The 57671-nt window shown below is 50.0% G+C and carries 46 protein-coding genes (2 of these 46 cut by a window edge); 13 read left to right on the forward strand and 33 right to left on the reverse strand.

Annotation, left to right across the window (positions count from 1 at the left end):
• From LQ777_RS04025 to LQ777_RS04110, 18 genes are all read right to left on the reverse strand, one after another.
• Positions 1-219, reverse strand: partial view of a protein kinase family protein gene (locus tag LQ777_RS04025; RefSeq protein WP_232562794.1) — the 5' portion only. Its footprint begins 822 nt before the window's first position; 219 of the gene's 1041 nt are visible here — the first part of the coding sequence; the start codon lies at positions 217-219; its stop codon lies off the left edge, out of view.
• Between the two features lie 92 nt (positions 220-311).
• On the reverse strand, positions 312-1670 hold the full coding sequence (locus LQ777_RS04030) for a glutamine synthetase family protein (RefSeq protein ID WP_232561237.1): 1359 nt from the start codon (positions 1668-1670) through the stop codon (positions 312-314).
• A 70-nt stretch (positions 1671-1740) separates the two neighbouring features.
• Positions 1741-3891, reverse strand: a complete 2151-nt coding sequence (locus tag LQ777_RS04035) for an alpha-L-fucosidase (protein WP_232561238.1) — start codon at positions 3889-3891, stop codon at positions 1741-1743.
• Between the two features lie 117 nt (positions 3892-4008).
• Positions 4009-5250 carry a NupC/NupG family nucleoside CNT transporter gene (locus LQ777_RS04040; RefSeq protein WP_232561239.1) on the reverse strand — a complete coding sequence of 414 codons (1242 nt, stop codon included), beginning with the start codon at positions 5248-5250 and terminating at the stop codon, positions 4009-4011.
• A 222-nt stretch (positions 5251-5472) separates the two neighbouring features.
• On the reverse strand, positions 5473-7815 hold the full coding sequence (gene ppk1 / locus LQ777_RS04045) for a polyphosphate kinase 1 (RefSeq protein WP_232561240.1): 2343 nt from the start codon (positions 7813-7815) through the stop codon (positions 5473-5475).
• 67 nt (positions 7816-7882) lie between these two features.
• The gene (gene gyrB, locus LQ777_RS04050) at positions 7883-9883 is read right to left on the reverse strand and encodes a DNA topoisomerase (ATP-hydrolyzing) subunit B (protein ID WP_232561241.1); all 2001 of its coding nucleotides are present in this window, start codon (positions 9881-9883) and stop codon (positions 7883-7885) included.
• 445 nt (positions 9884-10328) lie between these two features.
• The gene (locus LQ777_RS04055; protein WP_232561242.1) at positions 10329-10733 is read right to left on the reverse strand and encodes a hypothetical protein; all 405 of its coding nucleotides are present in this window, start codon (positions 10731-10733) and stop codon (positions 10329-10331) included.
• Between the two features lie 84 nt (positions 10734-10817).
• A complete protein-coding gene (locus LQ777_RS04060; RefSeq protein WP_232561243.1) occupies positions 10818-12029 on the reverse strand; it encodes an alanine dehydrogenase in 1212 nt (403 codons plus the stop codon).
• Positions 12030-12120: 91 nt separating this feature from the next.
• Complete coding sequence (gene tsaE, locus LQ777_RS04065) at positions 12121-12543, reverse strand: tRNA (adenosine(37)-N6)-threonylcarbamoyltransferase complex ATPase subunit type 1 TsaE (protein ID WP_232561244.1); 423 nt, start codon at positions 12541-12543, stop codon at positions 12121-12123.
• An 84-nt stretch (positions 12544-12627) separates the two neighbouring features.
• Positions 12628-13914 carry a Gfo/Idh/MocA family protein gene (locus LQ777_RS04070; protein WP_232561245.1) on the reverse strand — a complete coding sequence of 429 codons (1287 nt, stop codon included), beginning with the start codon at positions 13912-13914 and terminating at the stop codon, positions 12628-12630.
• 111 nt (positions 13915-14025) lie between these two features.
• The gene (locus LQ777_RS04075) at positions 14026-15756 is read right to left on the reverse strand and encodes a RagB/SusD family nutrient uptake outer membrane protein (RefSeq protein ID WP_232561246.1); all 1731 of its coding nucleotides are present in this window, start codon (positions 15754-15756) and stop codon (positions 14026-14028) included.
• 18 nt (positions 15757-15774) lie between these two features.
• Positions 15775-17676: a SusC/RagA family TonB-linked outer membrane protein gene (locus tag LQ777_RS04080; RefSeq protein ID WP_232561247.1), complete on the reverse strand. Its 1902-nt coding sequence runs from the start codon at positions 17674-17676 to the stop codon at positions 15775-15777.
• A 202-nt stretch (positions 17677-17878) separates the two neighbouring features.
• Positions 17879-18271, reverse strand: a complete 393-nt coding sequence (locus LQ777_RS04085) for a hypothetical protein (RefSeq protein WP_232561248.1) — start codon at positions 18269-18271, stop codon at positions 17879-17881.
• A gap of 217 nt (positions 18272-18488) precedes the next feature.
• A complete protein-coding gene (locus LQ777_RS04090) occupies positions 18489-20246 on the reverse strand; it encodes a phospho-sugar mutase (protein WP_232561249.1) in 1758 nt (585 codons plus the stop codon).
• A 227-nt stretch (positions 20247-20473) separates the two neighbouring features.
• Positions 20474-22126 (reverse strand): D-alanine--D-alanine ligase family protein, encoded by a 1653-nt coding sequence (locus LQ777_RS04095; RefSeq protein WP_232561250.1) that lies wholly within the window; start codon positions 22124-22126, stop codon positions 20474-20476.
• 191 nt (positions 22127-22317) lie between these two features.
• The gene (locus tag LQ777_RS04100; protein ID WP_232561251.1) at positions 22318-22584 is read right to left on the reverse strand and encodes a NifU family protein; all 267 of its coding nucleotides are present in this window, start codon (positions 22582-22584) and stop codon (positions 22318-22320) included.
• An 86-nt stretch (positions 22585-22670) separates the two neighbouring features.
• On the reverse strand, positions 22671-23774 hold the full coding sequence (locus tag LQ777_RS04105; protein WP_232561252.1) for an Mrp/NBP35 family ATP-binding protein: 1104 nt from the start codon (positions 23772-23774) through the stop codon (positions 22671-22673).
• Between the two features lie 43 nt (positions 23775-23817).
• Entirely contained in the window at positions 23818-24852 is a 1035-nt protein-coding gene (locus LQ777_RS04110) for a GSCFA domain-containing protein (protein ID WP_232561253.1), read from the reverse strand.
• Between the two features lie 249 nt (positions 24853-25101).
• On the opposite strand from LQ777_RS04110, the gene LQ777_RS04115 reads away from it, so the two are divergent.
• Complete coding sequence (locus LQ777_RS04115) at positions 25102-25473, forward strand: hypothetical protein (RefSeq protein WP_232561254.1); 372 nt, start codon at positions 25102-25104, stop codon at positions 25471-25473.
• 62 nt (positions 25474-25535) lie between these two features.
• Here the strand turns inward: LQ777_RS04115 and rplI are convergent, their stop codons facing one another.
• The 4 genes from rplI to LQ777_RS04135 all read right to left on the reverse strand — a co-directional run bounded on the left by rplI (position 25536) and on the right by LQ777_RS04135 (position 27764).
• Positions 25536-25979 (reverse strand): 50S ribosomal protein L9, encoded by a 444-nt coding sequence (rplI, locus tag LQ777_RS04120; RefSeq protein WP_232561255.1) that lies wholly within the window; start codon positions 25977-25979, stop codon positions 25536-25538.
• Positions 25980-26059: 80 nt separating this feature from the next.
• Positions 26060-26311 carry a 30S ribosomal protein S18 gene (rpsR, locus tag LQ777_RS04125; protein ID WP_106139615.1) on the reverse strand — a complete coding sequence of 84 codons (252 nt, stop codon included), beginning with the start codon at positions 26309-26311 and terminating at the stop codon, positions 26060-26062.
• A gap of 11 nt (positions 26312-26322) precedes the next feature.
• Entirely contained in the window at positions 26323-26685 is a 363-nt protein-coding gene (gene rpsF, locus LQ777_RS04130) for a 30S ribosomal protein S6 (RefSeq protein WP_232561256.1), read from the reverse strand.
• A gap of 137 nt (positions 26686-26822) precedes the next feature.
• Positions 26823-27764 carry a hypothetical protein gene (locus tag LQ777_RS04135; RefSeq protein WP_232561257.1) on the reverse strand — a complete coding sequence of 314 codons (942 nt, stop codon included), beginning with the start codon at positions 27762-27764 and terminating at the stop codon, positions 26823-26825.
• Between the two features lie 178 nt (positions 27765-27942).
• Between LQ777_RS04135 and LQ777_RS04140 the strand changes: the two genes are divergently transcribed.
• The 6 genes from LQ777_RS04140 (at position 27943) to LQ777_RS04165 (ending at position 34639) form a co-directional block, all read left to right on the forward strand.
• A complete protein-coding gene (locus tag LQ777_RS04140; protein ID WP_232561258.1) occupies positions 27943-28629 on the forward strand; it encodes a YggS family pyridoxal phosphate-dependent enzyme in 687 nt (228 codons plus the stop codon).
• An 81-nt stretch (positions 28630-28710) separates the two neighbouring features.
• Positions 28711-29088, forward strand: coding sequence for a DUF423 domain-containing protein (locus LQ777_RS04145; RefSeq protein WP_232561259.1), 378 nt, complete (start codon positions 28711-28713; stop codon positions 29086-29088).
• A 108-nt stretch (positions 29089-29196) separates the two neighbouring features.
• Positions 29197-30792: a peptide chain release factor 3 gene (locus LQ777_RS04150; RefSeq protein ID WP_232561260.1), complete on the forward strand. Its 1596-nt coding sequence runs from the start codon at positions 29197-29199 to the stop codon at positions 30790-30792.
• Between the two features lie 87 nt (positions 30793-30879).
• The gene (locus LQ777_RS04155) at positions 30880-31215 is read left to right on the forward strand and encodes a hypothetical protein (RefSeq protein WP_232561261.1); all 336 of its coding nucleotides are present in this window, start codon (positions 30880-30882) and stop codon (positions 31213-31215) included.
• Between the two features lie 103 nt (positions 31216-31318).
• Positions 31319-31534: a hypothetical protein gene (locus LQ777_RS04160; RefSeq protein WP_232561262.1), complete on the forward strand. Its 216-nt coding sequence runs from the start codon at positions 31319-31321 to the stop codon at positions 31532-31534.
• 291 nt (positions 31535-31825) lie between these two features.
• The gene (locus LQ777_RS04165) at positions 31826-34639 is read left to right on the forward strand and encodes a M14 family metallopeptidase (RefSeq protein ID WP_232561263.1); all 2814 of its coding nucleotides are present in this window, start codon (positions 31826-31828) and stop codon (positions 34637-34639) included.
• A 263-nt stretch (positions 34640-34902) separates the two neighbouring features.
• On the opposite strand, the gene LQ777_RS04170 is transcribed toward LQ777_RS04165, so the two are convergent.
• Together LQ777_RS04170 and LQ777_RS04175 are read right to left on the reverse strand one after the other, a co-directional pair.
• A complete protein-coding gene (locus LQ777_RS04170) occupies positions 34903-36261 on the reverse strand; it encodes a RagB/SusD family nutrient uptake outer membrane protein (RefSeq protein WP_232561264.1) in 1359 nt (452 codons plus the stop codon).
• A 49-nt stretch (positions 36262-36310) separates the two neighbouring features.
• Positions 36311-39406: a SusC/RagA family TonB-linked outer membrane protein gene (locus LQ777_RS04175; protein WP_232561265.1), complete on the reverse strand. Its 3096-nt coding sequence runs from the start codon at positions 39404-39406 to the stop codon at positions 36311-36313.
• Positions 39407-39702: 296 nt separating this feature from the next.
• Between LQ777_RS04175 and LQ777_RS04180 the strand changes: the two genes are divergently transcribed.
• Both LQ777_RS04180 and LQ777_RS04185 read left to right on the forward strand, forming a co-directional pair.
• Positions 39703-40986 (forward strand): OmpA family protein, encoded by a 1284-nt coding sequence (locus LQ777_RS04180; RefSeq protein WP_232561266.1) that lies wholly within the window; start codon positions 39703-39705, stop codon positions 40984-40986.
• A 114-nt stretch (positions 40987-41100) separates the two neighbouring features.
• Positions 41101-41763: an endonuclease III domain-containing protein gene (locus LQ777_RS04185; RefSeq protein ID WP_232561267.1), complete on the forward strand. Its 663-nt coding sequence runs from the start codon at positions 41101-41103 to the stop codon at positions 41761-41763.
• 11 nt (positions 41764-41774) lie between these two features.
• On the opposite strand, the gene LQ777_RS04190 is transcribed toward LQ777_RS04185, so the two are convergent.
• The 5 genes from LQ777_RS04190 to LQ777_RS04210 all read right to left on the reverse strand — a co-directional run bounded on the left by LQ777_RS04190 (position 41775) and on the right by LQ777_RS04210 (position 49174).
• Complete coding sequence (locus tag LQ777_RS04190) at positions 41775-42323, reverse strand: DUF4468 domain-containing protein (RefSeq protein ID WP_232561268.1); 549 nt, start codon at positions 42321-42323, stop codon at positions 41775-41777.
• Positions 42324-42495: 172 nt separating this feature from the next.
• A complete protein-coding gene (locus LQ777_RS04195; RefSeq protein ID WP_232561269.1) occupies positions 42496-43008 on the reverse strand; it encodes a hypothetical protein in 513 nt (170 codons plus the stop codon).
• Positions 43009-43705: 697 nt separating this feature from the next.
• Positions 43706-46888, reverse strand: a complete 3183-nt coding sequence (locus LQ777_RS04200) for an efflux RND transporter permease subunit (RefSeq protein WP_232561270.1) — start codon at positions 46886-46888, stop codon at positions 43706-43708.
• Between the two features lie 40 nt (positions 46889-46928).
• Entirely contained in the window at positions 46929-47888 is a 960-nt protein-coding gene (locus tag LQ777_RS04205; protein ID WP_232561271.1) for an efflux RND transporter periplasmic adaptor subunit, read from the reverse strand.
• 2 nt (positions 47889-47890) lie between these two features.
• Positions 47891-49174 carry a TolC family protein gene (locus LQ777_RS04210; RefSeq protein WP_232561272.1) on the reverse strand — a complete coding sequence of 428 codons (1284 nt, stop codon included), beginning with the start codon at positions 49172-49174 and terminating at the stop codon, positions 47891-47893.
• Between the two features lie 409 nt (positions 49175-49583).
• Here LQ777_RS04210 and LQ777_RS04215 point away from each other — a divergent pair, with 409 nt between their 5' ends.
• Positions 49584-49979, forward strand: a complete 396-nt coding sequence (locus LQ777_RS04215) for a T9SS type A sorting domain-containing protein (protein WP_232561273.1) — start codon at positions 49584-49586, stop codon at positions 49977-49979.
• A gap of 77 nt (positions 49980-50056) precedes the next feature.
• On the opposite strand, the gene LQ777_RS04220 is transcribed toward LQ777_RS04215, so the two are convergent.
• From LQ777_RS04220 to LQ777_RS04230, 3 genes are read right to left on the reverse strand one after another with little or no spacing between them, the layout of a single operon-like run.
• Complete coding sequence (locus tag LQ777_RS04220) at positions 50057-51217, reverse strand: methionine aminotransferase (RefSeq protein WP_232561274.1); 1161 nt, start codon at positions 51215-51217, stop codon at positions 50057-50059.
• 14 nt (positions 51218-51231) lie between these two features.
• Positions 51232-51507 carry a hypothetical protein gene (locus LQ777_RS04225; RefSeq protein ID WP_232561275.1) on the reverse strand — a complete coding sequence of 92 codons (276 nt, stop codon included), beginning with the start codon at positions 51505-51507 and terminating at the stop codon, positions 51232-51234.
• A 14-nt stretch (positions 51508-51521) separates the two neighbouring features.
• The gene (locus LQ777_RS04230; RefSeq protein WP_232561276.1) at positions 51522-52433 is read right to left on the reverse strand and encodes a DUF1684 domain-containing protein; all 912 of its coding nucleotides are present in this window, start codon (positions 52431-52433) and stop codon (positions 51522-51524) included.
• Positions 52434-53071: 638 nt separating this feature from the next.
• Between LQ777_RS04230 and LQ777_RS04235 the strand changes: the two genes are divergently transcribed.
• The 3 genes from LQ777_RS04235 (at position 53072) to LQ777_RS04245 (ending at position 57053) form a co-directional block, all read left to right on the forward strand.
• Entirely contained in the window at positions 53072-53755 is a 684-nt protein-coding gene (locus LQ777_RS04235; protein WP_232561277.1) for a response regulator transcription factor, read from the forward strand.
• 3 nt (positions 53756-53758) lie between these two features.
• The gene (locus LQ777_RS04240) at positions 53759-55126 is read left to right on the forward strand and encodes a HAMP domain-containing sensor histidine kinase (protein ID WP_232561278.1); all 1368 of its coding nucleotides are present in this window, start codon (positions 53759-53761) and stop codon (positions 55124-55126) included.
• A gap of 310 nt (positions 55127-55436) precedes the next feature.
• On the forward strand, positions 55437-57053 hold the full coding sequence (locus LQ777_RS04245) for a SulP family inorganic anion transporter (protein WP_232561279.1): 1617 nt from the start codon (positions 55437-55439) through the stop codon (positions 57051-57053).
• Between the two features lie 69 nt (positions 57054-57122).
• Here LQ777_RS04245 and LQ777_RS04250 read toward each other — a convergent pair whose 3' ends face one another.
• On the reverse strand, positions 57123-57671 hold the end of the coding sequence (locus tag LQ777_RS04250) for a KUP/HAK/KT family potassium transporter (protein WP_232561280.1). Its footprint extends 1413 nt past the window's final position; only the last 549 of its 1962 coding nucleotides appear in the window; the start codon falls outside the window, past its right edge; its stop codon occupies positions 57123-57125.

Genomic DNA, 57671 nt, shown 5'->3' on the forward strand with positions numbered 1-57671 from the left:
TGAGAGGGCGTGAATAATGCGATGATCTTCGACAAAGTGTTCGTACTTGCCAAAGTAGGAGAGCTTCGCAATAATGCTTTCACCATCCTCAAAGACAACTTTAAAAACGTGATTGGTCGAAACCTTGGCACTTATATCCGTAATGGTTTGAATCTGGACCGACGGATCGAAACTCGCCCAGGCTTTTTTTATAATAGAGGGATAATCGACAAGACGCATGAACGAATTATAGCTTTCAATTTTTGTTTCCGGACTGTGTACCATGCAGGAGAAGTACTAAACAGATATGGAAAGCAAAGGACTAAAAACTTTTATATAATTTCAAAATATCGTTTTAATTCCCAATCACTGACCTGACCGACGTATTGCCGCCATTCCCAGTCACGCGAGCGGGTGAAATGGTCAACAAATTCGGCCCCAAACAGTTCATTTGCCACCGAAGATTTTGCCATTGCCCGCGTCGCTTCGGATAAGTTGGCGGGTATAACGCCGTGTTGTTTATCGACGTAGCCATTCCCGACGGAAGCCGGAATGTCGAGAGTTAGCTGGTGACGGATACCATATAGGCCGGACGCCAGAGCCGCAGCAATGGCCAGATAAGGGTTGGAATCCGATCCGGAAACCCGATGTTCAACGCGTGTGTAGGCTTCGGTACGGTTCAATACGCGCAACGCCGTGGTGCGGTTATCCACCGACCAGGTTACGGTTGTGGGGGCCCAGGCTCCTTCAACCAGCCGCTTGTAGCTATTGACAGTAGGGGCAAACATAGGCGTAATGTGCGGTAGACAGTACAACTGACCCGCAATGAACTGGCTCATCAGTTCGCTCATGCGGTTGGGTCGGGCCGGATCGTAAAACAGGTTTTTCGTTTTTTCGGCACTCCACAGACTTTGATGAATATGGCCGCTGCAACCCGGCAGGTCTGCGTTCCACTTCGCCATGAACGTAGCCACAAGCCCGTGTCGGTACGCAATTTCCCGAACCGCCGTTTTAAACAAAACGGCTTTGTCCGCAGCCCGCACCACATCGTCGTGTATGATCGCGGCTTCGTATACGCCCGGTCCAGTTTCGGTATGAAGCCCTTCGAGAGGAATATCGAACTGACTCAGCAGATCAAATAAGTCGTGGTAAAACGAACGCTCAAGCGACGGACGCAGGATCGAGTAACCAAACATCCCCGGCGTCAGCGTTTCGAGGTTGCGAAAATCCTTCTGGTGCAGACTCTGCGGGGTTTCCCGAAAGTTGAACCACTCAAATTCCTGCGCGTATTCGGCATGATAACCCATGTCCTGGCACTGAGCCGCAATTCGTTTTAGCAGCGACCGGGGGCAGGCTGCCAGATCGTTGCCATCGGGCTGACTAAAATCCGCGAGAAAAAAAGGAATGTTATTTTCCCAGGGTATTTGCCGAAATGTGGTTAGGTCAAGGCGAACAGGCGCATCGGGATAGCCGGAATGCCAGCCAGTCGTTCGCCCGTTATCGTAAGGCGTATCGGAGGAGTCCCAACCCCAGACAACATCGCAGAAGCCGTAGCCATCGTTCAGCCCATCCAGAAATTTTTGCCGACTAATGATTTTACCGCGTAACACACCATCAATGTCAGCAAAGGCATACTTGATTTTGGCGTTGTCGTTTTGTTTGATGAAGGCGATGATGTCTTGTTGATTCATGGCGTGTTTCTGTGACGAAGAGCTACGTTAAATGACGTTACCGAAAGGTGCAAGGTAACAGAGTCTAACTTTATTCTTTTATCCATTCTACTTCCATATTTGGTAAAAGAAGCGTCCGGTGGGGCGAAACGGGGTTGTGGGCCTGCCAGCGAACGGGATAATACGACCCACCTTTCAACGAAACGGGCGATAGTTGTTTCCGGTAAATAACCTGCGGGACATCATAATCTATACCAGCCGGCGTCTGCTTCTGAAAATTATTGAATAGCTTGACCAGCAGTTGATTCTTTCCTTTTTGCAGAGGAAGCAGCAGGACATCTTTTTCTGAGGGCTTCTTTTCCGGGTTGTTGCGCACAAACAATTGCTTCCCATTGAGCGCAACGACCAAGCCGTCACCGCTGGTAATACCGACCAGTACGGATTGATCAGCGGGAGCCGTGATTTCCTGCAATAGATAATACGCAGTTGTCATGTCGGCGGGTAAGGGGTAGACTTGTCCATTTTTCCAGTCGCTTTTCGGTTGCCAAAGCTGTCCTTTAGCAGTAGGCCAGGGTTTAGCAGGATCGATGTTTTGGGCGTCGCTGCTTAGGTCGCCGATACCTGAGTCAAAGGGGCCAGATAGGTAAATTGGGCCAAAGGTTAGTTTTGACAGATCGGTTGCCAGCTTGATCGGCTTATCACCATCCAAGGTCACAACCGATGTGTTGGTAGCGAGGGTTAAATCGATTTTCTGTCCTTTCTCTTCGTCGGTATACACGAGCGTTGGCCGGAAGCGGCCCGACTGACGCGGCTGTACGGTCCAGGATTCCGCTACGGTACTCTGGAAGCGAGAATTGTAATCGACGCCCGAATTGCTGTAGTGCTTGTAAGCGTTGGCGCTGGTAAGTAAAATTTTCTTGTCCGATTCCGAAACTGGATTGTAAGGCGCTACTTTGTAGCCATCGGCAAACTCAACAACAAGTACATTGACTTCTTTTTTCGGATTCAGGCCGGAAGGAAGCGTGATTACAGGGCCATTTTTTTCCTGGTTAAAACGCATGGATTCCGTTTTCTCCCCCAGAACGGATACGCTCTTGATGGTTCCTGTCAGATTAGATAGTGTTATTTTGTTGCCTTCCGGTCGGGAAAGCACGTGAAGGTACAATTTGTTGGGACGGCTGGTCACGCTGCCCCAGGCAAACGTCGTATAAAAAGGATCGGGATCGACACCGTAGATCGCTTCGCCGTTTTTTTGCAGCCAGCTCCCTATTTTCAGCAAGATATCTTTCTCGTACGGAACAACCGAGCCATCGCCTTTGGGGCCGATGTTGAGTAAATATTTGCCACCCCGGCTGACGACTCGAATAAGGCTGGTTAGCTTCTCCCGGTATTTTTCATCTTCCGGCACGTGCTTCTGCCAGGACCGGTACCCCCACGTCTCATCAAAAAACGACGCGGGTGATTGCCAGGGTACACCAATGGTATAGTCGGGTTCCTGGTTGTCGCCCATCACCGTGAAATCGCCCATGTCGTTGCCGATGCGGCTACCGATCATGCAGTTGGGTTGCAACCGATGAACCAGATTGCGCATGTCGCGGCTTTGTTCCAGCGACTGAGAACCCATATCGAACCAGAGTTCGGCCACGGGACCATAGTTCGTTAAAAGCTCAGTAATCTGTTGTTTATTGTAAGTATGATGGGCGGGCGTAATAAGATCAGAATTGTGGCTCGAAATGGGTGATGCTTCCGGAAAATGCCAGTCGATCAGGGAGAAATATAAGCCAAACGTGATCCCGTGTCGGCGGCAGGCATCCGAAAGCTCCTTAATTACATCGCGTTTAAAGGGCGTAGCGTCAACCACGTTAAAATCAGTCGTTGCCGTTTTGAACATGCAAAAACCGTCGTGGTGTTTTGAGGTTATCACAATCGAGCGCATACCCGCCCGTTTAGCAAGCAGCGCAATCGAGTCAGCGTTCCAGTGGGTGGGATTAAACTGGCGGGCTACGCGCGCATACGTATCGCTGTAAATACCCGCGTGGGCCTGTATCTGTTCGCTTAGGCCAACCGTAACGGGTTTATCGTTCCAGACGCCACCCAACACCGAATAGATCCCGCCAAAGTGAATGAACATGGAATACTTCTGGTCTTTCCATTCTTTCAGCGCTTTCGGCTCGATCTGGGCGTGGAGAGAAGAAAACGAAATGACGGCAAGAGCCGCTAACAGAACTGTTCTGATCGTCATAAAAGCGCTGCGAATGATGTAAGCAGTGCGATTTATAAAAACTGAATCAGTTACACAAACGAAACAGGCTGCCTATCTTCATAAGCAGCCTGCAATGATGGATTTACTAGTGATTTATCACAGAAGCAGACCCGCTAGCGTGGCCGACATGTAGCTGGCTAATGTACCACATATAAGTGCTTTGAAACCAAGTCGGGCCAGGTCGCTCCGGCGTTTGGGGGCAAGCTCACCAATCCCGCCAACCTGAATGGCGATAGAACTGAAGTTAGCGAAACCGCATAAGGCAAAGCTTGTAATGGCAATGGTTTTGGGTTCGAGCGTTGGCCGGATCTTGATCAGTTCAAGATAAGCGACAAATTCGTTTACTACCATTTTGGTACCCATCAGCGACCCCGCTGCCTCAATATCTTTCGATGGTACTCCCATTGCCCAGGCAAATACGGAGAATAGTTTGCCCAGCAGAAAATTAAGACTCAGGTTGTCCATGTTCAGCACGTAGAAGCCCAATCGGAACAGCAGGCTGTCGAGCAAAGCGATCAACGCAATAAACCCGATCAGCATGGCAATGACGTTGAAACCAACTTTTAGTCCTTCGCTGGCACCGGCGGCAATGGCATCGAGCAGGTTCGCGTGCGCTTTCTTAATCTCGACCTTTACCGTACCCTGGGTTTCCGACACCTGCGTTTCGGGCATAACGATCTTGCTGATGACCAGCGCACCCGGTGCGGCCATAATACTCGCAGCCAACAGATAAGGAGCCGGAACGCCGAGCGAAATATAAACCGCCAGTACCCCACCCGCAATACAGGCAAACGAGCCGGTCATGGAGGCCAACAACTCCGAATTGGTCATCCCGTTCAGGTACGGTTTGATCATAATCTGCGCTTCAACCTGTCCCACAAACGTACTGGCTACGTTGGATAAGGCTTCGGCACCACTAACGCCCATCAGCCATTTCATCGCCCGCGCCATGATGGCCACCACCCGTTGCATGATACCCAAGTGGTAGAAAATGTTAACCAGTACCGCGACGAAAATGATGGTTGGAATGATCTGGAAAAAGAAGATCAGGTTATTGTCGCTTCCAAACGCCTGAGAGAGCAGATACCGCTTGACCAGAGGCCCAAACACAAATTCGGCCCCCGAACTTGCTTTTTGCAGCAGACCATCTACGTAATAACCCAGCGCCTGAAAAAGATTGCGACCCACGTCAGTCTTTAATACAAAAACGGCCAGGCCAAATTGAAGGGAAAGCCCAACGATGACAGTACGATAATTTATTGCTTTTCTATTGTCGGAGAGGGCATATGCAATACCCAAAATCAACACAACGCCAATGAGGCCGGTAAAACGATCCATTCAGAAAAAATACAAATCCAGTTAGGTTGGCGAATATACAAAAAGATGGAAAGCAATAAGTCTTGTCTACGGCTTTGTAAACGAAAAGAGATTGAATTGACGAATTTTATTTGCCAATTCAATCTCTTTTCGGTCTTAGAACGGTGCCAGCTGATCAACGCTGCCAAGTCTAACGGGCTGCTAGATCATGGATCTCTACCTGATAATTTTCCTACTTGTAGGCTAAATATCGGCGATGGCCCGTTCCGCTCCTTCCTGATACTCTTCTTCCAGCTTGGCTACTTCAGCAGGTTTGATCTCAGGGTCAAACAGCCGGGTGTCCATAGCCTCTTTCTCGGTGATATCAAAGAAGCGCTGGTGCATGTTGAACGGTTCGCTACCGGCAGCAACCTCGCATTTTTTGAAATTACCATCTTCCATCAACTCGTAGGCGTTGATGTTATCCCTTAGGTTATAGTCGAGGATGGCAATAACGAGTTGCTTTACGCGCTGATCGGCTAGGAAAAACAACGATTCAATACGTCTGTCAAAGCTTCGTACCATGATATCAGCACTACCGCCGTACACTTTTGGATCTCCGTTATTATGGAAATAATAAACGCGGGTATGTTCCAGAAAATCGCCGACAATCGACCGAACGGTGATGTTATCGCTCAGTCCGGCGCGTTGCGGACGTAGGCAGCAGATGCTACGGACGATCAGCCGAACGGGAACACCCGCCTGCGATGCCTTGTACAGTTCATCGATAACCTGTTTGTCCTCCAGCGAATTCACTTTTATGCAAATCCCACTCGGTAAACCACGCTGGGCGTTGTCCGCTTCAATTCGGATCAGCCGAAGCAACTGCTCGCGCATATCGCGGGGAGCCGTAATCAGGTATTGGTACTCGTTTGGCAGCGAGTGACCCGTAATGACGTTAAAAAATTCCGAAATGTCGTGCGTGTAGATCTCGTTGGTTGTCAACAGCCCGATGTCGGTATACAGGCGTGAGGTATCTTCGTTGTAGTTTCCGGTGGCCATGTGGGCGTAGCGAACCACACGGCTGCCTTCATTGCGTACGACCAACAGCAGCTTGGTGTGCGTTTTGTACCGGCTGATGCCATAGATCACGAAACAACCCGCTTTTTGCAGACGCTGTGCTTCCCGGATGTTGTTTTCTTCGTCGAAACGGGCTTTTACTTCGAACAAAACCGAAACGTGTTTGCCATTCTCAGCTGCCTTCAACAATGCTTCGGTGACCCGTGACCGCTTCGCCAGACGATAAACCGTGATTTTGATCGCTAGCACGTTCGGGTCTTCAGCCGCTTGTTCGAGCAATTGCAGTACCGGCTCGAAATTGTTGTACGGATGGTGCAACAGCAAATCCCGTTGCTTGATCACGTCAAAAATATTCTCATTTTTATCCCGGTCGCGTCCGAAGCCAAGCGGTGGCACCGGCGCGTGCGGACGCGGCATGTCATTTTTGAATTCCGGATGGCCAATGACTTGCCAGAACGCCGAGAAGTCAAGTAATGTGCTCGATTCAAAGATGTTCAGCTCGTCAATCTCCCAGCGCTTTTTAAGCAGGTTGATCATCCAGGGAGAACCGACTTCGCTTTTCCCGTTTGTTTCGACCTCGATGCGGGTAACGCGGCCCAATCGGCGACTCTTGATCTTCTGCCGTACCTCATCCAGAAAGTCTATTTCGTCGTCGTCATTTTCTTCTAAGGTAAAGTCGCCGTTCCGGGTGATGCGAAACAAATCGACGGACAGAATCTCTACATTGCGGTAAAGCTTTTTAATATTCTGCCGAATAATAGTCTCGATGGGTAAAAATAGCGTTAGGTCTTCCCGTTCGAACGAAAGAAAACGGGGGAGGTTAGCTGGAATCTGGACAAACGATAAACGTTGCCGATCATCTTCGTCTTCAGAGCGAAGGCTTTGCAGATCCGCCCCGTCCGGATTTTGGGTAACAACCCCGAAAATAAGCACTTTGGCCAGCAGCACCGGGAAGGTGTGCGTATAGTCATAGAGCATCGGCGTCAGGGTCGGATAAATGGCCCGGTCAAAGTAATTGGTAGCTTCGGTTCTTTCGTCGTCGGTCAACTCATCGTAGCTGGCTAGCTTGAGTCCGTTTTCGAAAAACAAGGGCAGCAACTGATCCGTGAAGACAGCCTGCTGATCGCGGCAAAATTGTTGAGAAGCGGTGTACAGGGCTTTCCGGAAGGGTACTTCGCGTAAGCCTGAGTAATCGATACGTTGCTTGTGGTAGTCGAGGTAATTGTACAGACTGCCGACACGGATCATAAAGAACTCGTCGAGATTCGAGGCCGAAATAGCCAGAAATTTCAACCGCTCCATGAGTGTCCGGTTTTCACTACGCGCCTGATCCAGAACACGTTCATTAAACTTAAGCCAGCTTAAATCGCGACTAAGGTAATCGCTCTGGTCAATAACGCTACTAACTTTTTCGCTAACTTTTGCCATTTTATCAGTTGACGACTTCGTTTGATCTTGCTGACGGTGGGTGAAACGGGAAACGAGGTTTTCCAGTAACGAACGGTTTGGGTTTAGGGAATAGCGCATACAGCAATAAAACTTTGAAGTACAACAAAAAAGCGGGCTTTTCAGCCCGCTCTATGTTATCATTCGGTTAAACATCCACTCGGGCATATTTAGCGTTTCGTTCGATAAAGTCGCGTCGGGGTGCCACTTCATCGCCCATCAGGGTTGAGAATACGTGATCAGCATCTGCCGCCGATTCTACCGTCACCACTTTCAGGCTCCGGGTGTCAGGATTCATCGTCGTGCTCCAAAGCTGTTCAGCGTTCATCTCACCGAGACCTTTATAACGCTGAACGCCTACATTTTCTTCTCGACCACTACCGGCAAGTTCTTTAACGGCAGCTTCCCGCTGCGCTTCGGTCCAGCAGTATCGTTCTTCTTTACCTTTTTTGACCAGGTAAAGCGGAGGCTGCGCAATATAAATATAACCGTTGTCGATCAACGCTTTCATGTTCCGGTAGAACAACGTCAGAATAAGCGTCCGGATGTGGCTACCGTCAACGTCGGCGTCAGTCATGATGATGATTTTGTGATAACGAAGCTTATCCAGGTTCATTACCGTTTCATCATCTTTTTTCTCCAGTCGAACGCCGAGGGCCGTCCAGATATTTTTGATCTCTTCGTTTTCGTAGATCTTGTGCTCCATAGCTTTCTCTACGTTGAGGATTTTACCCCGCAGCGGCAGAATAGCCTGGAATGCCCGGTTGCGGCCTTGTTTGGCCGTTCCACCCGCCGAGTCGCCCTCTACCAGATAAAGCTCGCACTTTTCTGGATCGGTATCCGAGCAGTCGGCCAGCTTACCGGGTAAGCCCATGCCCCCCATAAAGTCTTTCCGCTCGGTCATGATCCGCTTGTAGGCCAGATCAGCAGCAATCCGCGCCTGAGCCGACACAAGTACTTTTTTGACAATACCGGCTGCCGTTTTTGGATTTTCTTCCAGCCACGTTTCCAGCAGGTCGGCCATTGCCTGACTGACCGCACTAACCACATCCTGGTTGCCCAGCTTAGTTTTTGTCTGTCCTTCAAACTGAGGTTCGGCTACCTTCACCGAGATAACGGCCGTCAGCCCTTTTCGGAAATCTTCACCACTAAAGGTTACTTTGCCCGCGTTTTTAGGCAACACCCCCGGATTTTTGTCCGCGTAGTTTTTCAGAACCCGCGTCAGCGCCGAACGGAAGCCTTGCACGTGCGTACCGCCCTCGTGCGTGTTGATGTTGTTAACGTACGAAAGGACATTCTCGCCCGCTTCGTAGTTGTACACCAGGGCAACCTGTACAGGCGTCGAACCTTTGTCGCTTTCCATGTAGACGGGCTTCATACCGTCGAGCGCAGGGCGCGTTTCATCCAGAAACTGAACGAATTCCACCAGGCCACCTTCCGAGAAGAACTCGTCCTGATTGATCGGCTCGCCGTTTTCATCCAGCTCGCGCAGATCTTTCAGGAAGATGTGGATGCCTTTGTTGAGGTAAGCCAGTTCGCGCAGACGACCGGCTACCGTTTCGTACCGGTAAACGGTTTCGGTGAAGATGCTGTCATCCGGCTTGAAATGCACGGTAGTTCCGGTATCTTCTGCCTCGCCAGCAACACGAACGTCGTATTGAGGATAGCCTATTTTGTACTCCTGTTCGAATATCTTGCCTTCGCGGTGAACTTCGACGCGTAGATCGGTCGACAGCGCGTTAACGCAGGAAACGCCGACCCCGTGCAGACCACCGGAAACTTTGTATGTATCTTTATCAAACTTACCACCCGCGTGTAATACAGTCATAACGACCTCCAGGGCGGACTTGCCCATTTTGGTGTTGATGCCAGTCGGAATACCCCGGCCGTTGTCCTGTACCGTGATGGAGTTATCGGGATTGATGGTTACAGTAATTTTATCGCAATAGCCCGCCAGCGCTTCGTCAATCGAGTTATCGACGACTTCCCAGATGAGGTGATGCAGGCCGCGAATGCCAACGTCGCCAATGTACATAGCAGGACGTTTGCGAACGGCTTCCAGTCCTTCTAAAACCTGGATATTGTCGGCACCGTAATTGCCTAACGCGGTTTCAACGGGGGCTTCTGCGTCAATCAGTTCGTTGGTCATATTGGAATGGGAGCGTGTCAAAATGTGTTATTTAGGGCTCAATAAACAGCACACTCGGGTGAGCCTAACAGATTGTAAAAATACAAAAAAAAGTTGTCTTTTCCTACCCATTTTGGTAAGATTGGCATAATATACAAAAAAATACTTTCAGTCCCAACCCGTCAGATAACTAGCGGTTTTTTGCGGTTTTTAGGACGATTTTGGCTGTTCTGTAGGACGGTTGCCTACCCCTCAGGTAACTTCTAAACAAGTGGTTTTTAATCCCTTTCTTATTCGAAGGTATTTCTCAAAAAAGTATTATTAGCTTATTCCCAAAAGGTCTGCCGGTTGAGGAAGCCTTTTTTCGCCGAAAAGAAGCCGTATCGAGAGAATTTGAGCTATTTCTAAAAAAAGAAAGCCGAAGCGTACAGCTCCGGCTTTCTGAAAAAATAAGGTCTGCTGGTCGTTAATCTTCGGGGTAGGGAATGTAAACGAAACCGGCAAAATCGCCGTGTACGACAAATAAGCAGCAGTACTCGTCCGGCTTCTTATAATTCTCTTTCCACAAATCGACGGACTCAGGACCGATAAGCCCGCGCTGCATGAATTCATCCAAAAACGACGCTTTGTAGTTCCACTGATTTTCGAGTTCAGTGGAACCGAACAATAGCTGACCGAGCGGTACATCCCGGCGCGAAGCCACAAAAATGGGGTATTCCGAAAACCCACGTGTTCGAATCTGATAGGACGCTTCTTTAAGCGGGTCAGCTACTTTAACAAAGTCCGACGAGATGACTCCCATCAGCTCTTTGTTGACGTCGTACGAGTTGGCGTCGTCAAGTAGCGTATTTTCGTTACTATGATTGATCATATCCGTTGTCAGTTAGTAGTCAACAGCTAGCATGGCTCAGAACGTCGGGGTGTTAGACCACTGTTGGCTATCTACCGTTAGCTGTTAGAACCGGGCTGCCAGCAACAAATCTAAATCTTTGAAGCGCATGTTGAATTTACGCGCGATGTAGGCGTTGGTGAGCGTTCCCTTATGGGCATAAACACCTTTCATGAACCAACGGTTCGCGTACATCATCTGCTCGATACCGCCTGTTGTTCCCGTTTCGAGCAGGAAAGGCAGAAAGATGTTGCTAAGGGCCATACTGGCCGTATAAGCCACCCGGGCCGCAATGTTGGGCACGCAATAGTGAATGACACCCATGTGCTTGAACGTAGGATCCTTGTGCGTGGTCATTCGTGAGGTTTCGAAATTACCACCCTGATCGATGGATACGTCGATGATGACCGAACCCGGTTTCATCCGACCGATCATTTCTTCGGTGACAACAATCGGGCTAAGGCCGTCTTCGGCGCGCATGGCTCCAATAACCACATCGGCCCGCTGGATGGCTTCGGCCAGGGTATCGGAAGCGATAATTGACGTGTAGACGTGCTGACCGACAGAATACTTCAGCCGCTGGAGTTTGTAGAGGTGCTTGTCGAACACTTTGACATCGGAACCCATGCCCAATGCCGTTCGTACAGCGTATTCGGTTACGGTTCCGGCTCCCAGCATAACGACTTTTGTGGGCGGAACCCCCGTGATACCACCCAGAATAATGCCCCGGCCATTGTCGGCGTTGCTGAGGTATTCACCCGCAATAAGCATAACCGTGCTGCCTGCTATTTCGCTCATCGAGCGAATAATCAGCATGTTGCCCGCCTGGTCTTCGATGTATTCGTAGCCGAACGCCGTCAGGTTTTTGCTATTGATTTTCTCGAAGTAGCCCCGGTCGTGTGCGGGTAGATTCAACGCAGAAATAACGGTACTGCCCGATTTAACGTGTTCAAACTCACCATCAACGAGGGGTTCGACTTTTAGGATCACGTTAGCTTCGTACACTTCCTGGGGCGATTGCGCTATTTGCGCTCCCGCTTCGCTGTATTCCGTATCTGAAAACTTCGCTTTCTCGCCAGCGCCTTTTTCAACGATTACGTTATGGCCATTGCGGACCAGAATCGCCACGGCTTCGGGCGTGAGTGCAATACGGTTCTCCTGAAGCGATACTTCTTTCGGCAAGCCGATAAGTAAACCGTTCCGACTGGTTTTTACCGCCAGCGGAGCTTCCTGTGGATATAGGGCCGTTTGTTTGGCCAATTCCTCGAATCCAGTCACGCGTTTTTAGTTTTCAGTTTTCAGCGTTCGCCTTCCAGTTCATGAGCGTATATAAGATGTATCGCCATAACCGGAAGCTGAACACTGAACGCTAGTCAACCAATAAAGTTTCCACCGTGCGACGACCAACGTGATCGGCGGACAGATGGACTTGATAATAAGTAGCGGGCCACAACGATTCGATGCGCTCCGGCCACTCGATGAAACAATAATTGCCCGAATCAAAATACTCTTCAATGCCAATGTCCAGTGCTTCGGCTTCGTTGCGCAGTCGGTAACAGTCGAAGTGATAAACCGGTTTTCCTTCGTGCGTCGTGTACTCGTTGACAATGGAAAAGGTTGGACTTTGCACCATACTGACAACCCCCAAAGCACGGCAGAGCGCCTTGATAAGCGTTGTTTTTCCCGCACCCATTTCACCGTTGAACAGCCACACCGGGTTTTTACGTCCTTCGGCCAGCAACTGACGAGCCACTGTATCCAGTTCTTCGAGCCGATGAAAGTGTACCGTCATAGATGCGTTGTTTAAACCAGACAGAAACAATCCGCCTGGTATTGATGCTAAATGAGCGCTAATGGCCAACAAAGATACATAATTTTAGGAGGTCCACTCCTTTCGCATCGGTCGACTTAACAGCTTGTTTGCTTCGGCGTCGTTTTCGAATTTCTCTTTCGCCGGATTCCAGCGCAGCGGACGACCGAGTTGGTAAGCGATATTGCCAAGCGTACAGACCGAAGCGGTTCGATGGCCGACTTCAACGTCACAGATCGGATTCTTACGGCTCTTGATCGCATCCAGAAAGTCTTTGTAGTGATTGTCACTAAAGTAAACGCGCTTGTCTGACTCGCCAATGACCTTGTCTTTCAACGTTTCGGGGGTTGTGACGAGCGAACCCCGTCCCACTTTTACTTCGCCCTCCGTACCGATAAAGTGACAGAATTGCGGACCCTCGACGGGGGTATGGTGCATTTCTACGCCGTTGGCATAGCGATAGATCAATCCTTTTCCTTCTTTTCCCGGTTGCAGTTCGGTTGGGCCGGAATTGTCCATATCAAGACCCCACTGCGCAATGTCAAACATGTGGGCACCCCAGTCGGTCATGCCACCCCCGCCAAAATCGCGGATGTCGCGCCATTTCCCCCAAAAATCAGCGCCCAGAGCAGGATCGAGCACGTTGTTGTACGGTCGGGCAATGGTGTTCGGACCGAGCCAGGCGTCCCAGTTTAAGCCAGCCGGAACGGGTTCGGCTGTCAGATCGAAATCGCGTGGTGGACCGCCCACGTTTACGTTCACCGTTTTTACCTGACCGATATAACCGTTGCGTACCAGTTCGACCGCCTGCCGAAACTCTTTCCAGGAGCGCTGCATGTTGCCGGTCTGAAATACGCGCTTATACTTCCGCGTGGCGTTCACCATATCGCGCCCTTCCTGAATGGTAAGTGACAGGGGTTTTTCGCAGTAGATATCTTTGCCCGATTTGGCCGCCTGAATCGCTAATACGCTGTGCCAGTGGTCGGGCGTAGCAATAACTACCGCATCGATGTCTTTATTGGCGAGTAAGGCGCGGTGATCGTCGTACCCCTGGCAACCTTTGTAGGTTGTCTTTTCGGCCTTCTCGGCGTAGTGTTTGTTCACGGCTTCGGCGAAGGCGGCTACTTTGGGTTTGTCAACGTCACAGGCGGCTATGACACGCGCTTCATTTTTAAGGAATTGACGTTGCAAACCACCCGCTTGTTTGCCAAGCCCAATAAATCCTACGGTAATCTGATCGCTGGGGGCCAGAAAGCCGCGACCCAGCACGTGACGCGGTACAATAGAAAAGACGGCCAGTCCAGCCGCTTGCTTAAGAAACGCGCGCCGGTTGGGTTGAGAAGAGTCGTTCATGGGACTAAGAGTTGATGCAAGCAAAAGAGGGTAGCGAGCAAGCTATACTTACTCACTACCCCCTAGATTGTTTCCGGTCAGCTTACCCGTCTATGAGAACCTGTTTAATTTCTAATTGTAGCCGGGATTTTGCGTTAGCGTGGCTGTGCCCCCTTTTTTACTGTTGAAAATTTCCTGAATCGGAATGGGGAAATATTCGTGCTGACCTTTGATGAACTTAACTCCTTTCAAATACGAGCGTTTGGCCGATTCCACCGAGTAATACGCGTTTAGCGTTTGATCGGCCAGATCCCAACGAACCAGATCGAACCGACGGTGGCCTTCCATGCCAAACCCCAATCGCTCTTTAAACTGTACGGCCTTCCGGGCGGTGGCTTTGTCGGTCCAGGATGCGGTATACTCTTTGATAACATAGTTTGCAGCGGCTGTTCCGTCCGAATTTTTAACAAAACCGTCGGGGTTGGCGGCTCTCCGACGCACCTGATTGACGTAAGACCGCGCTTTTTCCAGATCACCGACTTCTACTTCCACTTCAGCCAGCCAGAGTAGCACGTGATCGTAGCGAATCAGGCGGTAGTTATTAGCATTCAACCGGGGGTTACCCGCGAACGTATTGGTGCCCACATCCGAGCGATACATGAGGTGTTTCTTGGGTGAATACGGACCTCCGTACGACTGATCACGAATATACGCCTTACCGGGGTGAACGCCCCAGTCCAGAAAGGGAATCCCCCGGCGACCTACCGTCCAGTCCAGGCGAGGGTCGAGGTTTCCTGTGTAAGGCGTAAATGAGGCTGTTGATTCGATTCCCTGGTCATTTGGTACATCCGTCGAATTGAACGAGTCGAGCAAGGGCAGGCCATTGGCGTCGGTTTTGAAGGCGTTTACCAGGTTCTGAGAAGGCTGGAAAAAACCACAGCAGGTCGTTACGCCACCGCCACCATAGGGATAGTTCAGCGTAGAGCCGATGTTCCCGTTTTCACCACCCGATGCACCATCGTTAACCGAATACTGCACTTCGAAAATCGACTCGGCATTATTATTGGTAACCGCTCTGAAATTGTCGTGGTAGCGATCCATTAACCGGTATTGGCCGCTGGCTACGATCGCTTCGAGATACGGTTTTGCTTCGGAATATTTCTTTTGGAAAAGATACGCTTTGCCCAGCTCAGCCGCAGCGGCCCATTTTGTCGGGCGACCCACCTGCGACTGCTTGGCGGGCAATACGTCATAAGCCGCTTTTAGATCGGCTACGATACTGGGCCAGATATCCGACGTGTTTGGTAGCTTCGTACTTTCGAGGTCATTGGGGTTGTACGTTTTCTCGTCAATGTAGGGAACCATGTTGTACATCTTCTTGAGTTCAAAATGGTAATGTCCCCGCAGAAAACGAGCTTCGGCCGTAACCTGCTGCTTTTCCGAATCGGTCATATCCTTCGCGACGGCCAAGGTCTGCAATACGTCGTTCGACCGCGCAATGCCATCGTACATGCCCCGCCATTTACCCCGGAAATAAATGTTATCCGACTGAATGTTTGCCTGCTCGATGAGCGAAATAGGGGGTTGGTCACCGGCGATGGTTCCTTTGTACGCATCGTCGGACGCTACGCTGCCGTACACCCAGTTGTCGGCTCCCACCTGATAAGACCGATAGGCTCCTTCGGGTGTTGCCCACCCGTCGAGCAGGGAGTAGGCACCAATAAGCAGCGCATTGACGCCCGCTTTGTTTTGTAGTGGACTGATTAGTAACGCAGCTTTGGGCTGAACATCCAGAAATTTGTCGGAACAAGACGTAGCGATAGCCAGCGAGACTATTGTTATAAATAAAGTCGTTTTTTTCATGGCAAGGAATGGGGTACGTTAAAAAGAAAGATTCAGACCAACCAATACGGTTTTCGCTACGGGATACGAACCACCGTCGACACCAATTTGCCGATCGTTACCAGACGAGTACGAACGCAGATTGATTTCTGGGTCCATTCCCGAGTATTTCGTGACGGTGAACAGGTTTTGACCCTGAATGTAAACCGACGTAGCGCCCAGTTTCAGTCGAGATAGCAGGGCCTGCGGGAGTTGATACGTGAGCTGAATGTTCTTCATCCGGAAGTACGAACCACTTTCGAGGTAATACGTCGATGGCTGGATACTCACCTGATCGCTCGAACGCAGCTGGGGCAGAACGGCGTCCGTACTGCCCGGACGCCAGGATTGATACAGCATCCGGGTGCTGCGATTACCGCCAAACGTAGGGAAATCGGTCCAGTATTTAACGTAGTTGAAAATCTGATTGCCCTGAACGCCCTGTCCGAATACGGTCAGCCCAAAGTTTTTATAGTTCAGACTAACGTTCAGGCCGTAGGTGAACTTTGGGTGCGGGCTCCCGATGATGCTTAGATCCTGGGAGTTAATGACGCCATCACCGTTTACGTCGCGGAACTTGAACCGACCCGCTACGTTTTCGGAAGCAGCGTTCCCAAATTGCACAGGATGTGCTTTGGCTTCTTCGTTCGATTGGAAAATACCGTCGATGGTATAGCCAAAAAAGGAAGCAATCGGGTAATTCTGCTGCGTGACGACGAAGTTCTGGATGCGCTCATCGTTGATGCCGAAATACTGGGTGCTGGGATCGCCATTTGTTTTCGTAACGACATTGCGATACGTACTGAAGTTGGCGTTGATGTTGTAGGTTAAACCACTTGCGCCAATCTTATCCCCGTAGCCGATCATAAGATCGACACCCCGGTTGCGCATCGAACCGATATTCCGGAACGGATTGGTCGCTACGCCCTGCGTAAGCGGGGGCTGAACGGGGAAAAGCATGTCTGATGTCGTGCGGGTGTACCAGTCGAAACCAACGCTCAACCGATTCTTTAGCAAGGACGCATCAAAGCCAATGTTCAGGCTGGTCGTTGTTTCCCACTTGGCCTGAATATTCCCGAACTGCGTTAGTTCGTACCCCGATACGGCCGACGTGCGCGTGCCGTTGATGTCGTAGAACGACGTAATCGGGTTGGTACTGAATTGCGTAAAGGAGTTGTAGTTACCGATTTCCTGGTTACCTGTCTGACCAAATCCTACCCGGAATTTCAGGTCATCGACCAGCGTAATAGGCTTAAAAAAATTCTCCTTCGAGATGCGCCAACCCGCACTGGCTGCCGGAAACACCGCCGACCGATATTCTGGGGCAAAACGGGAAGAGCGGTCCCGGCGAACCGTCAGATCGAGCAGGTATTTGTCGTCCAGGCCATAGTTGATCTTTGCGAACTCGGAGGCCAGACTCCAGTTCGATGCGGTGCCGTTGTTGGTCTGAATACCGGTACCTGAGCTGAGGTAGCGGTTGTCTAGGTCATCCACGAAGAAATTGGTACGGGTAGCATCGAAGGTTTCGAAGTAGTTTTTGATCGCTTCCGTACCGGCAATGACGTTGAACCGGTGCCGATCTCCCAGATTGACGTTATAGGTCAGCGTGTTATACCAGGTCCATGTCCAGCCGTAGTTGTTATTGGTTGTCAGGCTGTTTGATCCACGTGCTTCTGAGGCTTCGATATTCCGGATCGAATAGTTGCGGAAGTTATAGTTGTTGTAGTCAATCCCGAAACTAGTACGAGCCGTCAGATTGGGCAGGATGTCTACTTCGGCGAACGCATTGCCAAATAACCGAACTTCTTTCTGAATGTTGTCTTTGTTCCAATACAGCAGGGCAAGAGGGTTGTTGGCGTTGTCGAGATCGCCCCCGCGTGTACCCGCAAAATTCCCGGCCACGTCGTAGACCGGAATGATGGGCTGAATCCGGTAGGCGAATGAAAGTGTTGCCCGTGTGAGTACTGACTATGCAAAAAGCAACTACCTCGAAGCTGTGTATGTATCCTAACAAAAGGGCTGGCTTGTCATAAGCCAGCCCTTTTGTTAGGATACTCGTAAAAATATACAGAGCAAATAATAACACTAGATGTGTAGACTAATTTTAATAATCTGAGCAACTCGACTGATAAACACTTGTTGAGGCAGATCCCATCCCAATAACTTCACGGTCAGCGTAATTTGTGTATACATTGGCCGTGTACGTATTATATTCTGGATCTGCACTTGTGGCAGCAATTCCTATTGATGAAATATTCTGACCTTGGTTTATGACGAATGATGCTCCGTTATTTATGGACATGCGCCAAACATAGTAATAAGACTGGGAAGGGGGAACACCGTCTTTTAGCACTTGCAGCGTACCAGACTGACAGGCTGATAGGTAAGTGGGACCACTTATTGTAAAAGTATAAAAGGTCGCTGGTAGTTTCACTGCCATTCCGTTGTTCAGCGCAATTGTAAATAAAAGCAGACTAAAAGAGAATAATTTTTTCATAGTTATTTTGCTTTAGTTAAACGATTTTTTATCGTGCAAATATTCAATTTAATATATTTATTATGCTACATTTTGTAATCTTTTTATCAAAAGGTATATACAAAAATATATGAGATGATTCTATGAGATAACAGCCAATCATCTAATCTTGAACATACAAAAACCCCGGCCGTGTGAACGGCCGGGGTTTTTGCTTCTGATGATCCGTATGCGCTACCTAAACAAGCTGTAGCTCGTCAATCACGCGCTGTACTTTTTCTTTTAGTTGAGCGTAGGTGTCGTCAAAGGCTTCTTTGCTCTTGAGCGGTTCACGCACACTAACGTAAAACTTGATTTTCGGTTCGGTACCCGATGGGCGAGCCGATACTTTAGTGCCGTCTTCCGTAAAAAATTGCAGCACGTTCGATGATTCGATACCTAGCTTTCCTGCTTCAATGGCTGAAGTTTGTCCACTCTGGGCATCCAGGCGTGTCAATGCTTTGTAATCATCAACCCGAACGACGGGCGAACCAGCAATTGATTTCGGTGGGTTAGCCCGGAAGTCGGCCATCATCTGCTGAATTTCTTCAGCGCCCGCTTTTCCTTTTTTGGTCAACGACACCAGCGCTTCGTAGTAGAAGCCGTTTTCCTGGTACATCGCCATCAGTAAATCGAACAGGCTCTTGCCATTGTCTTTGGCATAAGCCGTCAGTTCGGCAATCATGGCACAGGAAGCAATCGCGTCTTTGTCGCGGACGAAATCACCGATGAGGTAGCCGTAGCTTTCTTCACCACCACCAATAAATTTCTCTTTTCCTTCCAGTTCCCGAATCACTTCGGCAATGTATTTAAAGCCAGTTAGCGTGTTGTAGCATTTGACGCCGTACCGTTCGCACATCTGGTCAATAAGATCGGTCGTCACGATGGTCTTGGCAACGAACTCTTTACCCGTCAGCTTACCCGCATCTTTCCAGGCGTTGAGCAGGTAATAAATGATCAGGCTGGCCATCTGGTTACCGTTCAGTAACTCAAACTCGCCGTGGTGGTTACGGGCACCAGCGCCTACGCGGTCGGCGTCGGGATCGGTTGCCATAACCAGATCCGCGTTGATGGACAACGCTAGATCGAGCGCGAGCTGCATGGCAGCCCGTTCTTCCGGGTTCGGTGACTTCACCGTCGGGAAATTGCCATCGGGTGTTGCCTGCTGCTCAACAATGTGAACGTTGGTGAAGCCCAGCCCATCGAGCGCGCGGGGAACGAGCGTAATGCCGGTTCCGTGAATGGGCGTGTAAACAATGTTGAGATCGGCCTGACGCTTAATCACGTCTGGATTAACGGCGTTCGACTTGATCCGTTCGATATACGGAGCATCGATTTCTTCGTCGATCAGGTGGATTTTTTCGGGAACGCCCTCAAACTTGATGTCATCGACCGACGTAATTTTACTTACCTCGGCAATAATGGCTTTGTCGTGCGGAGAAACGACCTGCGCGCCGTCGTTCCAGTATACTTTATAACCGTTGTATTCAGGCGGATTGTGCGAAGCCGTTACGACGATACCACTTTGGCAGCCCAGTTGCCGAATTGCGAAAGACAGTTCGGGTGTCGGGCGAAGCGCGCTGAACAGATACACTTTAATGCCGTTGGCCGAGAAAATATCCGCCACCAACCGGGCGAACTCGGGGCTCATCCGACGACTGTCATGCGCAATGGCAACGCTAATATCCTCATCGGGAAACGCTGCATTGATGTAGTTGGAAAGTCCTTGCGTAGCGGCTCCAACCGTGTACCGGTTCATGCGGTTTGAACCAACGCCAACCACCCCGCGCAGGCCACCCGTTCCAAATTCGAGATCACGGTAAAACGAGTCGGTCAACTCCGTGACATTGCCTGAATCAATCAAATGCTGAATGGCTTCTTTGGTGTCGGCATCATAATTGCCGCCCAGCCATTGGTCTACGCGCTGCTGTGTGGAAGCGTCAAGGGTCGTTGTCATACGAAAAGGCTTATAAAACTATAAATGATTGTGCGCCAAAATTACAATTCCCCAACTGCCTACCAAATCCTTACAATAGATTGCGTAAAGAATGTGGATAAGTTTACGTATTATCTAGAAATTATAATTGTTGTAACTTAAATATTCATAAAATTACTGATTTGATCAACTTTACACAAACTTGCCATTCAGCTGAACAGTTAGTAGCCTAGTTGCCTGCACAACTACTAAATATACCTCGCCGTAATATGAGCAGTTTGTTCCGCTGTTTCAATAAGTAGCGAATGGCGCGGCTGGCTTAGCGCTATTTCCAACTCGGCAATCGTGTCTTTGAAAAGTAGATAAACCGGAATCTCGTGCGATTCAGCCTTCCCTTTGATGTACATAAGCGACGGACGAACGACTCCGGAGGCTGCTAACTCGTTGTATTGCTGCTTGGCTGCCAAGAATTCCTCGTCGCTCGATCCAAACGAAATAACCCGTTCGGGTAGCGGATTGGCTTTGCGGTTGGCTAGTTGAGCGTCAAGATCGGCCAGCAATCGTTTGAGGTGGAAAGTGTCTTTTCCCGAGCGAATCCGTTCACGTAGCGATTGACGAATCAGGTAAGTCAATGAGTTCGACAGGTTCAGACCAATTTCGGCCATTTGCTTGAAAATAAGGGAGGACGGCGACATACCCGGAATGGTGTTCGGATCGTGAAGCAGTACCCGACCGTCGGGCGTCAGGAACCCATCAATGCGTGCGTACACATTAATCCCTAAGCGCGTAAATACTTCGGCTACCGCTAATTGAATCTTCCGGTTGTTTTCCAGCGTCGTTTCGACCGGAATCCGTTTTTTGGTGGTGTTGAGTTTATACTTCGACTCGAAATCAAAGCTGGTTACGTTGTAAATTTCGGTCGGTGGCAACGCAATCGCCATTTGGTCGTCATCCTGAATAACTCCGCACGAAAATTCCTGCCCGCTGATAAATTCTTCGAACAGCACTTCGTCTTCCGCATTAAGTGAGGCCAGCGTAATGGAGGAGCCACTCGAAGCCAGCGCATCAAGTTTTTCGATGAAATCGTTGGGGTGATGAATTACTTCGCCCGTTTGCTCGATCACGACGGGAAAGCTAATAGCCGAATCCAGGCTTACCATTGTCTGAGCCATTTCCCGCTTCTCGTCGGCTGACAGGTCGGACCATTCGCCTAATTTACTCCATCCGTTGGGACGAATGCTCATCGTAAAGAAGCACTGCTCGACCGCCCGGCAGAACTGCGCCAGGTCAGCTTCCCGCACGATGGCTACGCCGATGGACGAACCCTGATGGGGTGCTTTCACAACGATGGGCAAACCCAGATGCTCGGTCAGTGACTGAAAGAACTGGGCTTTATCGGCCTGTTCATACGCATCGCGGCTAATGGTAGCCGTTTTCTTTTGTTGCCCGTTGGCGAGCGCGATCAACTCATTTTGTAAAATTTTATTGATGCCTACCGCTGAACCAACCAGACCAGGACCCGTGTAAGGCATTTTGTACCATTCGAGTAAACCCTGAATCGCACCGTCTTCGCAGTCGGGTCCGTGCATGGCCAGAAATGCCATATCGAAATGATCGCGGAATTGTTCTGGACGTATCTCAGGCAGGGCTGCTTCCAGTACGTCCTGGTCGAGTGATTCGTCGTACACCGAGAATCCTGATTTGTCCTGGGGTAAAGCGTCGCGCAGGGACGGATGCATCAGAAATTCAGGTTCAACGAGTCGGAACCGTCCGCGCCCGTCTACGAATACCAGAACTGGCTCGAACAAGCCTTTGTCTAAATTTGCCAGAGCTGTGCGCCCACCTGCATACGACACCTCGCGCTCCCGCGCTGGGCCCCCGAAGAAAATGCCTATTTTCACTGGTTTGAGAATATTACGATTCGCAAATAAACGAAAAAGCCGCCTGTTTATGGACAGACGGCTCAAGTCAATACGATATGAAATTCCGGGCGCTTGTTCTATAATCGCTTATCAAAAGCAGGCAACCCTACTTGGCAAGCGCTACAAACAGGCCATTGAATGTAAATCAAGAGCAAGAAGCAGCCAGTTCGTTAAAACGCAGGCGTAATGTTGATTGCTTCTACTTTGGTGATTTCAGGAACTGCTTTCAGGATTGCTTCTTCCAGGCCACCTTTGAACGTCATGGCCGACATGGGACAAGAGCCACACGCACCGATCAACTCGAGTCGTACGGTTTTATCGTCGGTCACTTCCAGCACTTTCACGTTGCCACCATCGGCAGCCAGGTAAGGCCGCATGCCATCAAGCGCTCGTTCGATTTTCGTAATCAGTTGGTCGTTATTAACTACCGTCTCCATGAATTTTGTATTTACGGTAAATTTACAGGATATCGAGGTTTTATGCAACTAACAAACCAAGCTCAGACTTGGTCCAAATAAACAGGTTACGCTACTTCTACGCGCTTGGTGCGGTCAATCGATGCGTTCCGGATGGCTACTTGCTGTGCCAGCGCTTCCGCTGCCGACCGGAATGCCTCAAGCGTTACCGGATCGCCCATGCTGACAGCAGGACGGCCTTCGTCGCCCGCTTCCCGTATGCTTTGCACAAGCGGGATCTGGGCTAAAAGTGGCACGTCGAACTGCTCGGCCAGCTCTTTACCGCCCCCTTTACCAAAAATGTGGTATTTATGATCAGGTAATTCGGCAGGGGTGAAGTAAGACATATTTTCAATCACGCCAAGTACCGGAACGTTAATCTGCGGCTGCCGGAACATGGCAAGCCCTTTTGTTGCATCGGCTAAGGCTACTTTCTGGGGAGTTGTTACGATAATTGCCCCCGTTACCGGTACCGTTTGAACCAGCGTCAGGTGAATGTCGCCTGTACCCGGTGGTAAATCGATGAGCAGATAATCCAGTTCGCCCCAATCGGCGTCGGAAAAGAATTGTTGCAAGGCCCGGCCCGCCATCGTACCGCGCCAGATAATGGCCTGACCCGGTGCAACCAGAAAGCCCATCGACAGAATTTTGATGCCAAACTGCTGAATGGGCTCCATCTTCGTCTGACCATCTACCTGAAAAATACGAGGCTGTATGTTTTCGGCACCAAACATGGTTGGCATCGAAGGACCGTAAATATCCGCATCGATGATCCCAACTTTAGCCCCCGATTTGTGGAGCGCAATGGCCAGGTTTGCTGTAACGGTAGATTTGCCAACGCCACCCTTACCTGATGATACGGCAATAATATTTTTTACGCCCGGCAGCGTCGGTGCGTTGTTACGCGTTGACGTTACGTCAGACGTCATGTCGATCTTGACTTCAATCTCCGGACCTATGTGCGTGTGAATAGCATCTTCGCATCGTTTCCGAATGACTTCCTTCAGCGGACAGGCAGGTGTTGTCAGTACAACCGTAAAGCGCACCTGACCGATGCTTAACTCAATATCTTTGACCATGTTGAGTGAAACAAGATCCTTCTTGAGATCAGGCTCCTCAACGGTACTTAGGGCTTGTAAAACAGCTTCTTTGGATAATCGGTAATCAGACATAATATTGGAAAAAAGAAGGGAGGAAGGCCGGGATAGTTGAAAATCAGGCAAATTCTATTTCGCCATCTTTCCTGTCCGCGCTTTGGCTTTCGGGCTGTTCTCCGCCTTTTAAACGACTACGCACCGCTGCCAGTTCCGCCGAAACGTCTACTTGCGCAGATAAGCTTTCTAATTGGGTTAGCAACCGTCCTAAAAATTGCTCGTGAGCGGGACTGTTGCCATAAAGTGGACGATGAGCCAGCGATTTTTTTAGTTTGGACCACTGAACAATAAAGTCACGAAGTTCGGCGTCAAATGCACTTTCAGCAAGTTTGTCGAAAATATAATCATGGGCCAGTGCGTTCGGGTGGATCAAATCCGCTTCGTAAAACCGGTAATCCCGCAGATCGTCAATCATCAGCTCATAAGCCGGGAAATAGGATACCCAGTTGTTCCAGACCGTCAGCTCGTGAGCGATCACGCGCAGCGTCGATTTACTGACCTGATTGATGGGTAGCGTGTCGCGGGTGTGACGAACGGGGCTAACCGTCAGCAGGACGTTGAGCTTCGGATTGGCTTTGCGTAGTATTTTCAGCAGCCGTGTCAGCTCATCGCGAAGATGGTCAATCTGATATAAGTATTTCTCGAACAGTTGCCCCGGCATTTTATGGCAGTTTGCCACGACTTTACCCGTTTCGATGTGCCGATAAACAACCGCCGAGCCGAGCGTAAGAAACAGAAAATTAGCTTCGCGTAAGGCTAAGCCGGTTTGTGCTAATGTACGGATGAGTAAAGTGCGTAATTCATCCCGATTGGTAGCCCAGAGCGACGAATGAAAGTCGTAGTGAAACCAGGTTCCATCGCGTTCGATGTAGCGATCTTCATCCGGTGGTGTTCCGTAGAGCGCCATCGTTAACAGCCTGACAATCGAGACGGGGTTGAAGATCGTTCCGAAGGGGTTGTCCAGCACAGTTAGCTTATGATCGGCCAGCCGACGCCCCATGACCTCCGCAAAGCACGACCCAATCGTTACAATACGGCTGTTCAGGCCGATCGAATGGGGGAGCGATTCAGGTACTAATTCGGTATGAAACTGCATACTGAAAGAACACAAAACAAAGGCAATTAGGTTCTGCCTATGAAATATAATCGACTAGTTAATTTATTGATTTACAGTTATTTGTGATGAGTACATTTTGTTTGAGAAGTAGTCAGGGTTTCTTTCTAAAGCTGATTCTGAGTAAGTAGCGTATAGCCTCAATTTTGGCAATGCCTTGCGTTCGCCGTGAAGAGCCACGACTTTTCTTTACATTCACAGAGAAATCCTTTTTTCCGCTATTACGTAACGATGTCCTTTCAAAAACGCATTAAAACCCTCAGTTTCGAGTCATTAAATGAATTAATCACGCAAGCTCATCAGGAAATTGACCGCCGACAAGCGCTTATTGAGCGAATTCCACCGTTAAAACTACAGGAGATTGCCTTTTCCGTTCGTGCCCGTGATCTGTTATACCGAACGATTGCCGAAAAGAAAAAACTTGTTTACTGGCAGGACGCCCAGAAACTTACACTGGGCGAAACGCTAAAACTGTTGGAACAAAGTGATTGGCGATCAATAAAGTACAAGAACAACAAAGTCTTCGATGAGATACAGTCGTTGTTTCAAACCTACAAAGCTCCGTTGGACTGGTACTACAGTGAAGTAGAAGGAAACATGTAAGCATAAAAAAAGGTCGGTCCTGATTTATTCAAGACCGACCTTTTAGTTAGAAGCGTGTACGCCTATTCAGCCGATACAACTTCAAATTTCACTTTGTGCTTCACGTCCTTGTGCAGGTCAAGCGAAGCTTCGTAGGTACCAAGCGTCTTAACGTCATCAACCGTGATTTTCTTCCGGTCAATGTCAAAGCCTTTTTCACGCAGGGCATCAGCAACTTGGGTGTTGGTAACACGACCAAAGATTTTGCCGCTGTCGCCCGCTTTTGCTGGAATCGTCAGCGTGATGTCGCCGATACCATCTGCAATTGCTTGCGCGTCGTTCTTGATTTTTTCGGCTTTGTGAGCAGCCTGACGGATGTTTTCGGCAACGATCTTCTTGTTCGAAGAAGTAGCCATAACCGCATAACCCTGAGGGATCAGGTAGTTGCGGCCGTAACCTGGCTTCACCGCTACGGTGTCGTTTTTATAGCCCAGGCCGGCAATATCGGTTTTTAAGATGATTTCCATTTGTTCAGAATAATTTTCCGTTTTCTGGTTTCAGTGGGGTGATCCGCTGAGGGCTCACGGTGTACTGAAAGCAGTAAACTTTATTTCAGTGAATCTCCTACGTATGGCAGGATGGCCAGATGACGAGCGCGTTTAACGGCTTGTGCCACTTTACGCTGGTTTTTCAGGCTCGTGCCAGTTAACCGCCGGGGAAGGATCTTGCCCTGTTCGTTCAGCAGTTTCAGCAGGAAGTTACCATCTTTATAATCGATGTATTTGATGCCGGCTTTTTTAAAGCGGTCGTATTTTTTGCGGGTCTCAGTTTTCGAGACAGATTCGTTTTGCAAACTCATGGTTACGTAGCCTAAGCGTTTTCGGTTTGTTTTTTCTTGCCCACCAAGCCATTACGCTTGCGGTCATTGTAAGCAACGGCGTGTTTATCGAGCGAAACCGTCAGGTGACGGATGATGCGCTCATCGCGGAGGTACTCAGTGTTGAGTTTCTCGATGATCGTGCCGGGAGCCTTAAACTCGAAGAGTTGGTAGTAACCCGTGTTCTTGTGCTGGATCGGATAAGCCAGTTTGCGAAGGCCCATGCTCTCTTCGTGAACGAGTTCCGCACCGTTATCGGTCAGCACTTTGCGGAACTTGTCAACGGCGTCCTTTATCTGAGTCTCAGATAAAACGGGAGTTAAGATGAACACCGTTTCGTAGTTATTAGGAAACATTGTACGTAATTGGTTTGAAATGAGGGCGCAAAGGTAAGAAAAAAAGTGTTTAGTTGATAGTACTTGTCTATAAATAGTATGAAAAAAGGCGGAATCTCTTCCGCCCCAATTGTTTGTGAGTACCTGTGCTTCGAAAATTACTTGACCGTAAAGTCGCCTTCACCAATGCGGAAACCCTCGCAGTAAATTTCAATCGTGTGGCGACCCTCGTTGAATCGCTTTCCACCCCGACCGTAAATAAAGTCAACCTGCTGGCGGCTGTTATCGAAAGTAAACCGCTGCATCGCGGTATAAATCATGCCTTCTCCGTTGTACGTAAACTCGCCGGAGCCAGTAGCCATGTCCGACACCACCGCACCGCTCGGGTCAAGAACACGCATGTACATTGTTTTTTCTTCCTGTTTCGCCAAGCCGTTGGGGGATAACCGAACCGACACCCGTATTTTATCGATGCGTTTGGCTTTGTAGCTACCACCGTCGTTTTCTTTGCCGCGCGCGTTGATGGCATTAACGGTAACGCTTTCTGCGTGCAATGCTGCCGCTATGGTCACTTTTTCGGATAGCTCCTGATTCCGGGTGGTCACCACTGCCACCGAATCACTCAACGTTTGCCGTTCGGCCTTTAGGCTCGTATTCTCCGTTGACAACGAGTCATTGCGTTGGGTCAGTAGGCCATTTTCCTGTTTTAGCCGGACGATCTCCTGGTCTTTCTGGGCCAAAAGTGCCTGGTAGTTCCGGATCTTCTGGTCATATTTTTTGCCGTCGAACGAGTTCACGTTCCGTAGTTCACGCTTATCCGTTTCCAACTGCGTTCTCACTTTCATAAGCGAATCCACATTACCACCCAGTCGTTGAATCTCGGCAATTTTGGCATCCAACTGAGCTGAAATGGAATCTAGCTTTGTTTTCGCTGCTAGCACTTCTTCGGTTTTGGCGGCAATGGTGGCGTCTTTCGTTTTGTTGTCCTGCCGTTCCTGATAATAGAAGTAGAGTAACAGAATGTTCAATGCAGCCAGAATCAGTAGGGCGGCCAGCAGGTAGCTGCGACTATTGTTTCGGGGTTGGGTTCTAGGTTCCATTGGATTCATTATTACTGAAGGGTTGCGGTTAAATCCTTTCCAAAACTATATCATCTACTCGTTTATTGTACCAAGTGGATGCTTTACGGCCAAAAACTACAGGATTTCGCGTAGTTCTCAAGCGTATCTTTGCACAATATTAATAAACGGTCCCAGTTGGCCTACTTTCAGGTTATATATGATTGCTGATGCTATTCACCAAATCCAGACGGAACTAGCCGGGCGCGCTCAGTTGATTGCCGTTACCAAAACGAAGCCCGTTGCGATGCTACAAGAGGCTTACGACGCGGGTTGCCGAAAGTTTGGCGAGAACAAAGTGCAGGAAATGGTTGAAAAGCAGCCGCAGCTTCCTGCCGACCTCGAATGGCATCTGATCGGCCACTTGCAAACAAACAAAACGAAGTACATCGCTCCGTTTGTGACGCTGATTCACTCGGTCGATAGTTTGAAACTGTTGCAGGAAATCAACAAGCAGGCTGCCAAATACAACCGGGTGATTGACTGCCTGCTCCAGATCTATATTGCCGACGAAGAAACCAAGTTTGGTCTTTCTGCCGACGAGGCTGAGGAACTGCTGAACGATCCGGCTTTAACGAGTCTATCGAATGTTCGGATTGTTGGCCTGATGGGGTTGGCGACCAACACAGAGGATGAAGCGCAAATTCGCCAAGAGTTTCGCGGATTGAAGCAGTTGTACGACAAGCTGGCTGCGACATCATGGCCGCACGGCAACGGTGAACGCATTCAGTTTAGCGAGCTATCGATGGGCATGAGTGGTGACTACCGCATCGCTGTCGAAGAAGGCAGTACGCTGGTTCGGGTGGGGAGCGCTATTTTTGGCGCGCGGAATGTTTCTACCCTCTGATTTTGTTTCTAGAATAGATTGACGTGTTGCTTAAAAAGTTTAGTATCTCAATCATACCGACCGCCGTCGCGATTTAACCTTATGAAATTTTTTATTCAAGCAGGTGCTGTATTGGGTTTATTAGGGGTTGCCCTTGGTGCATTTGGTGCGCATGCCCTGCGTACTATGCTGGAAGCATCCGGCCGCGCAGCAACCTTCGAGACCGCCGTGAAATATCAGTTTTATCATGCGCTGGCGCTGGTGCTGGTTGGCGTTTTGATGCAGCTGTTCGGTAGTAATCCGTCGATTGTTAAACTGCTCAACTACGCGGGTTATTCCTTTATTGGGGGTGTGTTGATTTTTTCCGGCTCCTTGTACATCCTGTGTTTTACGGGTATAACCTGGTTGGGGGCCATTACACCAATAGGAGGTGTCGCCCTGATTGCGGGTTGGGCCTTGTTGCTGTGGGCCTTTTTATAACGTATACGAAGAAGTGCACAACGCCACGGGTAGGCCGTTCTTGATTCTACCGATTGGCGCGTCAATCTTTATATATATTCGTATCTTTGTGTTCTGATTCTGAGAATAATGCAAACAAATATAAAGGCCGAAACCGCTCGTCGGCGGACGTTCGCCATCATTAGCCACCCCGATGCCGGTAAAACAACACTGACGGAAAAGCTACTGCTTTTTGGCGGAGCGATCCAGACGGCGGGGGCTGTAAAATCAAACAAAATTAAAAAGTCGGCTACCTCCGACTTTATGGAAATCGAGAAGCAACGGGGTATCTCGGTTGCTACTTCGGTGATGACATTTGAGTACGACAATCTCAAAATCAATATCCTTGATACCCCTGGTCACAAAGACTTTGCGGAAGATACCTACCGGACGCTCACTGCTGTAGACAGTGTTATTCTGGTGATCGACTGCGTAAAAGGCGTTGAGGAACAAACCGAGCGGTTGATGGAAGTATGCCGGATGCGTGATACGCCGGTTATCATCTTCATCAACAAGCTTGACCGGGAAGGCCGCAACCCGTTCGATTTGCTCGATGAACTGGAAGAGAAACTAAACATTCGGGTTCGGCCCATGACCTGGCCCGTTAACATGGGCTCGGACTTCAAAGGCGTTTATAGCCTGATCGAGAAAAAGTTATATTTCTTTAAAGTCAACAAAACGAAAGTCGAAGACGACGTGCTGCCCATCGAACTGGCTGATTCGTTGCTGGACCAGAAAGTGGGTGAACGGGACGCGGCTCAGCTTCGGGAAGACGTTGAACTGATTGAAGGTGTGTACGACGCTTTCGACCGGCAAGCGTATCTGGACGGTAAGCTGGCTCCGGTATTTTTCGGCTCGGCGGTCAACAACTTTGGCGTAAAAGAATTGCTGGAAGGCTTCTGCGACATTTCGCCCGAACCGATTGCTCGTCCAACCGACAAGCGGGAAGTGTTGCCCGAAGAGAAAAACTTCAGCGGCTTTGTCTTTAAAATTCACGCGAACTTAGACCCACGCCACCGCGACCGGATCGCCTTTCTGCGTATCTGTTCGGGCGTATTTGAGCGGGGTAAGTTTTACCACCATACGCGTCTGGATAAAAACGTTCGCTTTGCTTCGCCATTCAGTTTCATGGCCGATAGCAAAAGTGTCGTGGAAGAAGGCTTCCCCGGCGACGTTGTCGGTCTTTACGATACGGGTACGTTCAAGATCGGCGATACGCTGACGGAAGGAGAGGAGTTGCAGTTTCAGGGTATTCCTAGCTTTTCGCCCGAAATCTTCAAAGAACTGGTCAATCTGGACCCGATGAAGTCGAAGCAGCTGGATAAAGGGATCCAGCAGTTGACTGACGAAGGGGTTGCACAGCTGTTCACGCTTGAAATCGGTAACCGTAAAATCGTTGGAACGGTGGGTGAACTTCAGTTCGAAGTTATTCAGTACCGACTGGAAAATGAGTACGGAGCCAAGTGTCGCTGGGTACCGCTGAACTATACCAAAGCGTGCTGGATTACCGCCGAAGACCCCATCAAGCTGCGTGAGTTTATCCGGTTGAAAGGTAACCAGATCGCGTTTGACAAAGATAACAATCCGGTGTTTCTGGCTGAGTCGGAATGGATGCTGCGCATGAACCAGCAAAATAATCCTGACATTCAGTTTCACCTCACGTCGGAGTTCAACGTGGCGGTGTAGTGTAAACCGTTCGCTTGGATTCTGTATTGCGTAAAAACTACCGGCAGCGGCAGCAGTTAATTGATCATCACTAGACAAACCTTACTGATGATGAATTCACTTGCAGCCGCTGCCTTTGTTTTACTGCTATCCGGTTCAGCCATAGCGCAGCAACAACCGCAACAAAAATCGAAATCGTCCGGCTCAACTTCGAAAACCGGAACCAGATCATCAACGGACGCTGTCCGTTCCGATCCGTCAGCCGCTAATACCCACGACGGAACGATGGGCATATCGACAGGAACCGGAACGACAGCCGAACAAGCGCAGGTCAGTGGTGCGGGTGGTGCTCGTACGACAACGACCGATCCTACTAGTAGCGTTAAGACCAGTGCCCCCAATGTAAAGGCGAAAAAGAAAGCGCCCAAATCGAGCAATCAGTGATACTGTTTGTTGGGCCGTATTGGTTTAAGCAAAGTTTAATAACCTTTTAGTCGATAGACTGTTAAGCTATCGTTGATACTATTTCACTTAGCTAACTAACACGATGAAAAAGGTAATGATGGCGGCTATCACCGCTTTGTTCTTGACGAGTGCTGCTTTTGCCCAGGACGATGCTAAAATGGCGCACAAGGAAATGAAGAAAGAAGCCAAGCAAGCAAAGAAAGATGCCAAGAAAATGGGCGACGACATGAAAGCGGATTCGGCTAAAAGCATGAAGCACATGCACAAGAAGATGAAGAAAGAAGCGTCGAACCGCTAGTCTATACAGTTAATCATGAAAAAAGCTTCCCGATGTTCGGGAGGCTTTTTTCATGAGAAAAGGGGCAAAGTTGAAGTCACGGTATACTAGTCTATGTCTTGTATGTAAACTTATATAGATTGTATTTCAATAAAGATATTTATCCGTATTTTATTCTGATACAAAGATATATAATAAAATTTAATCAAGTATAATTGCTTCTTTATTAAATAAGGACAAATTCTCTCGACATCTTTTCATTGAAGGCTTCTCTGTACTTTTTCAAAACAACTACCTCTCTAAGTTAACCACATGACTCGTTACTTCTTTCGATCATTGGCTGTCCTGATGCTCAGCCTGAACATGGTCTGGGCGCAGATTCCATCGCCAAAACAGCATTTTGGCTTTGCCATCGGCGATGATTATCAGCTTGCAACGTATACCCAGACCGAAGCGTATTTCAGAAAACTGGCTTCGTCGTCGGATCGGGTTAAGCTCGTCGATATCGGTGCTACCGAAGAAGGACGGCGGCAATTGATGTTGATCGTATCGTCGCCCGCGAACCTCAAAAAGTTGAGCCGTTACAAGGAAATATCCCAGAAGTTGGCCCGTGCCGAAGGACTCAACGACGAGCAGGCGCGGGCAATGGCGCTGGAAGGAAAAGCCGTGGTCTGGATCGACGGTGGTCTTCATGCTACCGAAACGGTGGGTACGCATCAGCTGATCGAAACGGCCTACCAACTGATTAGCCGGAAAGATCCCGAAACGCTTCGCATTCTGGACGACGTTGTGATTCTGCTGACCCACGCCAATCCCGACGGGCAGGAGATCGTAACGAACTGGTACATGCGCGAAGCGAAGCCCGAAAAGCGCTCGCTGGATAATGTGCCTCGCCTATATCAGAAATACGTCGGCCACGATAACAACCGCGATTTCTTTATCATGAACATGAAAGAAACGCAGAACATCGGTCGGCAGTTGTTTGTCGAGTGGATTCCGCAGATCATGTACAACCACCACCAGAGCGGCCCGGCGGGGTCGATCCTGGCGGGGCCGCCGTACCGCGATCCGTTCAACTACGTCTTCGATCCGTTGATGGTAACGGGTATCGACGCCCTGGGCGCAGCTATGATCAACCGAATGAATGTCGAAAACAAACCCGGTTTTACACGCTTGAGTGGTTCGGTCTTTTCAACCTGGTATAACGGTGGTTTGCGCACAACGACCCACTTTCACAATATGATCGGTCTACTGACCGAAATTATTGGTGGACCGACGCCCGAAGACGTACCGCTGGTGCCAAAACGCCTGATCCCAAACGGGGCTACCCCGTTCCCGGTAACTCCGCAGAAGTGGCATTTCAAGCAGTCGATTGATTATTCCGTATCACTGAACTACGCCGTGCTGAATTACGCAGCCCGGTATCGTGACGAGGTGCTGTTCAACATTTATCGGATGGGTAAAAACTCAATCGAACGGGGTAGTAAAGACACGTGGGCGCTTTCCCCCAAACGGATTGATGCCATCACGCAAGCCTACGACTCTGATCCCAAAAAAGTAGTGACGCCCACGAACGCAGCGTTGGCGCAGTACGGCTACATCCCCAAAGGCGGTGGTATGCCCTTGAAATACTACGATACGATCATGAAAGCGCCCGCCTTGCGCGATCCGCGCGGGTTTATCATTCCGGCGAATCAGGCCGATTTTGCGACGGCGGTGAAGTTTGTCAACGCATTGATCAAAACGGGGATTCAGGTACAGCAGGCCACGGGCGATTTCACCGTTGCCGGTAAGAAATATCCCGCTGGTTCGTACGTGGTTAAATCCGATCAGGCGTTCCGCCCGCACCTGTTGGACATGTTCGAGCCACAAGATCACCCCAACGATTTTCAGTATCCAGGCGGTCCACCGGTTCGTCCGTACGACGCGGCTGGCTGGACGCTGGCCTACCTGATGAACGTGCAATTTGACCGGATTCTGGATGCATTCGATGGCCCTTTTAAGAAATTGCCGTATGGTGAGTTGCAATCGCCGGAAGGACACCTGGCAGGAACGGCGGGAGAAGGGTATCTGCTGAGTGCACGTGCCAACAACTCGTTTATTGCGGTTAATGATCTGCTGGCGTCGGGTGTAGAAGTGTTTCGGTTACCGAACGGAACCGGTCTGCAACCGTCGGGCGAGTCGGGTGCGTTTTACGTTCCGGCTTCGGCGAAAGCTAAATCGTTGCTCGATAAGTCGGTCAAGGATCTGGGCATCGACGTTGTTGGACTGGCGAAGCGACCAACGACAACCATGACGAAAATGACGCCCATGCGCATTGCCTTGTGGGATACGTACGGCGGATCGATGCCTTCGGGCTGGGTGCGCTGGCTGATGGAGCAGTATCACTTCCCGATGAAAGTGATTTACGCACAGGATATTGACGCGGGCGAGCTACGGAAAAAGTACGACGTCATCGTATTCGTTACGCGGGCTATTCCATCGACCAATACCAAAGAAGTTGACCTCTACAGCCTGTTTGGGTCGGAGCCAAAAACCGAAACCACGCCTGCGGAGTATCGACCCTGGTTAGGAAAAATTACGGCTGATAAGTCAGTTCCGCAGTTGAAGACATTCCTGGAAAACGGCGGTACGGTGGTAACCATCGGGTCAAGTACGAATCTGGCCTATCATTTGAAGTTGCCCGTCAAGAGTGCTCTAACCGAGATGACGAATACAGGCGTAGAGAAACCACTGCCAGGCGAGAAGTATTACATTCCGGGCAGCGTATTGCAGATGAACGTCGATTCGACGCAACAGGCAACCTGGGGCTTACCAACCTTGACGGATGTGTATTTCGATGCAAGTCCGGTCTTTAAAGTGGCTCCCGAAGCCATTGCCAGCGGCAAAGTAAAACCGCTAGCCTGGTTCTCAACGAACAAGCCCTTGCGCAGCGGTTGGGCTTGGGGACAATCGTATTTGCAGGATGGCATAGCTGCTTTTGTTGCTCCCATCGGCTCGGGTAAACTGTACGCCTTTGGGCCTGAGATTACATTCCGCGCACAGTCGCACGGAACGTTCAAGCTATTGTTTAATCAACTGTATGTTACTGGTCCGGCTTCGGTAGCCGCTACGAGTGGTAATTGATCGGATAAATTAGGGTTGACATAAAAACGGGAGCTATCAGGCAATGATAGCTCCCGTTTTTATTTGTGGCGAATGCGAGTCGGGTAGTGTCGGCGTCAGCAATCCGTGTCGGTTTTGAGAAACCGACACGGATTGCTGACGCCGAGTGTCGGTTTCTCAAAACCGACACCACTCACCCAGTATCCCATCACGCATTTTACGAATTCCGGACAATACTGTTTCTCAAAACCGACACCATAGTTCCGCCGACACTACGGCTCAGATCAGTTATACCCCGGATTCTGTACTAACGCTTTGTTCGTGTCGATTTCCCGTTGTGGGATCGGTAAGACCAGATTGTTCGCGTTATAAGCCGTTGTCCCAACCGTACCGCCTGTCCGCTTGATATCCGCAATTTGTTGACCTTCAAATGCTAATTCCAACCGGCGTTCGAGCAAAATAGCTGCCAGATCAACCGTCGTCAGCGGGGTAGCTTTGGCGCGGTTACGGATCAGGTTAACATCTGCCAATGGTGTGGCCCCGACAGCTGTATTCAGTCGCAGGTTCGTTTCAGCGCGGGTCAGGTACATCTCCGCCAGGCGCACGACAGGAACGTCGCCATACAGGTCATTGAACTTGCTGGTGAATGTGTTCTGGTTAGCCGTGCTGAAGAACGAGCCACGCACATCGTTCGCTTCGTACAATTGGCGGAATTTGGGCTGCACCCGTACATCTCCCCGGCCCTGATTCGGTACTGATGCGTAAAACGTGTTTAGGTCGTTCGTACCATCCTGATCGGTTACGATAATCCGGAAAATAGTTTCGGGCGATGCGTCGGTAAAAGCGTCCGCAAAGGTACTGGCCAGCGAATAGGTACCGGATGTGATTACCCGGTTCGCGGCATCGCGCGCGGATGCAAAATTCTGCTGCTGAAGATACACACGAGCTAATATAGCCGCAGCGGCATCTTTAGTGGCAAAACCGCTACTGACCGCGCTACCATACGACTGGGTTTGCGGCAACAGGCTTTCGGCTTTGGTCAGATCGTCCAGTACCTGGGTATATACTTCGGCTACCGTATTGCGCGCCCGAGAATCAGCGTCTGTAACAACGCTGGTAGGGGTCAGTACCAGTGGTACGCCGGGGTTGGCTGTTGGCGTACCGTCATTCCAGCTCTTAGCGAAGGCCTTTACCAACTCGAAATACAAAGCTCCGCGGATGAAGCGAGCCTGTCCTTCAATGTTATTGCGATTCGCCTGACTGACTTTATCAAGCGCCGACAATACATTGTTGGCCCGGTTAATGGCGTTGTAACCATCCAGCCAGAAATCCCGCGTAACCGTGTTTGAGGTCGTTACCGTTTTACGCCAGATTTCGTCAAGCGTAGAGTATGTACCACCAAAAACGACGTCGCGGTTGTCGCCGGTTAGATCGCCGATGTATTGAATGCCACCGCCGTACAGGTTTACGTCGCTCAAGCCATCATAGGCACCTACGAGTGTAATTCGTACGTCCTGTTCGGTATTCAACGCCTGACTCTGCTCAACACTCTGGGTGGGTTCGACATTCAGGCGATTACCACAAGCCGTGACCAGAAAGCTAACGGCCCCAGCGAACAACCAGTGTTTTATGTATGTATTCATAGAAAGAAATTCGTAGGAAAAGTGATTGTATCCGTTGCGATGTACCCGATTAGAAACCGATGTTGATACCACCCGTGATCGTACGTGCCTGCGGAGCCGTGTAGAAATCATAACCCTGGGCAATGTTCGAAACGGCGTAGTCTGTATTGACCTCAGGGTCCCAACCCGCATACTTGGTGAACGTTAGCAGGTTCTGGCCGGTTACGAACACACGTACCGTGTTCAGCTTCGCCCGGTTGACAAGCAGCTTGGGCAGGTTGTACGACAAGGTAACCGTGCGTAATCGAACGAATGAACCATCGAGCACGAAACGACTCGAAGGCTGAGCGCCATTGTTGTAAAACAAGCGGGCTTCCGGTACGTTGGTATTCGGATTTTCCGGGGTCCAGGCGGCCAACTGGTTCACCGTCTGGTTATCTTCGAATCGGCCATTTGCCGACGAAAAGCGTCCTACACCGTAGAAGTTCAGCTTGTTACCAAACACACCGTTGAAGAAAACACTCAGGCTGATACCCTTATAGCTAAACGTGTTGGTGACACCACCCGTCCAGGTTGGGAGTGGGCTACCAACTACTACGCGTTGTGCCTGACTGTACACGTTCGTTGTTGACCGATCCAGGCTGCCGTCAGGATTTGGCGTATTCTTGTACCAAAGCGCATCACCCTTAGCTGGATCAACACCGGCATACTCTTGTGTAAAGAACACACCGAGCGGTTGCCCTTCAACGGCACGGCTCATGGCGTTAAGACCGCCTTCGATGATCTGACTTTGTAGATTCGTAATCTTATTCTGATTCGTTGCGGCATTCAGACTTGTGGTCCAGCGGAAAGCACCCGTCAGGTTTTCCGTGTTCAACACAAACTCAAAGCCTTTATTTTGCAGATTACCGACGTTTTTGAACTGGGTAGCAAACCCGGTTGTACCCGGTACGTTGACGTTCAGCAGCAGACCCGACGTTTGTTTGTTATAATAGTCGATTTCGCCATTGATGCGATTATTCAGAATACCGAAGTCGATACCGATGTCGAATTGATCGGTAGTTTCCCACTTCAGATCAGGGTTGGCCAACTGGAATGGGCGCTGACCGGGCTGTGCGCCATAGCTGGCGTCACCCGTGAACAGACCTAACTGGGGGAAGTTTTGCAGCGATACGTTCCCCGCTGTCTGGATATCGGCGTTCCCCGTCCGGCCATAGCTCGACCGCAGTTTCAGGAAGCTGATGGCGCGATTATTTTTCAGAAAGCTTTCTTCCGACAATACCCAGCCTGCCGATACCGCCGGGAAGAAACCGTAACGGCTGTTCCGACCGAAACGCGACGATCCATCGATCCGGGCGCTGACGCCTACCAGATAACGATCCGAAAACTTGTAGTTGGCACGGGCAAAATACGACAGAAAGCGGAAATCCGACTGAGTCGAGCTACCATCCGTTTTCCGGGCGGCACTGGCGATCTGGCGGTACGCATCCGAGGGAAAGTCACGTCCTTCTGTGTAGTTGGTCTTCTGTTGCGACTGTTGGTACGACATACCGACGGTAGCGTCGATGTTGTGGCGGCCGAACAACGTGTTGTACGAGAAGAAGTTGTTCGTATTGTAGTTCTCAACACGAACGTAACGGTTCCGACCGTAGCCTAGCGGAGCGCTAAAGTTCCGTTGTGTTTTGCTGTTGTAATACAGTTCTTCCTGCTGATTGAGGACGTCAACGCCGAATTCAGAGCGGAACGATAAGCCTTTGGCAATGTTCAGCTGACCGTACACATTACTGATATTCCGGTAAACCGTCGTGTTGAAATACGAGTTGCCGATGTTGATCAGCGGGTCATAATAAACCGGAATGCTGATGTCACCAGGCGGAGTACCAACCGGAAGTCCCGTTTGTGGGTCGTTGGCGGGTGTCATTGGGGGCAACGCAACCATCTGCATCGGGTTGTCGAACTGGTTGTCAGCCGAAAGGCGCTCGTTGTAGGTGCGGGTTAGACCCATGTTCAGGCCAACCCGGAACCGGCTCGATACCTGGTGATCGAGGTTCAGGCGACCGGCATACCGTTTGATGGCATTGCCAATCAGAATTCCTTTCTGATCCAGCAACTGGCCTGATAGATAGAACGTCGTTTTCTCGTTACCGCCGTTTATGTTCAGGTCGTATTGCTGATAGGGGGCATCCTGATAAGCCAGATCACCCCAGTTGGTGCTTACCTGATTCGGCGTTCCGTACGTACCCAGCCCCTGCGTTTCGTAGAAGCTTTTCATATACGACGTGTTTGATGACGGATCGCTTGGGTCAAGACCGTCCAGGCGGTCAGCGTTGGCCGCTGCCTTGTTGTAAAAGTTGACGTACTGCTCCGTATTCAGAAACTCGAGTTTGCGCGTTGGTTTGCTGGAACCGTATTGCGCGCCGAAATTGATGTTGGTCCGGCCCGCTTTCCCTTTCTTGGTGGTAATCAGTACGACACCATTGGCGGCCCGCGCTCCGTAAATGGCACCCGCCGACGCGTCTTTCAGAATGTCAACTGATTCAATATCCTGCGGGTTAATATCGGCCAGTGGGTTGGTCGAGCCGCTGTTGATACTCAGGTTATCCGTAGTAACCGGAATACCATCGACAATGTAAAGCGGCTGGTTCGACGCCGATACCGACGACTGACCCCGTACCCGTACCTGAATTCCCTGCCCCAGTTTACCCGAACCGGCGTTGATCTGTACACCGGCTGCTTTTCCCTGAAGCGCCTGATCGAAGGTAGTAACGGGCTGATCCTGAATGTCAGCGGCTTTGACTTTGGCGATGTTACCCGTAAGATCACGCTTGATCTGCTGACCATAGCCCGTGACCACTACTTCGCTCAAATTGCGAACATCGGTCTGCAAGGTTATGTTAATCACCGATCGATTGTTGACGCGTTCTTCGACCGATGTAAAGCCGATGAAGCTATAAACAAGCGTAACGTCTCCGCTAACTGACAGGCGATAATTACCCGAGGCATCGGTCAAGGTACCCTGTGTCTGTCCTTTTACGCTGACGGACACTCCCGGCAAGCCCGACCCATCATCGGAGGAGGTGACTCGGCCCGAAACAACCTGACCCTGTGCAAAGCTGCTCCAAGTTGCGACAAGCATCAGAAGGCTAATCAAGAAGAGTTTCTTCATATTCTTTGTGCTGAAATTTGAAAATAACCGTAAAAGTACAACGCAATGATAAAATTTGGAATAATAAACTTACAACATAGAATCATTATAAGTTGTGATTCAAAATATTCATTGGAAAAATAATATGTGTACAGAATAAAACACCTTTCAAGAGTGCCTAATAGGATAAAGTAAGATAATTATAGTTTTAATTATATTTTTGATCAAATTATCACTTAACTCACAGAAAAATTAAACCATAAACTACTCGGCAGCATCAAACGTTTATTAGGTATAAATTCCTGTAAACAACGACCATGAACCGCCGATTACGTTTACTCCTTGTCTTGCTGCTGGCTGCGTCAGGCTTGCGGGCGCAGGTTCAATACACCACCGAAAGTCCGCGCATCGATGACATTAACGACCGCGACGTGTCGATTCAGCGCGTAGAATTGACTGCGCAGTATACGATCATCTACATGAAATTCGTGTCCAGCGAACGCGGTTCGTCACGACGAAGCTTTCCTTTTTCAATTCCAATGCCGAATGGGCGTGGGCAACAGATGGAGTCGACAAACAACATTGGTTTTCAGCCAACGTCGCGTCTGTACGTCAATCAGGGCGAACGGTCGTATAAATTCGTGCGGGCCGAAAATATTCCGCTCGAAACAAGGCGACAAGTTCAGCCGGGAGAACGCGTTGACTTTGTCGCTTATTTTGAACGAATTGATCCCGGCTACACAACGTTCGACTTATTTGAATGCCGGGATGGAGGGGGCTATATCTGCTTTAATTTTTGGGGCGTCCATATCATCAACCCGCTTAAGAAGACTTATTCTCAGAGGACGCCTAAGCCGCAAGTACAGCCAAGAGCGCAGCAACCCCGTTATATACCGCGCACGTCGCCGGGGGTAAGTCCACCCGCTTCAACACCGCCCGTTACACCGCCTAAAGCCGAACCAGCACCCGCGCCGGCAGCTGTGGCCATTAACGGGATTACGCGTGATGCCAAAACCAAAGCGCTTTTAGGAGCAACCATTACCTACCGGCTAATTTCGGGAGCCGAATCTGTCAGTGATGGCCCTGCCGATTCGGTACGCAGCAACAAGTCAACCGGCGCGTATACCATTCCAGTTACCCAGCGAGGAGTTTATGCTGTAACCGCTTCGGCGAAAGGCTATTTCAGTCAGAGCGACACGCTGGCGACAAACCGTGTTGCGCTCAATCGTAATTTCGATTTAGTACCCATTGAAGCCGGAGCCACGATCACGCTTAAAAACATTTATTTCAACGTTTCTAAGTTTGATCTTCAGCCGGAATCGTACCCCGAACTGGATCGGCTCGTGACCGTCATGCGGCAGAACTCGACGATGACGATCCGGCTTGAGGGGCATACGGATACCGTCGGCGATTTTGACGCCAATGTTGAACTATCCCGAAACCGGGTCAATGAAGTGAAACGGTATCTGGTTTCGAAAGGAATAGATGCCGGGCGGATCGACACGGTTGGTTACGGACCGTCGCGACCCATTAATACCAATAAAAGCTTAAAAGAACGACCCGAAAACCGACGCGTAGAAATGGTGATCATTAAGGTGTAAAAACCTTGCTGTAAAACTTTGGGTTAGATTGCTTACGTCCGTTCAGTAATGGCCAACACCGATTGGGTGTGTGAGCTAACCCGACTGGCGTAAGCAACAACCGAAAGCTAGTCCATGAAACCTAACTTTGACCTCAACGTCGTTCTGGATCGTATCGAAGAGGCTGTTCGTCCCTATCCCAAAGCGGCTATGTTCGATTTGTTCGAACGTGGGTACAACACACTCTTTGAGCAGTTGATTTCCTGCATCGTATCCATCCGTACGCTCGACGAGACGACTATCCCCGTCTCGCTACGACTTTTCGACGTAGCCCGTACCCCGGAACAACTGCTGGCACTCGATATACCGACGCTTACAGATCTTCTGTATGGTACAACGTACCCCGATCAGAAGGCGTATACGATGCGTGGCATTGCCGAGCGTGTGGTCAACGAATTTGGCGGCAAACTACCCGCTGATTATACTACACTGACCTCGTTGAAAGGAGTTGGTCCGAAATGCGCAAATCTGGCGCTCGGCGTCGCGACGGGACAAGCCGCCATCAGCGTTGATGTGCACGTGCATCGGGTCGTTAACCGCTGGGGCTTTGTGCGGACCAAGCAGCCTGAACAGACATTGAAAGTACTGGAAACACAGGTGCCTCGCGAGCAGTGGGTAAACATCAATCGTCTGCTCATGCCGTTTGGTAAGCACATCTGCACGGGTACGCTTCCTCATTGTTCAACCTGCCCGGTGTTAGAGTTCTGCGAGCAGGTTGGCGTCGAGCGGCATCGATAAGTACGTGCGGGTTACTCGGCTTTTTTGGTGCCCCAGGAGGTCATGTTTTCTTTCAGGCTGGCTAGTGTAGCGCGGCAGTCTTTGTCGAGCTCTCTGTACAACTCAGCCTGCTGGGCTACCGCCTGATTGATCACGCTGGTATTCTTGGTTTTGTTGTCAGCCGTTCGGCCCAGGTCTGTTGCTGTCGGGCTAGTCGGCTGAACGGGTAACGAAAGCCCTTTACTTTCCGTAATCAAATCCGTGATGGTCGCCCGATAGCGACCAAATTTGGCTTCAATGGTAAGCGTGTAGCGTATCACCTGATCCTGAATACGATAAGCGGACTTTACAAACACGATGTTGTGCTCCTGGTCGAACTGTTGCTCGGCGTCGCTTTCGTTCGGAAACTCTGTATCGAGCCACGCGCGCGCTTGAAAGATAATCTGGCGGGCCGGGCGTGTGGCGTCAGGTAGGCGCACTAGTTCCTGGTATTGTACCTGCCCGATTTCGTTGGTTGGTAGCTTAACCTGAGCCAGTACGTTAACGGAAAATAGCAAGAGAAATGGTATCAGAGCTTTCATAGTCAGCAAGGCCGATTTAATCACATCCTGACCGGCCGAATACGCCTGAATGGCTACCTGTCAGGATGGATAAGTTCGCTATAGTTCTTTAGTCAGAAGTTTATGGCTTCGACTGGACAAAGATACAGCTTACCGGCGGTTTGCTGCCTGCTATTTATGCTGCCGTTCCTGATTAAATTGTCCGTGTTTCGTCGTCTACTGCAAGGCCCTGTTCGATCAGTCCTTCCAGATCAAAGGCTTGCTTTTCAAGGTAAGTTACTATCGAACGGGCGTTTATACGCGCGGGGCCAACCCGGTAGCCACTGTCTTTGCTTGAGGCCACTACACCTTTTGCCGTGATAATAAGCGTTATCGGATCGGCGTATAGTTCAATATAATCATTACCCCGCGTTACTGATAGGTCCGCATCTTCTTCCAGTGCGTAGGCCAATTTGAAGCAGTCAAGCGCTTCTTCATTGGTGATGGTTACCAGTTTTCGTAGTACCGGACGGACCTGCTCAGGCGACAATTCGTGCTCCGTGCGGCTTCCCTCGTAGCAAACTTTTACCTCATCGTTGGATATGTTCACGGCCACTAGTTTAGCGTTACGGTTGGGGGCATCTGTACCTTCAACCAGTACCTGTACGCGGGCGCCTAAGTAGCGAGCCAGCTCCAGCGCTGTTAAACCAGTAGTTCGTGTCTTCATTGTACGTTTTGGGTGATGTGTTGATACTTGGTCAGAAAGGATCATTTGTAATACATCGGTTAAACAAAGCTAACACTTTAATATATTCCGAACTCAAGAAGAATACTAAATAAAATGAGTAGCCTGGATTGGTAATCAAAGTGTTTACATAATCCATATACTTCATATAAGAAGTAGTCTAACTTGCTATTGTTCGTAAAGGTCTGGCTGATTACGCTGGTTTACAGTACCCGCATTACGGGTTACGACAGGGCAGATAATCAGCTAAAACCGCTCAATAGCTTGAGTTGCTTCTGAAAGAATCAAATTCTATACCAAAAAGGGGGATTGGATTTGTTTGCCAGTAAAGATTTTAGCTATGTATCTATATTCGAAAATATGGCTACGCTGGTTGTTTACGGATCATTTTTAGGCGTAATGTTTATATAATCGACTTGGTAAATTATGTAAATGAATATAACGAAATAATTTCATATATAAAGCTGGGAATTTTTTGAAATCTGGTGGTAGCAAGTATTCAGCCAGAATCAAGAAATGGCCCGCATGCCAGACAATTCCCTATAAAGTGGTTAAGTTACTGATAGAGTATAAACAAACCGGCCTGACTAGCTAATCCGATACCGTCAATCAGACTGGCTAATCAGGCCGGTTTGTTTGCTGCCGTCATTTGTTTGTCAGCGACGGCACGGCATAGCGCTTATAGTTCAGTTCCTTCTTCAATCGGCTCCGGTATGTGTTTACCGGTAGAGTCCAGCGCAGTTGGCCGTGGTCGACGACGGTTGACCAGGTAAAAAAGCGGAGGGATAATCAAAGGTGTAAGCACTAGCGTCGTTGTTAGGCCACCAATAATCACTGTAGCCAGCGGACGCTGTACATCGGAGCCAATACCGCTTGAAATAGCTGCCGGTACAAGACCAATGATGGCTACCACCATAATCGCCATGATTGCCCGGAATTGCTCCTGCGCCGTTTCGATCGTAATGTCAAGCAGCGGTTTCTGACTAGCCAGCAGGTTTCGGTTCAGGGCCGATACGAGCAACACACCCGCCATCACGGATATACCAAAGATAGACACAAAGCCAACCCCCGCCGAAACGTTGAAATTGTAGCCTCGTAGCAACAACGCACCAATGCCACCCGCCAGGGCAAAAAGTAGGCAGGTTAAGGTAAGCAGCGTATCGCGTACGTTGCCGTAGAGCATAAAGAGAAATAAGAATACGACCACAATGGTCAGAGGAATCGAAATACTTAGTTGACCACCCGCCCGTTCGAGGTTTTCGTACTGACCGCCGTAGATAACGCTGTATCCTTCGGGAATCTTGACGTGCTGACTAACTTTTTGACTGATTTCCTTGACAAAACCGCCCTGGTCGCGACCCCGAATGTTGGTACGTACCGTAATCATACGCTTGCCGTTGATGCGGTAAATGTTTGTCTGCCCCTGCACGTACCGGATATCGGCTAGTTCGTTCATCGGAATCAAAGCGCCCGTGGCGGAGGGAACTTGCAATTGCCGAACGGCGTCGATGCTGCCTCGACTTTCGGGCGTAAAACGAACCATAATATCGTAACGCTTGGCTTCGTCGTAAATCGTGCCGACGGCTTTACCCCCGATAGCGGCTTCGATCATATTCTCAATTTCGGACACGTTGATTCCGTAACGGGCGGCTGCCGGACGGTTGATCGTGATAGCAAGCTGGTCCTGCGGTCCTTCCTGTTCGATATTTACCGAAACCGCTCCGTTCATGCCCCGCACGAGTGCCGCAATGCTGTCGGCTTTGGCGCGCATAAGCGTTAGGTCGTTGCCGACGACCGATATGGCTAAATCTGCCGCGCTTCCCGTTACGATTTCCATCACCTGATCGATAATCGGTTGGCCCGACGAAAAGAAGGCACCCGGAAAGGCTTCTTGTAATTCGTTCTGCATCAGCCGCACAATTTCTTTCTTAGAAATACTGTCCGACCAGGTACTGTAATCCTTTAAACCTACCAGAATTTCGGTTCGGTCGGAGGGGAAGGGGTCGGTTCCGTCATCGTTGCGTCCCGACTGTGTAATGACGAAGCTAACCGGCTTGTATTTGGCAATGATATCGCGGATTTTGGGCGCGATCTTGGCGTTTTCCTGAATTGTAATGCCTGATGGCATAAAAGCCCGCATAAAAATGGAGCCTTCATCGAGTTCCGGCAGAAATTCGGTTCCCAGCTTAAGACCAAAGCCAATCATAACCAGTACGATTGCCAGACCCGCACCTACGACGAACCGAGGGAATCGGAACAAGGTCGAGTGGAGCAACCACTGGTACCCTTTTTCCAACGGCGACAGCAAGAAGTTTTTGTGTTCTTTGAGCGGTTTGCCGTCAGGAGCAAGGGCTTTACGAAACGCAAATGAAATCAGTACCGGGATAACCGTTAGTGCGCAAATAAGTGAACCGATAACGGCAAACGACAAGGTCAAGGCCATTGGGCTAAAGAGCTTGCCCTCCACCCGCTGCATCAACAGAATCGGCATGTAGGCCAGGATGATGATCGTAACCGAAAAGAAAATTTCGCGGGCTACCTCACCGGCAGATCGGGCCGTAACGTTGACGATGCCCTGGTTGCGTTCGGCGGGTCCTGATGACCGATACCTACGGATAAGGTGTTCGGCCATGACGCTGGCTCCGTCCACAATGATACCAAAGTCAATCGCGCCCAACGACAACAGGTTAGCTGGAATACCCACCAGCTTCATCAGGATAAAGGCAAATAGAAGCGAAAACGGTATCGTGACCGTAACGACCAGGGCCGCTCGTAGACTGCCCAAAAACAGCACCAGCAGGATCACAACAATCGAGATGCCTTCGATAAGCGTATGGGCAACGGTTTCGAGCGAGTGATCGATCAAAAAGCCCCGGTCGTAAAGAACCCGCAGGTGAACACCCTTCGGTAATTCGTTGGCTTCGAGATCCGCAATTTTAGCCTTGAGCAGTTCGAGTACTTCACTTGGGTTTTCACCCCGGCGCAGCAGCACGATGCCCTCGGTAGAACCAACCTCATCCAGATGCTCGTCGGGAATCCGATAACCCAGAATACCCGACGGCGAAGGAGGATTGATCTCGACGCTGGCCACATCACGGACAAGCACGGGTACGCCTTCGTTCGTTTTCAGGACGATGTTCTGAATGTCTTCCGGTGATTTCAATGCGCCCAACCCACGAACGGCAAAACCTTGTCCTCCTCGAGCAATGATATTTCCTCCCGTATTCTGATTGTTATTCTGAACAGCCGCGATGACTTCCTGCAAGGTCAGGCTGTACTTGCGAAGCTTGGCCGGATCGGGAATGACCTGATACTGCTTGATAGGTCCGCCAAAGGTTGTTACGTCTGCCAGACCCGGTACCTGCAACAACTGCGGAATAATCGTCCAGTCCTGCAAATCGCGCAATTGCATGGGGGTTATGCTCGACGGTGCTTCGATAACGTACCGGTAGATCTCACCAACCGCCGTCGTCAGCGGAGCCAGTTCGGGTTCGACACCTTCGGGAAGCTGCGCTCCGCTCAACCGTTCGATAATCTGCTGACGGGCAAAGTAATCGGTAACGGTTTCGTCGAAATTCAACTGAACGACTGACAAGCCAAAGATCGTCCGGGAGCGCCGGTCCGTTACGTGCGGCACGTTGTTGAGTACCCGCTCGATGGGAATCGTCACCTGCTGTTCGACTTCCTCGGCGGCCCGACCGTCGTATTTGGCGATGATAATAACGTTGGTGTCGGCAATATCGGGGTAGGCTTCGATCTTGAGAAGTTTGAAGCACCATAACCCCAATCCCATTAGCGCAATAGCCAGACCGACTACGGCCCAGCGATTTTTCAGGGAAAATGTTATTAGTTTCTGAATCATGTATACAGACCGGAGCTAACTCCAGAAGCTGGCCCCGTTGTTAATAGCCAAAACTTAAGCCTTTCAATTGTAGGGTATTGACGACGACAACCGACTCATTCTCGCGTAAACCGCCAAGAACAACGATCCGGTCATTGCGTTGCTGACCGAGCTGTACTGCCCGACGTTCAATCGCCTGCTGACCGGTTTGTACAAAGACGTAATCGCGGCCCTGCACCGTCACGACGGCATCGCGTGAGACAGTCATAAACTTGCCTTCCGTTACGCCAAAGCCTACCGTGGCAAACATGCCCGCCTTGAGCCGTCCGTCGGGGTTGGGTACCGAAATGCGCAGCTTGATCTGTCGGGTCGTGTTATCGACATAGTCGTTGACGTTATCGATACGGCCCGCAAACCGCTCGTTGGGGAACGATGTGAAATTGAGCGTACAGGGCAGCCCTTTCGTGATGGCGCCAAACTGGTTTTCCGGAATTTCGCAAACCACCAGAATCGTGTTGGGTCGGGCGCGTCTTAACTCTTCGGGGTCGAAACCCGCTAACTTAAGCGTCGCTTCATCCGATATAATGGCCGCTTCTTCGTTGGCGAGTTGCGTTTGGGCTTCGATCACTTCTTTGCCCGATGCCGCACCGTGAGCCTGCAAATCTTTTACCCGTTCAAGGTTACCCCGCTCGGTCTGGATATTGATCCGGTGTTGCAGAATGGCGGTGTAGTTGTTGGACAGGCTCGGATCATCAAATAATACGAGCCGTTCTGCCGGGTTTTCACTCGACTTCAGGACCATCGCGGCTACGTGTCCCGGTGCCGCAAAGTCGGTCCGGATGGTTTCTGAGCGGGTCGGTTGTGTCGTGAACGAGCGCATCATAACCGTATCCGGAAACGCTATGCGGTTGCCGTCGGGACTGACCGTGGGGCGCGGAATCGAGTTAGCAACTGGTTTAGGTTTATCCTTGCAGCCCGCGATTGCTAGAAAGATGAAGAAAAATAGGGGATAGAGCTTCATGGTCAGTACGAGTTGATCTGGCCGGTTGCATACAGCAATCGAACGTAATTTTGACGGTAGGTGTAGAGCGTTTCGTAGTAAGCGGTTTGCGTGTCGAACCAGGCCGTTTGCGCTTGCAGCAAGTCAATCAAGGTAGTTGCTCCCCGCAGATACGCGTAGCGCACCGAAGCCAGCACCTGATCGGCGTCGCGCCGGATGCCGGTATAGCGATCAACGTTCTGGCGGCTGGTCATAAAAGACTGGTAAGCTGTTTGCACTTCCGCCTGGATGCGAGCCTGAACAAAAGCGGCTTGCTGACCGGCCTGCTCCTGCAACACTCGCGACTTCTGAATCTCACCCTGATTTCGGCTGTACACCGGTAGTTCCAGCGTAATGAAAACACCGGCGTAGGGTATTGCATTTTGCGGGTTCCAGATAAAACCCGCTTCGTTGCGGGGCTTCGCCAGCACTTGCTGTAAATCCACGTTGCGCCGGGCCGTTTCGAGATTGGCTTCCGCTACTCTCACGTCCGAGCGCGTAGTAGTCGCCAGGTGGAGCAGACTATCAGCGCTCGCGATCACCGTCGGGTAGAGCTTAAGCGGATTAAAAACGGTTGCGCTGACAATAGAATCATTCATCGCCACGCTGACGCTGTCGGTTGTTCCCAAGATCAGCCTCAGTTCGTTCAGGCGGTTACGGAGTTCCTGCTGGGCGGTACGAGTCTGAAGGTCATATTGATCCGAAATCAGTTGTGTACGGGTCAGATCCGTATTGCTGATAACCAGATTTTTCAGCCGCACCTTATTTAACTGAACAAGCGTATCGACGTTTGACTTAGCGCGTTGCAACAGCGAAAGCTGAATACGGGCGTACCAGGCGTCCAGAAAGCGGTTGGCCGCATCGAAGAGCAGATTACGTTCGGTTTCGTCCACGCTCCGGGTTGCCAAGGCGGTATTGGCTTCGGCAAAACGGCTTCGATAGAGACGCTTGTTGTGAATATCAAACTCTTTGGTAGCCTGAAGCCAGAACTGCCGTCGTTGCCGACTAAACGGTCCTACCGCTTCAGCGCCGGGCGTTGGCGTGAGTTGAATCAGGGTCTGGTTGTTCAGAACTGGGTTAGGACGCAGATTGGCCGTTACCTGGTCGGCCTGAGCCGCATTGATATTTAGCCGCTCAACGCGCAAGGCTGGGCTGTTCGTACGAACTTGCTGTAGAGCCTGGCGTAACGTCAAAGGCGTCTGAGCCGAAGCTGCTACGCTTAGGAAACTCAGCCACAACAGACAATGGATAACGTTTTTTGGAAGCATTCGATCAAAAAGAACTCAACAAAATAACATGGATCGAATGCCAAAACGGTTATAAGGTCAATTAAAAGGTTGTTAAATATACTTAGTATTTTCTGACTAATCGCTTAAAGTAAGTCTTTGACTTCCGGGGCTATATAACCCTGCTTAGCTGGTAGGTATTTGTCAGAGATCGGTATTTTAGAGAGCCGTTCACGACAGTGTCAGCCGAGACTAGTTGTTAGAAGCGGTTATCAAATAGAAGCCGCCCAATAGTCCGTTTGCTCAGTCGTCCTTGCTTTGATACCACTCATCCCGGCAAGCAACCGCTCCGGTAGTTTGTAATGCATAGTACTAGCTAGAGCCTATATCTTTGTTTCACCAATCAGAACAACATTAACTACCTTTTGAACACAGCAAAAAATCTACTACCATGAAAACGATCATCAAATCCCTGTTCTTTGCTCTTTCAGTAAGTGTACTTACTTCATTCGCAGCCCTGGCCGAAGGTAACCCTGAACGTCCCGCAGCCGCAGCCTCGTTTAAATCCGGTGTGTACACCACAACGCAGGGTAAACTAAGCATCGCACTCGATAAGCAGACGGGGGGCACCGTCGATGTTCGGTTGAAAAACTCGGAAGGTGCAATTGTGTACAGTAAGCGCCTGAGCAAGAACGAAAGTACGTGCCGAATGCGCCTGGACATGAGTGAGTTACCGGATGGTGCTTACCAGTTGGAAATTACCAATGGCGTAGAGATGACGAAGCAGAACGTAACGCTATCAACTAAAAAACCAACCATGCCTAGTCGTCTGGTAGCCGTTAATTAATAAACTGGACCTGATGTACAGTAAAAGCCCCGCCAAATTGGATTGGTGGGGCTTTTCTTTTGAGAAAATAGGGGATGCTATAGCTTACTGAGCCGTTCGGCGGCTTCCTGCAATACGGCATCGTCTTTGGCGAAGCAGAATCGTAAAATTCGGTAGTCGTTCTTTTGCTGGTAAAAAACAGACACGGGGATGGAAGCTACACCAATTTCTTTGGTCAGTCGCACCGCCAGCTCGTAGTCGGGTTCATCGCTGATGGCAGCGTAGGAAACCGTCTGAAAAAAGCTGCCTTCCGCCGGTTGGAACTGAAAACGCGACTGGCGTAAACCGTCCAGAAATAAGTCGCGCTTCCGCTCGTAGAAGTCCGACAAGTGCAGATAGTGTTCCGGCTCTTTCAAATAATCGGCCAGTGCGTACTGAATCGGTGTAACGGTGCTAAACGTCAGATACTGGTGAATTTTTCGGAATTCGGCACTTAACTCCTTCGGGGCCAGACAATACCCAATTTTCCAGCCGGTGATGTGAAATGTTTTACCAAACGAGCCGACCACAAACGTGCGTTCCTGTAGCAAAGGGTGCGTCATCAGCGAACGATGAACACGACCGTCGAAGAGAATATGCTCATACACTTCGTCACTGACTACCCAAATGTCGCGCTCCTGAATCAGAGTAGCCAGTTGCTGAAGATCGTCCGCTGTCCAGACGCGCCCGGTTGGATTGTGGGGTGTGTTAACCAGAATCAGCCGGGTTTTGTCCGTGATTTTCTCGCTTACGGCCTGCCAGTCAACCCTATAGTTGGGTGGTGTCAATGACACGTAAACCGGAATCCCACCGTTCAGCTCGATGGCGGGTACGTAGCTGTCGTAAGCAGGTTCAAACACAATCACTTCATCGCCAGGCCGGACCACCGCCGTAATAGCCGCAAAAATAGCTTCCGTCGCGCCTGATGTGATAGTTACTTCATTGTCAGGGTCGTAGGCAACGTTGTAAAGTTCGAACGTTTTCTGAGCAAGGGCTTCGCGTAAGGCTGGTACACCCGTCATCGGCGCATACTGGTTGAAGCCAGTTCGCAAGTACCGTTCTGCGAAGGCCACTAATTCGGGCGAGCAATCGAACCCCGGAAACCCCTGTGACAGGTTGATGGCTCCGTTTTCGGCTGCCAGCTTCGACATGACCGTGAAGATGGTCGTACCAACGTGGGGAAGCTTCGAGACAAGTCCTGGCCCGGCTATCGTATTCATAAGTTTACTGGTAATTAAGGTAATAGTTCGTGAAGCGCCAGGTCGATCGGTTGCAGGTAAGGGTCTAATTCGCTCGACGCTGACAGTACCCGTAGCAGCATTACGTCATGGTTCTGCTGACAAACCCACAATTCCACAAACAAAGCGCCGATGGCATAAAGATGAATCCAGAAGTCAGGAATTTGCCTTACTTGCAGTGCCTGACCTTGCTGCTCGATGGCTTCCAGCTGTTCCTGATAGGTAAGGCGGTTAAAATAAGCCGCTTTGTTTAGGTTTCGGTCGTTTTGCATCGCACACCTGCCAATCAGTGATCACCGTAACGCTTTTCTCCGGCGGTAACCGATAGAGCCAATTTATTTTGCTTGGGTGGCAACGGACAAGTGGCGTAGGGGGTAAAGGCGCAGGGCGGATTGATCGCCTGGTTGAAATCAAGTACAGTCGTGCCGTCGGCACCGGGCTTATCAACATACAGAAAACGACCGGAACCGTAGGTTTGATGCGCGTTGGTCAAGTCGCCAAACAAGATGAACAGCTTGGGTCCGTCGCCGACTGCGTCGAGCCGGTAGGTCTTTCCTGCTCGCTCAAAAACAAGCGTACCCGCCAGCGCTTGCTGCGACGTCATTCCAAGAACGTCCAGAATAGGAATCGTTTTGGGGACGGATGGAACTTCGAGTTTGGCATTCACCCGCCAGCTTTCATCCACCGGAAAGCGGTCGATACCGTGAAACTCGCTCAGGTATGGGCTGTTCAGATCGCGTAGCCGCACACCGTATTTATCGCCCCGTTTGATGATAAACCACCGCAGCGATCCGTGTGCTAACGTTATAGAGTTGTCATCGGAACTGAAAATTGTAATGGGGGCCGTCACGGCCTTGCCATTTGCGGAAACTTCAGCTTCTTTGGGTGGTACGAAGCGAACTTCGCCTTTCTCCAGATATAACGCTCCCAGGTCGACGCGAGCGCCGGCTTCGGGGAAAGATACTGCAAAGTTAGTGCCGCGACCAAGCGAGTTTTTTCCCGCTTCGAGCCAAAACAAGCCCGCCAGATTAAGCCAGCCGTTTTCACTTTTCAAGGAGGTTACGCGCTCCTGGTGCCATTGATCTATCCTGGTGCGATACGCTGGATCATCAACTATCAGTCGGAAACCAGAAGCGGTTATAAGCGTCAGTAATAATGAAGCCGTCAGCCAGCGTGAACAAAGGAAAGTACGTTTCATCAGGTGTCTCATGGTATTTTTTGTGCAAGGACAGAGTAGCTTTGTTAGTAAGTAAATGTATTCTATAGAGTTTATAGATTTATTTTTATGCGTTGAAACGCTTTGTCTGCAAACATAGCCGTTTGTCATTGCCAGTCAACGGTTTTGGCACTTTTTTTTGTTCCTCCCAACTGATTTACTGTGCGATATACTTTTATTTATAGTTTTTTGGATTTAGGGTTGGTGTTATTTAGAACACTTGATAGTAACTGCGAAGAAACGCTTCTCGGTAAATGCCTATTTTTCTTGCCCGTTTACAAAAAATTTATCGCTTTTTTGCGTGAACAGCTAAGCTAATTGGTTTATCCATGAATGAGTCTGTACAGTGATCATCGGCGTGGTGTCGGTTTCTTAAAACCGATACATCATAGCAGCGGTTAGTGTCGGTTTTAAGAAACCGACACCACGCCGATGACCGTCGACACCGTGCCGAAAGCAATTCCGTCGTGGGTCTATACTACTGAAGCTAGTACTCATTCGTGGTTTTTGGTGTTCAATCTATTTTGCCAATTTCAGACAGTGAGGTTTGGTAAACTATGCGGGTGGCCCTGCCGACACCACAGCCAGGCTGTAAAAATCAATTATCGACACAGGATATTATGCGAGTTTTAATCGTTGAAGATGAATGGGAAGTGGCATCGCTCATCGAAACGGGTTTGGAAGATTGTGGCTTTATGGCCGACATTGCCGGCGACGCTAAAGAAGCACAACAACGACTGGCTGAAAACGAATACGATATTGTGGTACTTGACGTGAATTTGCCCGTAATCAGCGGGTTTGATTTATGCCGAATGATTCGCAATCGATTTGATACATTACCGATTCTAATGCTGACTGCGCTGGGCAACACGGACAGTAAACTGAACGGATTCGACGCGGGGGCGGATGATTACCTGGTAAAACCGTTCGAGTTTCGGGAGTTGGTTGCCCGGCTGCGGGCGCTTACCCGGCGCAACTCCGCCCAATCCACCGAAGCGACCGTTCTCCGCATTGCCGATCTTGAATTCAATCAGCAGAGTAAAACCGTAAAGCGTGGTAATCAGAAAATTCTGCTGACAGCGCGTGAACTGACGTTGCTCGAATTTTTTCTCAAAAATCAGAACCGGGCGCTTACCCGAAACGAAATCATCGAGCAGGTCTGGGACCTTAACTTCGATACGGGGACCAATGTCGTTGATGTGTACGTCAATTACCTGCGGAAGAAAATAGACAAGGATTTCGTGCCGAAACTGATTCATACAATCAGCGGAATTGGCTACATCATGCAGGCTTCTGACGACTAACTCATGAAAATACGCGCGCGTCTTTCGCTGACCTTCGTCGGTATAGTGGCTGCCATTCTTCTGCTTTTTTCGTTTGTCGTCTACGCTACCGCTGAGTATTACCGACAGCGGGATTTTTACTTAAGGCTCAGCGATAAGGCCAAAACGACGGCCCGCCTTCTCCTCGACGAAGACGAGATTACGACGCGGCTGTTGCGGGTTATCGAGCAGAACAACCTGACGGCGCTGCCCGAAGAGCAAATCAACGTGTACGGTCAGGATAACCGGATGCTCTACGCGACTCAGGATAGCGCCATTGTGAAGCCGGAAGTGTTGACGCTTATTCGCGAAAAGAAAGAGGTTTTCTTCCGGGAGAAGCGAAAAGAAATCATCGGGTTCATTCATGTGCACAACAAGCAGGAGTACATACTCGTAGCATCCGCTCACGATCAGTACGGATTGGAAGAAATGCAGCATTTGGGGGCCATTATGGTGATGGGGTTGCTGTGTAGTCTGGCCCTGATGGGTGCAGCGGGCTGGGCGTACGCGGGACGTTCGCTACGGCCTATCTCGGATGTGGTTCAGCAAGTTAGCCGGATTACAGCTTCCAATCTGGATCAACGGGTATCGGCGGGGAATGATCACGACGAATTATCGCAGTTGGCGCACACGTTTAATCTGATGCTCGACCGGGTTCAAGAAGCGTTTGAGATGCAGCGCAATTTCGTTTCAAACGCGTCTCATGAACTGCGAACTCCGCTGACCATCATTACCGGACAGATCGAAGTAACCTTACTGAAACGACGTACGGTTGAGGAGCACGAAGCCAAATGGAAAGCGGTGCTTGAGGTGATTCACCGGATGAATAAACTGACCAATAATTTGCTGGATCTGACGCTGGTGAATCTGGAATCGACCCCGTTGAAATTCAGCGAGGTATCCGTCGATGAGGTTATTTATCAGGCTTCGCAGATGCTGGCTAACCGCCAGCCCGATTACTCAGTCGTGTTCTCTTTTGCCGGACAGATGGAGACGATACAACCGTCGCTGACTATTGCGGGTAACAAGTCGCTGTTGTATTCGGCTTTTTTCAACCTGATGGAAAACGGGTGCAAGTTTTCCGAAAACAAGCAGGTGCAGGTCACGCTTGGTGCCAACGAGCGCTGGGTAACCGTGGTATTCAAAGACGAAGGCGTCGGCATCCTCGAATCAGACATCAAACGCATCTATGAGCCATTTTTCCGCGCCGAGAACGTAAAACGGATTCACGGACACGGAGTCGGCCTACCGCTGACCTACCGAATCATTCAGCTTCATCGCGGTCAGATCGAAGTGACATCCGAAATAAACCGGGGTACTACATTCACCGTTCACCTGCCCAAAAAGTTCTAATCGATTTCTAATCAATCTCTAATCGGTTTCTCATCACCTTCTAACTAGTCCCTAATGAACCCCGTTAGCCGTTGTGCTAACTTTGTTGGGGTGGAAAAACTGTGCCTTATCGGCTGACTTGAGGTATGAGAAACAACGGCAAAAAAACGAAGAAATACATCCTCTGGCTGAACTGTCTTCCGGGAGTTTATCGGCTTTCGTGGGTAATAGCCGAACGAGTAACAGTACCTTCTATGCAAAACTAAACGCCAAAAATAAGGCAGGTAAAATCATACGTCTATCCCGCACAACCAAAAAGCTCAACGCAAAAATGGAGACAAAGAAGAGTTTTCTTCAAACAATAGATTTTAGTAATCTACAAGGTGATTTTCGGGGCGGAGCCATCTCATTCCTGGTGGCGGTGCCGCTGTGTCTGGGTATCGCGCTGGCGTCGGGCGCTCCACTTTTCGCGGGTATAATTGCCGGAATTGTCGGGGGCATCGTTGTCGGGGCTTTTAGTCGGTCGGCCGTCAGTATTTCAGGGCCAGAAGCCGGGTTGATCATCGTGACGCTCAGTGCAATTCAGGCATTGGGGTCCTTTCCGGCTTTTTTGCTGGCTACCTGTCTGGCCGGTCTGATTCAGATCGGATTAGGCTTCGCCAAAGCCGGGATGATTAGTAACTTTTTTCCGTCCTCGGTCATCAAGGGAATGCTGGCTGGGATTGGTATTATTTTGATTATAAAACAATTGCCACACCTGGTTGGCTACGATGCCGATGCGGCAGAAGGCTTTGCACTTTTTCAGCCCGGCAATTTCAATATTATTGAACAGTTGCGCATGGCACTCGGTCAGTTCCGGGCCGTAGCGATTCTGATTGCGGTGCTATCGCTGGGTATCTTCTTTTTGTGGGAGCGTCCGGCTCTTCGGCAACGGGCCTTTGTTAAAAACGTACCCGCTGCGTTGGTGGTAGTTTTGTTGGGTATCGGGATCAACGAGTTTTTTCGGATGGGCTTTCCCGAGTGGGCATTGCGGGGAAATCACCTCGTTCAGTTGCCGGTGCCCGAAAGCGCGGCTGCCTTCCTGAACTTATTCACGTTCCCTGATTTCTCGCAATGGAATAATCCGCTTGTATACACCTCGGCGGTATCTATCGCGTTGGTTGCTAGTCTGGAAGCCCTCCTGGCTATCGAAGCATCCGACGAACTGGACCCGCTAAAACGTAAAACACCGACGAATCATGAGTTGAAAGCACAGGGCATCGGTAATCTGGTTAGCGGCCTCGTTGGGGGGATACCGCTCACGTCGGTTATTGTGCGAAGTTCGGTTAGTATCAATGCGGGTGCTCGCACGAAAGTGGCCGCGCTGGTGCACGGTACATTGCTGCTGGTGTGCGTGGTAACGCTGCCTACGCTCCTGAATAAAATTCCCTGGGCAAGTCTGGCGGCTATTTTACTCGTTACGGGTTATAAACTGGCGCGGATCGAGGTCGTCAAAGGCGTTTTTGCCCAGGGTATGTCGAAATTCATTCCGTTCGTAGTGACGGTCGTTGCCATATTACTGACCGACCTGCTGATCGGTATCGGGATTGGTATGGTAGCAGGTATCTTTTTCATCCTGCGCGATCATTACCTCAACGCGCACCGGGTCCGGACGCATTGGGACAGCGACAAAGACAAAACGCGGATTTACGTACGGCTTGGTGATCACGTATCATTTCTTAGCAAAGCCCGACTGATGAAGTTGCTGAAAGGAGTACCCGACAATGCAATTGTTGAGATCGACGGAACGAACTCTTCGTACATCGACAGCGACGTTGTGACGGCTATTCAGAATTTCGGTGGTGTGGCTAAACAGCGAAACATTCAGCTTATTTTCCGGCAGGAACAGCGGAACGATTATCCGTTCAGCCATTCTCGTGCGGATATAGCAATGGAGGTAATTGAGTAACTCAGAAACATAAGGAAACCAAAAACGACTCAGGCCATTCCTCGCAGAAATGGCCTGAGTCGTTTTTGATTAATTGCGTTCTCGGATCAGCGCAATATTTTTAGGAATGGAGAAAAGGAGCGGTACGTCTTCTACCACGATGTTGTTCGTATCCAGCCCATACGCTGGCGCTTCGTGCAACGCCGTCCGCCGGATCAGGAAATAACTGTTCATGATAAGCTTCTGGCCGAGGGGCAGGTCGTTTTCGTAGGAAAGAAACGTCTTAAAGACCACGAACCGGAAATCGCCCGTTAATTTCTTTTTGCTCAACGATTGGTAGCGGCTGGTAATTTCAACTTCCTTGTCTTTGACCATATCCTCGACAACAAGCCGGAAAAACAAATTCAGGCGCGGTTCGATGCGGAATCCCAGGAAGAATTTGATGTAGTACACGTCCTGATCGGCCAGCGTTTCTACTTTGTAGCGCATGGTAAACGGCTCGTCCATAACCTCTACGTGCAACAACCAATAGACATCGGCTCGTTTGGGCGATCGGTACAAGATCGACTCAATTGTTTCAGTTTCGATCTGGTCGGCACTATCAGAACTGGTCAGGTACACAAGGTGAGTCGCGTATTT

Origin of the sequence: Spirosoma oryzicola, from assembly GCF_021233055.1 — a bacterium.
GTDB classification, from domain to species: Bacteria; Bacteroidota; Bacteroidia; order Cytophagales; family Spirosomataceae; genus Spirosoma; species Spirosoma oryzicola.

Excerpts from the sequence above, each read along its gene's own strand:
- LQ777_RS04220 (WP_232561274.1), bottom strand. The coding sequence starts at position 51,217 with ATGAATACGATAGCCGGGCCAGGACTTGTCTCGAAGCTTCCCCACGTT.
- LQ777_RS04115 (WP_232561254.1), top strand. The coding sequence starts at position 25,102 with ATGTCCTTTCAAAAACGCATTAAAACCCTCAGTTTCGAGTCATTAAAT.
- tsaE (WP_232561244.1), bottom strand. The coding sequence starts at position 12,543 with ATGACGGTACACTTTCATCGGCTCGAAGAACTGGATACAGTGGCTCGT.
- gyrB (WP_232561241.1), bottom strand. The coding sequence starts at position 9,883 with ATGACCAACGAACTGATTGACGCAGAAGCCCCCGTTGAAACCGCGTTA.
- LQ777_RS04090 (WP_232561249.1), bottom strand. The coding sequence starts at position 20,246 with ATGACAACGACCCTTGACGCTTCCACACAGCAGCGCGTAGACCAATGG.
- LQ777_RS04210 (WP_232561272.1), bottom strand. The coding sequence starts at position 49,174 with ATGCTTCCAAAAAACGTTATCCATTGTCTGTTGTGGCTGAGTTTCCTA.
- rplI (WP_232561255.1), bottom strand. The coding sequence starts at position 25,979 with ATGGAAATCATCTTAAAAACCGATATTGCCGGCCTGGGCTATAAAAAC.
- LQ777_RS04235 (WP_232561277.1), top strand. The coding sequence starts at position 53,072 with ATGCGAGTTTTAATCGTTGAAGATGAATGGGAAGTGGCATCGCTCATC.
- LQ777_RS04230 (WP_232561276.1), bottom strand. The coding sequence starts at position 52,433 with ATGAAACGTACTTTCCTTTGTTCACGCTGGCTGACGGCTTCATTATTA.
- LQ777_RS04245 (WP_232561279.1), top strand. The coding sequence starts at position 55,437 with ATGGAGACAAAGAAGAGTTTTCTTCAAACAATAGATTTTAGTAATCTA.
- LQ777_RS04085 (WP_232561248.1), bottom strand. The coding sequence starts at position 18,271 with ATGAAAAAATTATTCTCTTTTAGTCTGCTTTTATTTACAATTGCGCTG.
- LQ777_RS04200 (WP_232561270.1), bottom strand. The coding sequence starts at position 46,888 with ATGATTCAGAAACTAATAACATTTTCCCTGAAAAATCGCTGGGCCGTA.
- LQ777_RS04240 (WP_232561278.1), top strand. The coding sequence starts at position 53,759 with ATGAAAATACGCGCGCGTCTTTCGCTGACCTTCGTCGGTATAGTGGCT.
- LQ777_RS04140 (WP_232561258.1), top strand. The coding sequence starts at position 27,943 with ATGATTGCTGATGCTATTCACCAAATCCAGACGGAACTAGCCGGGCGC.
- LQ777_RS04185 (WP_232561267.1), top strand. The coding sequence starts at position 41,101 with ATGAAACCTAACTTTGACCTCAACGTCGTTCTGGATCGTATCGAAGAG.
- LQ777_RS04070 (WP_232561245.1), bottom strand. The coding sequence starts at position 13,914 with ATGAACGACTCTTCTCAACCCAACCGGCGCGCGTTTCTTAAGCAAGCG.
- rpsR (WP_106139615.1), bottom strand. The coding sequence starts at position 26,311 with ATGAGTTTGCAAAACGAATCTGTCTCGAAAACTGAGACCCGCAAAAAA.
- rpsF (WP_232561256.1), bottom strand. The coding sequence starts at position 26,685 with ATGTTTCCTAATAACTACGAAACGGTGTTCATCTTAACTCCCGTTTTA.
- LQ777_RS04030 (WP_232561237.1), bottom strand. The coding sequence starts at position 1,670 with ATGAATCAACAAGACATCATCGCCTTCATCAAACAAAACGACAACGCC.
- LQ777_RS04105 (WP_232561252.1), bottom strand. The coding sequence starts at position 23,774 with ATGTCTGATTACCGATTATCCAAAGAAGCTGTTTTACAAGCCCTAAGT.
- LQ777_RS04145 (WP_232561259.1), top strand. The coding sequence starts at position 28,711 with ATGAAATTTTTTATTCAAGCAGGTGCTGTATTGGGTTTATTAGGGGTT.
- LQ777_RS04180 (WP_232561266.1), top strand. The coding sequence starts at position 39,703 with ATGAACCGCCGATTACGTTTACTCCTTGTCTTGCTGCTGGCTGCGTCA.
- LQ777_RS04110 (WP_232561253.1), bottom strand. The coding sequence starts at position 24,852 with ATGCAGTTTCATACCGAATTAGTACCTGAATCGCTCCCCCATTCGATC.
- LQ777_RS04100 (WP_232561251.1), bottom strand. The coding sequence starts at position 22,584 with ATGGAGACGGTAGTTAATAACGACCAACTGATTACGAAAATCGAACGA.
- LQ777_RS04055 (WP_232561242.1), bottom strand. The coding sequence starts at position 10,733 with ATGATCAATCATAGTAACGAAAATACGCTACTTGACGACGCCAACTCG.
- ppk1 (WP_232561240.1), bottom strand. The coding sequence starts at position 7,815 with ATGCGCTATTCCCTAAACCCAAACCGTTCGTTACTGGAAAACCTCGTT.
- LQ777_RS04075 (WP_232561246.1), bottom strand. The coding sequence starts at position 15,756 with ATGAAAAAAACGACTTTATTTATAACAATAGTCTCGCTGGCTATCGCT.
- LQ777_RS04175 (WP_232561265.1), bottom strand. The coding sequence starts at position 39,406 with ATGAAGAAACTCTTCTTGATTAGCCTTCTGATGCTTGTCGCAACTTGG.
- LQ777_RS04135 (WP_232561257.1), bottom strand. The coding sequence starts at position 27,764 with ATGGAACCTAGAACCCAACCCCGAAACAATAGTCGCAGCTACCTGCTG.
- LQ777_RS04150 (WP_232561260.1), top strand. The coding sequence starts at position 29,197 with ATGCAAACAAATATAAAGGCCGAAACCGCTCGTCGGCGGACGTTCGCC.
- LQ777_RS04160 (WP_232561262.1), top strand. The coding sequence starts at position 31,319 with ATGAAAAAGGTAATGATGGCGGCTATCACCGCTTTGTTCTTGACGAGT.
- LQ777_RS04215 (WP_232561273.1), top strand. The coding sequence starts at position 49,584 with ATGAAAACGATCATCAAATCCCTGTTCTTTGCTCTTTCAGTAAGTGTA.
- LQ777_RS04225 (WP_232561275.1), bottom strand. The coding sequence starts at position 51,507 with ATGCAAAACGACCGAAACCTAAACAAAGCGGCTTATTTTAACCGCCTT.
- LQ777_RS04040 (WP_232561239.1), bottom strand. The coding sequence starts at position 5,250 with ATGGATCGTTTTACCGGCCTCATTGGCGTTGTGTTGATTTTGGGTATT.
- LQ777_RS04165 (WP_232561263.1), top strand. The coding sequence starts at position 31,826 with ATGACTCGTTACTTCTTTCGATCATTGGCTGTCCTGATGCTCAGCCTG.
- LQ777_RS04190 (WP_232561268.1), bottom strand. The coding sequence starts at position 42,323 with ATGAAAGCTCTGATACCATTTCTCTTGCTATTTTCCGTTAACGTACTG.
- LQ777_RS04155 (WP_232561261.1), top strand. The coding sequence starts at position 30,880 with ATGATGAATTCACTTGCAGCCGCTGCCTTTGTTTTACTGCTATCCGGT.
- LQ777_RS04035 (WP_232561238.1), bottom strand. The coding sequence starts at position 3,891 with ATGACGATCAGAACAGTTCTGTTAGCGGCTCTTGCCGTCATTTCGTTT.
- LQ777_RS04195 (WP_232561269.1), bottom strand. The coding sequence starts at position 43,008 with ATGAAGACACGAACTACTGGTTTAACAGCGCTGGAGCTGGCTCGCTAC.
- LQ777_RS04170 (WP_232561264.1), bottom strand. The coding sequence starts at position 36,261 with ATGAATACATACATAAAACACTGGTTGTTCGCTGGGGCCGTTAGCTTT.
- LQ777_RS04205 (WP_232561271.1), bottom strand. The coding sequence starts at position 47,888 with ATGAAGCTCTATCCCCTATTTTTCTTCATCTTTCTAGCAATCGCGGGC.